The organism is Solibacillus sp. FSL W8-0474 (assembly GCF_038004065.1).
In the GTDB taxonomy this organism is placed as follows: Bacteria; Bacillota; Bacilli; order Bacillales_A; family Planococcaceae; genus Solibacillus; species Solibacillus faecavium.
Genome location: NZ_JBBOQJ010000001.1, coordinates 2,879,358 through 2,937,028, shown reverse-complemented (window position 1 = coordinate 2,937,028; position 57,671 = coordinate 2,879,358). Strand labels below are relative to the sequence as shown.

The 57,671-nt window shown below is 37.2% G+C and carries 52 protein-coding genes and 2 other annotated features (2 of these 54 cut by a window edge); of the genes, 37 read left to right on the top strand and 15 right to left on the bottom strand.

What is annotated here, in order from left to right; all coding sequences use genetic code 11:
* A protein-coding gene (locus tag NYE67_RS14770; protein WP_191700647.1) for a gamma carbonic anhydrase crosses the window boundary here: on the bottom strand, positions 1-464 show its 5' portion. The gene continues 49 nt to the left of window position 1, outside the view; only the first 464 of its 513 coding nucleotides appear in the window; its start codon is at positions 462-464; its stop codon lies off the left edge, out of view.
* Positions 465-600: 136 nt separating this feature from the next.
* Here NYE67_RS14770 and NYE67_RS14765 point away from each other — a divergent pair, with 136 nt between their 5' ends.
* Both NYE67_RS14765 and NYE67_RS14760 read left to right on the top strand, forming a co-directional pair.
* Positions 601-1,404, top strand: a complete 804-nt coding sequence (locus NYE67_RS14765; RefSeq protein WP_191700646.1) for an alpha/beta hydrolase — start codon at positions 601-603, stop codon at positions 1,402-1,404.
* Between the two features lie 132 nt (positions 1,405-1,536).
* Positions 1,537-3,003, top strand: coding sequence for an alanine/glycine:cation symporter family protein (locus NYE67_RS14760; RefSeq protein ID WP_340728733.1), 1,467 nt, complete (start codon positions 1,537-1,539; stop codon positions 3,001-3,003).
* A 66-nt stretch (positions 3,004-3,069) separates the two neighbouring features.
* Here NYE67_RS14760 and NYE67_RS14755 read toward each other — a convergent pair whose 3' ends face one another.
* Genes NYE67_RS14755 through NYE67_RS14745 form a run of 3 tightly spaced genes read right to left on the bottom strand, consistent with a single transcriptional unit; the run spans position 3,070 to position 5,053 of the window.
* Positions 3,070-3,477: a pyrimidine dimer DNA glycosylase/endonuclease V gene (locus tag NYE67_RS14755; protein ID WP_340728732.1), complete on the bottom strand. Its 408-nt coding sequence runs from the start codon at positions 3,475-3,477 to the stop codon at positions 3,070-3,072.
* A gap of 41 nt (positions 3,478-3,518) precedes the next feature.
* Positions 3,519-4,100, bottom strand: coding sequence for a tRNA (mnm(5)s(2)U34)-methyltransferase (locus tag NYE67_RS14750; RefSeq protein ID WP_191700643.1), 582 nt, complete (start codon positions 4,098-4,100; stop codon positions 3,519-3,521).
* The gene (locus NYE67_RS14745) at positions 4,097-5,053 is read right to left on the bottom strand and encodes a TIGR01212 family radical SAM protein (RefSeq protein ID WP_340728731.1); all 957 of its coding nucleotides are present in this window, start codon (positions 5,051-5,053) and stop codon (positions 4,097-4,099) included. Before NYE67_RS14745 ends, NYE67_RS14750 begins: the two co-directional genes overlap by 4 nt.
* 126 nt (positions 5,054-5,179) lie before the next feature.
* On the opposite strand from NYE67_RS14745, the gene NYE67_RS14740 reads away from it, so the two are divergent.
* A complete protein-coding gene (locus tag NYE67_RS14740; RefSeq protein WP_340728730.1) occupies positions 5,180-6,343 on the top strand; it encodes an MDR family MFS transporter in 1,164 nt (387 codons plus the stop codon).
* A gap of 57 nt (positions 6,344-6,400) precedes the next feature.
* Positions 6,401-6,616: a binding site (T-box leader), on the top strand.
* A gap of 112 nt (positions 6,617-6,728) precedes the next feature.
* On the top strand, positions 6,729-9,143 hold the full coding sequence (gene leuS / locus NYE67_RS14735; protein WP_340730354.1) for a leucine--tRNA ligase: 2,415 nt from the start codon (positions 6,729-6,731) through the stop codon (positions 9,141-9,143).
* 44 nt (positions 9,144-9,187) lie between these two features.
* On the opposite strand, the gene NYE67_RS14730 is transcribed toward leuS, so the two are convergent.
* Positions 9,188-10,879, bottom strand: coding sequence for an HD-GYP domain-containing protein (locus NYE67_RS14730; RefSeq protein WP_340730353.1), 1,692 nt, complete (start codon positions 10,877-10,879; stop codon positions 9,188-9,190).
* A 279-nt stretch (positions 10,880-11,158) separates the two neighbouring features.
* On the opposite strand from NYE67_RS14730, the gene NYE67_RS14725 reads away from it, so the two are divergent.
* The 5 genes from NYE67_RS14725 (at position 11,159) to trhA (ending at position 14,481) form a co-directional block, all read left to right on the top strand.
* Positions 11,159-11,677: a sigma-70 family RNA polymerase sigma factor gene (locus NYE67_RS14725; RefSeq protein WP_340728727.1), complete on the top strand. Its 519-nt coding sequence runs from the start codon at positions 11,159-11,161 to the stop codon at positions 11,675-11,677.
* Positions 11,658-12,584: a hypothetical protein gene (locus NYE67_RS14720; RefSeq protein ID WP_340728726.1), complete on the top strand. Its 927-nt coding sequence runs from the start codon at positions 11,658-11,660 to the stop codon at positions 12,582-12,584. The genes NYE67_RS14725 and NYE67_RS14720 overlap by 20 nt, the downstream gene beginning before the upstream one ends.
* A 12-nt stretch (positions 12,585-12,596) precedes the next feature.
* Entirely contained in the window at positions 12,597-13,133 is a 537-nt protein-coding gene (locus tag NYE67_RS14715) for a hypothetical protein (RefSeq protein ID WP_340730352.1), read from the top strand.
* Between the two features lie 85 nt (positions 13,134-13,218).
* Positions 13,219-13,653, top strand: a complete 435-nt coding sequence (locus NYE67_RS14710) for a CoxG family protein (RefSeq protein ID WP_340728724.1) — start codon at positions 13,219-13,221, stop codon at positions 13,651-13,653.
* Positions 13,654-13,839: 186 nt separating this feature from the next.
* Positions 13,840-14,481, top strand: a complete 642-nt coding sequence (gene trhA, locus NYE67_RS14705; RefSeq protein ID WP_340730351.1) for a PAQR family membrane homeostasis protein TrhA — start codon at positions 13,840-13,842, stop codon at positions 14,479-14,481.
* A gap of 37 nt (positions 14,482-14,518) precedes the next feature.
* On the opposite strand, the gene NYE67_RS14700 is transcribed toward trhA, so the two are convergent.
* A complete protein-coding gene (locus NYE67_RS14700; protein WP_339213505.1) occupies positions 14,519-15,334 on the bottom strand; it encodes a cysteine methyltransferase in 816 nt (271 codons plus the stop codon).
* A gap of 80 nt (positions 15,335-15,414) precedes the next feature.
* Entirely contained in the window at positions 15,415-16,677 is a 1,263-nt protein-coding gene (locus tag NYE67_RS14695) for a BaiN/RdsA family NAD(P)/FAD-dependent oxidoreductase (RefSeq protein WP_339213503.1), read from the bottom strand.
* 251 nt (positions 16,678-16,928) lie between these two features.
* On the opposite strand from NYE67_RS14695, the gene NYE67_RS14690 reads away from it, so the two are divergent.
* Positions 16,929-18,545 (top strand): putative polysaccharide biosynthesis protein, encoded by a 1,617-nt coding sequence (locus tag NYE67_RS14690; protein ID WP_340728722.1) that lies wholly within the window; start codon positions 16,929-16,931, stop codon positions 18,543-18,545.
* 50 nt (positions 18,546-18,595) lie between these two features.
* Positions 18,596-19,309 (top strand): pseudouridine synthase, encoded by a 714-nt coding sequence (locus NYE67_RS14685; protein WP_340730350.1) that lies wholly within the window; start codon positions 18,596-18,598, stop codon positions 19,307-19,309.
* 187 nt (positions 19,310-19,496) lie between these two features.
* Here the strand turns inward: NYE67_RS14685 and NYE67_RS14680 are convergent, their stop codons facing one another.
* Entirely contained in the window at positions 19,497-19,718 is a 222-nt protein-coding gene (locus NYE67_RS14680) for a DeoR family transcriptional regulator (protein WP_008408196.1), read from the bottom strand.
* Between the two features lie 327 nt (positions 19,719-20,045).
* On the opposite strand from NYE67_RS14680, the gene pepV reads away from it, so the two are divergent.
* From pepV to NYE67_RS14650, 6 genes are all read left to right on the top strand, one after another.
* The gene (pepV, locus tag NYE67_RS14675; RefSeq protein WP_340728720.1) at positions 20,046-21,440 is read left to right on the top strand and encodes a dipeptidase PepV; all 1,395 of its coding nucleotides are present in this window, start codon (positions 20,046-20,048) and stop codon (positions 21,438-21,440) included.
* A 20-nt stretch (positions 21,441-21,460) separates the two neighbouring features.
* Positions 21,461-22,312 carry a D-amino-acid transaminase gene (gene dat, locus NYE67_RS14670; protein ID WP_340728719.1) on the top strand — a complete coding sequence of 284 codons (852 nt, stop codon included), beginning with the start codon at positions 21,461-21,463 and terminating at the stop codon, positions 22,310-22,312.
* Between the two features lie 128 nt (positions 22,313-22,440).
* Positions 22,441-23,448, top strand: coding sequence for a nuclease-related domain-containing protein (locus NYE67_RS14665; protein ID WP_340728718.1), 1,008 nt, complete (start codon positions 22,441-22,443; stop codon positions 23,446-23,448).
* 3 nt (positions 23,449-23,451) lie between these two features.
* On the top strand, positions 23,452-24,372 hold the full coding sequence (locus NYE67_RS14660; RefSeq protein WP_340728717.1) for a diacylglycerol/lipid kinase family protein: 921 nt from the start codon (positions 23,452-23,454) through the stop codon (positions 24,370-24,372).
* A 65-nt stretch (positions 24,373-24,437) separates the two neighbouring features.
* Positions 24,438-25,085: a tRNA (guanosine(46)-N7)-methyltransferase TrmB gene (gene trmB / locus NYE67_RS14655; RefSeq protein WP_340728716.1), complete on the top strand. Its 648-nt coding sequence runs from the start codon at positions 24,438-24,440 to the stop codon at positions 25,083-25,085.
* Between the two features lie 24 nt (positions 25,086-25,109).
* The gene (locus tag NYE67_RS14650; RefSeq protein ID WP_340730349.1) at positions 25,110-25,970 is read left to right on the top strand and encodes a YtnP family quorum-quenching lactonase; all 861 of its coding nucleotides are present in this window, start codon (positions 25,110-25,112) and stop codon (positions 25,968-25,970) included.
* Between the two features lie 92 nt (positions 25,971-26,062).
* On the opposite strand, the gene NYE67_RS14645 is transcribed toward NYE67_RS14650, so the two are convergent.
* Positions 26,063-26,377: a hypothetical protein gene (locus NYE67_RS14645; RefSeq protein ID WP_191700621.1), complete on the bottom strand. Its 315-nt coding sequence runs from the start codon at positions 26,375-26,377 to the stop codon at positions 26,063-26,065.
* Between the two features lie 145 nt (positions 26,378-26,522).
* Between NYE67_RS14645 and NYE67_RS14640 the strand changes: the two genes are divergently transcribed.
* The 9 genes from NYE67_RS14640 to NYE67_RS14600 all read left to right on the top strand — a co-directional run bounded on the left by NYE67_RS14640 (position 26,523) and on the right by NYE67_RS14600 (position 36,412).
* Positions 26,523-27,599, top strand: a complete 1,077-nt coding sequence (locus tag NYE67_RS14640) for a M42 family metallopeptidase (RefSeq protein WP_340730348.1) — start codon at positions 26,523-26,525, stop codon at positions 27,597-27,599.
* 143 nt (positions 27,600-27,742) lie between these two features.
* Complete coding sequence (locus tag NYE67_RS14635; protein WP_339213487.1) at positions 27,743-28,279, top strand: DUF84 family protein; 537 nt, start codon at positions 27,743-27,745, stop codon at positions 28,277-28,279.
* 71 nt (positions 28,280-28,350) lie between these two features.
* A complete protein-coding gene (locus NYE67_RS14630) occupies positions 28,351-28,869 on the top strand; it encodes a hypothetical protein (RefSeq protein ID WP_340728713.1) in 519 nt (172 codons plus the stop codon).
* A gap of 107 nt (positions 28,870-28,976) precedes the next feature.
* Positions 28,977-29,792, top strand: a complete 816-nt coding sequence (locus tag NYE67_RS14625) for a DUF1444 domain-containing protein (RefSeq protein WP_340728712.1) — start codon at positions 28,977-28,979, stop codon at positions 29,790-29,792.
* Complete coding sequence (gene ytpR / locus NYE67_RS14620; protein ID WP_191700616.1) at positions 29,789-30,403, top strand: YtpR family tRNA-binding protein; 615 nt, start codon at positions 29,789-29,791, stop codon at positions 30,401-30,403. The genes NYE67_RS14625 and ytpR overlap by 4 nt, the downstream gene beginning before the upstream one ends.
* A 194-nt stretch (positions 30,404-30,597) precedes the next feature.
* Positions 30,598-33,642, top strand: coding sequence for a DNA translocase FtsK (locus NYE67_RS14615; protein WP_340728711.1), 3,045 nt, complete (start codon positions 30,598-30,600; stop codon positions 33,640-33,642).
* A gap of 148 nt (positions 33,643-33,790) precedes the next feature.
* Positions 33,791-35,089, top strand: a complete 1,299-nt coding sequence (gene murC / locus NYE67_RS14610) for a UDP-N-acetylmuramate--L-alanine ligase (RefSeq protein ID WP_340730347.1) — start codon at positions 33,791-33,793, stop codon at positions 35,087-35,089.
* A gap of 288 nt (positions 35,090-35,377) precedes the next feature.
* Positions 35,378-35,893: a DUF948 domain-containing protein gene (locus NYE67_RS14605; protein WP_340728709.1), complete on the top strand. Its 516-nt coding sequence runs from the start codon at positions 35,378-35,380 to the stop codon at positions 35,891-35,893.
* A 33-nt stretch (positions 35,894-35,926) separates the two neighbouring features.
* Complete coding sequence (locus NYE67_RS14600) at positions 35,927-36,412, top strand: YtxH domain-containing protein (protein WP_191700612.1); 486 nt, start codon at positions 35,927-35,929, stop codon at positions 36,410-36,412.
* 59 nt (positions 36,413-36,471) lie between these two features.
* Here the strand turns inward: NYE67_RS14600 and NYE67_RS14595 are convergent, their stop codons facing one another.
* Complete coding sequence (locus tag NYE67_RS14595) at positions 36,472-38,619, bottom strand: cell division FtsA domain-containing protein (protein WP_340730346.1); 2,148 nt, start codon at positions 38,617-38,619, stop codon at positions 36,472-36,474.
* 179 nt (positions 38,620-38,798) lie between these two features.
* Between NYE67_RS14595 and NYE67_RS14590 the strand changes: the two genes are divergently transcribed.
* The 3 genes from NYE67_RS14590 (at position 38,799) to ccpA (ending at position 41,921) form a co-directional block, all read left to right on the top strand.
* A complete protein-coding gene (locus tag NYE67_RS14590) occupies positions 38,799-39,884 on the top strand; it encodes a bifunctional 3-deoxy-7-phosphoheptulonate synthase/chorismate mutase (RefSeq protein ID WP_340728707.1) in 1,086 nt (361 codons plus the stop codon).
* Positions 39,885-40,004: 120 nt separating this feature from the next.
* The gene (locus tag NYE67_RS14585; RefSeq protein WP_340730345.1) at positions 40,005-40,766 is read left to right on the top strand and encodes a 3-hydroxybutyrate dehydrogenase; all 762 of its coding nucleotides are present in this window, start codon (positions 40,005-40,007) and stop codon (positions 40,764-40,766) included.
* Between the two features lie 156 nt (positions 40,767-40,922).
* Positions 40,923-41,921 carry a catabolite control protein A gene (gene ccpA / locus NYE67_RS14580; RefSeq protein WP_340730344.1) on the top strand — a complete coding sequence of 333 codons (999 nt, stop codon included), beginning with the start codon at positions 40,923-40,925 and terminating at the stop codon, positions 41,919-41,921.
* Positions 41,922-42,002: 81 nt separating this feature from the next.
* On the opposite strand, the gene NYE67_RS14575 is transcribed toward ccpA, so the two are convergent.
* The 4 genes from NYE67_RS14575 to NYE67_RS14560 all read right to left on the bottom strand — a co-directional run bounded on the left by NYE67_RS14575 (position 42,003) and on the right by NYE67_RS14560 (position 44,987).
* The gene (locus NYE67_RS14575) at positions 42,003-42,416 is read right to left on the bottom strand and encodes a universal stress protein (RefSeq protein WP_340730343.1); all 414 of its coding nucleotides are present in this window, start codon (positions 42,414-42,416) and stop codon (positions 42,003-42,005) included.
* A gap of 105 nt (positions 42,417-42,521) precedes the next feature.
* Positions 42,522-43,685 carry an acetoin utilization protein AcuC gene (locus NYE67_RS14570; RefSeq protein WP_340730342.1) on the bottom strand — a complete coding sequence of 388 codons (1,164 nt, stop codon included), beginning with the start codon at positions 43,683-43,685 and terminating at the stop codon, positions 42,522-42,524.
* The gene (locus NYE67_RS14565; RefSeq protein ID WP_191700605.1) at positions 43,682-44,329 is read right to left on the bottom strand and encodes an acetoin utilization AcuB family protein; all 648 of its coding nucleotides are present in this window, start codon (positions 44,327-44,329) and stop codon (positions 43,682-43,684) included. The genes NYE67_RS14570 and NYE67_RS14565 overlap by 4 nt, the downstream gene beginning before the upstream one ends.
* A gap of 25 nt (positions 44,330-44,354) precedes the next feature.
* Entirely contained in the window at positions 44,355-44,987 is a 633-nt protein-coding gene (locus NYE67_RS14560) for a GNAT family N-acetyltransferase (protein WP_191700604.1), read from the bottom strand.
* Positions 44,988-45,151: 164 nt separating this feature from the next.
* Between NYE67_RS14560 and acsA the strand changes: the two genes are divergently transcribed.
* The 5 genes from acsA (at position 45,152) to NYE67_RS14535 (ending at position 51,297) form a co-directional block, all read left to right on the top strand.
* The gene (gene acsA / locus NYE67_RS14555) at positions 45,152-46,879 is read left to right on the top strand and encodes an acetate--CoA ligase (RefSeq protein ID WP_191700603.1); all 1,728 of its coding nucleotides are present in this window, start codon (positions 45,152-45,154) and stop codon (positions 46,877-46,879) included.
* A gap of 256 nt (positions 46,880-47,135) precedes the next feature.
* Positions 47,136-48,170 (top strand): N-acetyl-gamma-glutamyl-phosphate reductase, encoded by a 1,035-nt coding sequence (gene argC, locus NYE67_RS14550; protein ID WP_340730341.1) that lies wholly within the window; start codon positions 47,136-47,138, stop codon positions 48,168-48,170.
* Between the two features lie 19 nt (positions 48,171-48,189).
* Entirely contained in the window at positions 48,190-49,413 is a 1,224-nt protein-coding gene (gene argJ / locus NYE67_RS14545; RefSeq protein WP_340730340.1) for a bifunctional ornithine acetyltransferase/N-acetylglutamate synthase, read from the top strand.
* Entirely contained in the window at positions 49,376-50,152 is a 777-nt protein-coding gene (gene argB / locus NYE67_RS14540; RefSeq protein WP_340730339.1) for an acetylglutamate kinase, read from the top strand. Before argJ ends, argB begins: the two co-directional genes overlap by 38 nt.
* On the top strand, positions 50,149-51,297 hold the full coding sequence (locus NYE67_RS14535) for an acetylornithine transaminase (protein WP_340730338.1): 1,149 nt from the start codon (positions 50,149-50,151) through the stop codon (positions 51,295-51,297). Before argB ends, NYE67_RS14535 begins: the two co-directional genes overlap by 4 nt.
* A 320-nt stretch (positions 51,298-51,617) precedes the next feature.
* On the opposite strand, the gene NYE67_RS14530 is transcribed toward NYE67_RS14535, so the two are convergent.
* A complete protein-coding gene (locus tag NYE67_RS14530) occupies positions 51,618-54,464 on the bottom strand; it encodes a transglycosylase domain-containing protein (RefSeq protein ID WP_340730337.1) in 2,847 nt (948 codons plus the stop codon).
* Positions 54,465-54,566: 102 nt separating this feature from the next.
* Positions 54,567-54,775: a binding site (T-box leader), on the top strand.
* 71 nt (positions 54,776-54,846) lie between these two features.
* Here NYE67_RS14530 and tyrS point away from each other — a divergent pair.
* The 3 genes from tyrS to NYE67_RS14515 form a co-directional block, all read left to right on the top strand.
* Positions 54,847-56,118: a tyrosine--tRNA ligase gene (tyrS, locus tag NYE67_RS14525; RefSeq protein ID WP_340730917.1), complete on the top strand. Its 1,272-nt coding sequence runs from the start codon at positions 54,847-54,849 to the stop codon at positions 56,116-56,118.
* 102 nt (positions 56,119-56,220) lie between these two features.
* Positions 56,221-57,393, top strand: coding sequence for a PstS family phosphate ABC transporter substrate-binding protein (locus NYE67_RS14520; protein WP_340730336.1), 1,173 nt, complete (start codon positions 56,221-56,223; stop codon positions 57,391-57,393).
* Between the two features lie 102 nt (positions 57,394-57,495).
* Positions 57,496-57,671, top strand: the 5' portion of a protein-coding gene (locus NYE67_RS14515) for a YIP1 family protein (RefSeq protein ID WP_340728693.1). 442 nt of this gene lie beyond the right edge of the window; only the first 176 of its 618 coding nucleotides appear in the window; it begins with the start codon at positions 57,496-57,498; the stop codon falls past the right edge of the window.

The following is a 57,671-nucleotide window of genomic DNA, read 5'->3' as shown; positions in this document are numbered from 1 at the left end:
ATTATGCGATCCATATCTGCCCGGTCCTCTGCATTTACTTCACGTACAACTTTTGCTGGGCGCCCCATAGCAAGTGAATTGGGAGGAATTACTTTTCCAGGTGGTACGAGACTACCTGCACCAATAAATGCTCCTTCGCCTATTTCTGCACCATCCAAAATGATGGAACCCATGCCGATTAAAGCGCGTTTTCTTATTGTACAGCTATGTAATGTTACTTGATGACCTACTGTAACTTCATCTTCAATAATGAGTGGAGCTGCAGGGCTTTGGTGAAGACAACTTAAATCCTGAATACTAACACGATCTCCAATGATTGTTTTATTCACATCGCCGCGTATGACTGTATTAAACCAAATGGAAGTATTTTCCCCTATTGTCACATCGCCTGTTATTGTTGCATAATCAGCAATGTAGGCAGTTGGGTGAATAGTTGGTGATTTATCTTTATAAGGGTATATCATGTTCAATTCCTCATTTCTTTTATAGAATGTATAAGAGCTAATGTAATCGTATCAAATCACTATTAATTTTCAATTAACATCTCTTAACTTTATATAATAAATTATAGCAGACTGTTTTAAGTAAGGAGGATTGACCATGTGGAAATGGGAAACAGAGCAGCAGCCAAAAGCCGTAGTCGTTATTCTTCATAGTGCATATGAACAGCATCGGTGGTACGCATGGTTAATCGAAAAATTCAGAAGTGCTCGCTTTCATGTAGTAATGGGGGATTTACCTGGGCATGGTGAGCAAGGAAAATATGCAAGATATCATGATGAGAATTTTGAAGAATACTATAATTATACAAAAGTGTTATTAAAAGTTGCCCTAGAATATAATTTGCCTCTATTTATTGTAGGCAATGGATTAGGTGCATCTATAGCAACATACGTACTTCAGAAAAATAAAATAGAATGCGCGGGTGTTGTCTTAACATCGCCGTGGCTTCATTTTAAATTAGCACCGGGAAAATTATCCAATGCATTATCAAGCTTTAGTGCAATAACATCGAATGTGAAATTAAAACATGAATTGAGTATACAATATTTCACACGTAATACGGATGTATTAATGGAGTTAAAGGAGCAGTTACCGTTAAATAGTATGGTGACTGTTAAATGGTATCGGGATTGGCAACATATGACGCGAACAATCCGTGATCCTGAAAATAAATTCCCTGATATTCCACTGTTACTAATGACCGGGGAAAATGATAAAATAACGGATATTAGTACTTCTAAAAGGTGGCTGATGGAACAAACTCTTTCAGAATTCCACTATAAACAATGGAATGGATGCCTGCATAGTTTGTTTTTTGAAGTGGAACGTGAGGATGTTTTCCGATACACAATTGATTTTATTAATAATGTCTTAAGAGACCTTGGTTATATAGTAGAATAATGAAAAACCTAACAAAATTCGACTTTTGTTAGGTTTTTTTAAAAATTTCAGTAAAAAATATATCGAAATTTTAGAATATTTGTAATATACTAAATTTCTAATTAATACAATAGTTCAACAAGGGGGTAAAATATGGATTTTATTAATGATTTTGTAGGATGGGCCAATAATATTCTATGGGGTCCAGTAATGATTTACGGTATTTTAATTGTAGGCTTGTTCTTTTCAATCCTGACAAAATTTGCACAAGTCCGATTAATTGGAGACATGTTCAAGTTAATGTTTAAAGGAGAGAAGTCAGAAGCAGGTGTATCTTCGTTCCAGGCATTGTCCATTGCTTTGTCGGGCCGTGTTGGTACAGGTAATATCGTTGGTACTGCTACAGCAATCGCGTTCGGTGGTCCTGGTGCGGTGTTCTGGATGTGGGTTACTGCATTTATTGGAGCATCAACAGCATATATGGAATCGACATTAGCACAAATCTACAAAGAAAAGAAAGATGGCCAATACCGCGGTGGTCCAGCATTCTATATTGAAAAGACAACAGGTATTCGTGCCTTAGGTGTTATTTTTGCAATTGCGATGATTGCCTCTGTGGCATTTTTAATGCCAGGTGTTCAGGCAAATGCGATTGCTGGAGCAGTAGACAATGCTTTTGGAATTGAGCCTTGGGTTACTGGTTTAGTTACAATTCTTTTATTAGCGGTTATTATTTTTGGTGGTGTTAAGCGTATTGCAAATGCTGCGCAAATTTTAGTACCATTTATGGCATTAGCTTATTTATTGGTAGCGGGTATTATTATTATTATGAATATTACAGCTGTGCCAGATGTATTTGCTTTAATCTTCCGTAGTGCCTTTGCAACAGATGCTGTATTTGGCGGGATGATCGGGAGTGCGATTTTCTGGGGTGTAAAACGAGCAATCTACTCAAACGAAGCTGGTCAAGGTACAGGTGCACATCCTGCAGCCGCAGCTGAAGTATCACATCCTGTAAAACAAGGTCTAGTTCAAGCTGCATCAGTATATATTGATACACTATTAGTATGTTCTGCAACAGCATTGATGATTTTATTCATGGGTACATACAACGTACATGATGGTAGCCAAGATGGTCCATTAATCGAAGCAAAAATGGATGAGACGATTACGTATTCAGGCTTTACCCAAGCAGCGGTAAATGACGCGTTCCCATCTTTAAATAACTTTGGTTCTGGGTTTGTGGCAATTTCATTATTCTTCTTCGCCTTCACTACATTAATGGCATACTACTACATTGCGGAAACAAATGTTTCGTATATGCTAAATGGTAATGCTAGAAGAATAGGGATATTCCTGATGAAGTTTATATTATTGGGTTCTGCATTCTACGGCACTGTAAAAACATCGGATTTAGCTTGGGCATTCGGTGACGTAGGGCTAGGATTAACAGTTTGGATTAACGTCATCATGCTATTATTCATCATGAAACCTGCGCTCATTGCTTTAAAAGACTATGAGCAACAGAAAAAAGAAGGAAAAGACCCGGTGTTTGATCCAATAAAACTCGGTATTAAAAATGCAGATTTCTGGGAGACATATAAGAAGGAAGATAAATAGAAAAAAGGAGCAGCCTAATAGGTTGCTTCTTTTTATATGTGAAAAACTTATTAAGTGAACAAATGATTATTTGTACTCTCTTTTTTTCGCGCAAAAATAAAGTTGTAATGCATCAAATTGTTCTGCTGAAAAATCCTTTTGTCCACGTATATATTTTTCATATAAATTGTAATAACAGATTGTTAAATATTCATCGTTATGATGGTTTTTGAAAGGTGTGTAGTGCTGGGAAACTGTAACCCCTGCAAAATAGCGCTCCATTTTATCAATAGTACGAACTGTAATATTACGTGCCTGCATTTCTTTCAGTACAATTTGTGTGTAAATAAACAAATCCTCTTTCGGGTAATCATATACATAATTAATTAATATATGGTTATCTTCCTTAGCGAAGATACTATTTAATTCCCGCCATTGGGCAAGTAATTGGCTTTTCGGGATAAATGGGATGAGCTCGGTGTGCCATAAACGCATAATATTCACCTCATTACTAGATAAAAAAGAGCTAAGAAAACTTAGCCCTCTTTCGGAAATTCTTTTACTTTTTCCAATGCTATAATAAATGGTGGGTCATTTTTTTGATTCATAAATTCATAGCGCAAAACATGTACATGCTTTTGAGGTAAATTACTGACAAATTCAATTACTTCGTTACGTTCATCTTTGCCGCCTTCATGTCCATAATATACAACTAATACAATAACTCCACCAATTTTCAATAATGTTAGAAGACTTTCGATTGCCTGAATTGTTGTATTAGGCCGGGTAATAATTTCATGATTACTGCCAGGCAGGTAGCCTAGATTAAAGATGGCTGCAGCAACAGGTTTATTTATATATTTGGCTACATTTTCATGCCCGTCCTTTAACACAATTGCCCGGTGCTCAAGTGCGTTGTCGAGTAGACGGTGTAGTGTGGCATCAACCGCTTCCTTTTGCACATCAAACGCATACACATAGCCATTGTCCCCTACAAGGTTTGCTAAAAAAAGTGTGTCATGTCCATTACCTGCTGTTGCGTCTACGGCAATTTCACCTTCTGAGACCGATTTTTTCAATAAAGTTTGAGCATATTGAATAACACGTTCTAATATCATTTTGCAATTTCCGCCTTATAGTACTTTCCTTGATACGAGCCACGTCTTTCCAACTCTGCATCGATTCCATTAAGTACTTCCCATTTGTTTACAGACCACATTGGACCAATCATTAAATCAATCGGACCATCGCCTGTTATACGGTGGACAATCATTTCAGGTGGAAGAATTTCAAGCTGATCTGCTACAAGCTGAACATATGCATCTTTTTCCATAAACTCCAGCATACCTTTTTCGTATTGTTTCACAAGAGGTGTCCCTTTTAAAAGATGGAGCAGATGGATTTTGATACCTTGTACATCTAGTTTAGCCACTTCACTTGCTGTTTCCATCATCATATCGTAATCCTCTAAAGGCAATCCGTTAATAATATGTGTTACGACACGTATGCCGTGCTTACGCAGTTTATTAAGACCCTCCACATATGTCGCATAATCATGTGCGCGGTTAATTAAGTTGGCTGTTTTTTCATGGACTGTCTGTAATCCTAGCTCTACCCATAAATAAGTGCGCTCATTTAATTCAGCCAAATATTCTACGACATCATCTGGCAGGCAATCGGGACGTGTTGCGATAGAAATACCCATTACTCCTTCACAGGCAAGTGCTGCTTCGAACTTCTCTTTTAATACTTCAAGTGGGGCATGTGTATTTGTGTACGCTTGGAAGTACGCCATCGTTAAGCCGTCTTTCCATTTGTTCTCCATTTTAGCTTTGATTTTTTCGAATTGTACAGGGATCGGATCTACTTTACTACCTGCAAAGTCACCTGAACCTGCAGCAGAACAAAACGTACAGCCACCAAAAGCGACCGTACCGTCACGGTTTGGGCAATCGAAGCCAGCATCTAATGCGACTTTATATACTTTCTTTCCAAATTCATTTCGTAAATAGCGATTCCATGTATAATAACGTTTCCCGTCGGAAGGGAAAGGAAAATTTGTTTCAGTCATTCGTTGTTCACTCCTCTAACGTATTATTCTAACATGGACAGAACCTAATAGAAAATTTTTTTCTTGTACATTTTTATGCGAAAGAATACACTTGTTATTTGAGCAAATGTTGAAGGAGGAAATTCAGTGCCGAAACAAGTCTGGTTTTTAATTATTGGCACATTCGTAAATACGGTCGGGAATTCATTTTTATGGCCTTTAAATAGTATCTATATTCATGATCATTTAGGAAAATCATTGACTACAGCGGGCATTGTTCTGATGCTCAATTCATTGGCGGGTGTTTTTGGGAATCTAGTAGGTGGATATTTATTCGATAGATTAGGTGGCTATAAAGCAATTTTGATAGGAGTAGTACTTAATTTATTTTCAATTTCGCTTCTCACTATTTGGCATGATTGGCCACAATACATTATATTTTTGGCGATGATGGGCTTTAGCGGGGGAATAGTGTATCCGGCTATTTACGCCATTGCAGGAAGTGCCTGGCCTGAGGGAGGACGCAGAGCCTTTAATGCGATTTTCTTGGCAAATAACGTTGGAGTTGCCATTGGACCAGCGTTAGCAGGATTAGTCGCGGATATAAAGTTTGATTATGTGTTTAGTGCGAATTTATTTTTCTATGCACTATTTTTCGTTCTTGTCATAACTACGTACAAGCGTTTTGATAACAATAGGATCACAACGAAGTCCTTATCGAGTGATGAAGGCAAACAAAGAAATAAAGCACCTATAATCGCTATAGGGATTTTAAGTATATCTCTCGTAGTATGTTGGTTAAGCTACTCACAGTGGAGTGCAACGATTTCTTCATATACGCAAGGATTGGGGATGAGCTTGTCCCAATATAGTTTGCTTTGGACAATCAATGGTTTTATGATAGTGGCGATCCAGCCAATTATTAAACCGCTTGTCACACGCTGGGAAAATAAAATAAAACATCAATTAACACTAGGTTTAGTACTTATGTCGATCTCATTTGGTGTCGTTTATTTTGCGCAGGATTTTAAAATGTTTGCAGCGGCTATGGTCATTTTAACATTCGGGGAAGTATTCTTTACACCGATTATCCCGATGATTGCCAACAAGCTGGCTCCACAAGGTCAAGAAGGCTTTTATCAAGGGCTAGTGAACAGTGCAACAACAATCGGGCGAATGATTGGACCTGTATTTGGTGGTTTAATGGTGGACTTATATGGCATGCAAATGCTCATGATGATTTTATCGATTCTTATAGTTTTGGCAATTATTCCATGTCTGCTATATGATCGTGTATTAAGAAAAGTATAATCATAAAACAGCTACTTGTACTTTTCTGTGGAATTAGTTAAAATGAATGAAATAATAATTTTGACTGTGATGAGGAATAGTAGATGGACTCACTTTATAGAGAGCCAGCGGATGGTGGAAGCTGGTAAGTGTCAAATTGAACTCGCCTCGGAGTTTGCTTTAGTGAAATGTTTAGTAGCTAAGGCCGTGTATTCGCGTTAAGAAATGAAGCTGAGTGCTGTGTCACTAATTTGGGTGGTACCGCGGGAGTAAAAATAACCTCTCGTCCCTTCTTATCATAAGATGGGACGGGATTTTTTTATTTTTTAAATATTCTGTTAAATCATGGATAATACGCCTACAATACATAAACCACAGCAAGAATGAGTTTAAAGGAGGAGTTATTGTGAGTTTTAATCATCAAGAGATTGAGAAAAAGTGGCAAGCGTTTTGGGATGAAAATAAAACATTCAAAACGGAAAATGAAGTGGATAAACCAAAATTTTATGCTTTGGATATGTTCCCATATCCATCGGGTGCCGGTCTACACGTAGGACACCCTGAGGGCTATACAGCGACAGATATTTTATCTCGTTTTAAACGTATGCAAGGCTATAATGTTCTTCATCCAATGGGATGGGATGCATTTGGTTTACCAGCAGAGCAATACGCATTAGACACGGGGAATGACCCTGCTGAATTTACGGCAAAAAACATTGAAACATTTAAACGTCAAATTAATGAACTAGGTTTCTCTTATGACTGGGACCGTGAAATTAATACAACAGATCCGTCTTATTACAAATGGACACAATGGATTTTCACAAAATTAGTGGAAATGGATTTAGCTTATGTTGATGAAGTTGCCGTGAACTGGTGTGAAGCTTTAGGTACAGTTCTTGCAAACGAAGAAGTAATCGACGGACTTTCTGAGCGCGGTGGTCACCCTGTAGTACGTCGTCCGATGCGACAATGGGTACTGCGCATTACGAAATACGCAGACCGTCTAGTTGATGATTTAGTCGATGTTGATTGGCCGGAATCGATTAAAGAAATGCAACGTAACTGGATTGGTCGTTCTGAAGGAGCTCAAGTGAAATTCACAGTGGCTGGTACAGACAAAGGATTCGAAGTATTTACTACACGCCCTGATACTTTATTCGGTGCTACTTATTGTGTATTGGCACCAGAACATAAACTAGTAGCTGAAATAACTACTCCAGAGCAACGTGCAACGGTAGAAGCATACTTAGAGAAAGTATCATTAAAATCTGACCTTGAGCGTACAGATTTAGCAAAAGAAAAAACAGGTGTATTCACTGGTGCATATGCAGTAAATCCAATCAACGGCAAAGAAGTGCCAATCTGGATTGCAGATTATGTATTGTCAACATACGGTACAGGTGCAATTATGGCTGTTCCAGCACATGATGAGCGTGACTACGAATTCGCAAAAGAGTTTAATTTAGAAATCGTCCAAGTACTTGAAGGTGGAGATATCGAAATCGAGGCCTTCGTCGGGGATGGTGCACATATTAACTCTGAATTCCTAAATGGCTTAAATAAAGAAGATGGCATTAAGGCAGCGATTGATTGGTTAGTAGAAAATGGCGTAGGGGAAAAGAAAATTACTTACCGTCTACGTGACTGGTTATTCAGCCGCCAACGTTATTGGGGCGAGCCAATCCCAGTAATTCACTGGGAAGATGGCACAATGACAACAATTCCTGTAGAAGAGCTGCCATTAGAATTACCAAAAACAACAAACATCCGTCCTTCAGGTACAGGAGAATCACCACTGGCAAATATTGGAGAATGGGTAAATGTAGTTGATCCTGTAACAGGTAAAAAAGGTCGTCGTGAAACGAATACAATGCCTCAATGGGCCGGTTCTTCATGGTACTTCTTACGCTATATCGATCCGAAAAACGATCAGGCACTTGCAGATCCTGAATTACTAAAGCGCTGGTTACCAGTTGATATTTATATCGGTGGTGCAGAGCATGCTGTACTTCACTTACTGTACGCGCGCTTCTGGCATAAAGTCCTTTACGATTTAGGTGTTGTGCATACGAAGGAACCATTCCAAAAATTATTCAACCAAGGGATGATTTTAGGTGAAGGTAACGAAAAGATGTCGAAATCAAAAGGGAACGTTGTAAACCCGGACGATATTATTGAGTCACATGGTGCAGATACATTACGTTTATACGAAATGTTCATGGGTCCATTAGAAGCATCTGTAGCATGGAGCACAAACGGTCTTGACGGAGCACGTCGTTTCTTAGATCGCATTTGGCGTCTATTTGTAACAGAAGAAGGAAAACTTGCAACAAAAATTCAAGATTCTAATGACACAACATTGGAAAAAGTGTATCACCAAACTGTGAAAAAAGTGACAGATGACTATGAAGGTATTCGCTTCAACACTGCTATTTCACAAATGATGGTATTCATTAATGATTGCTACAAAGCGGAAGTGATCCCTGTTGAATATGCAAAAGGGTTCGTCAAACTATTATCACCAATCGCACCACATATCGCGGAAGAGCTTTGGACAATTTTAGGACATGAAGACACAATTACGTATGCTACATGGCCAACATATGACGAAGCAAAACTAGTAGATGACGAAATCGAAGTAGTTGTTCAAGTATTAGGTAAAGTACGTGCGAAAGTAACAGTAGCAAAAGATATCTCAAAAGAAGACTTGGAAAAAGTGGCTTTAGCCGATAGCAAAGTACAAGAATTCATTGAAGGAAAAACAGTTGTCAAAGTAATTGTTATTCCAGGGAAATTAGTCAATATCGTTATTAAATAAATATTAAAACAAAAAAGTCTGCTCGCATTTTGAGCAGACTTTTTTTAATGGATTATAGTTGATGATGGAACACCGATTCTTTCCAAAAGATAATGAAAATCAAAATTGTCTTTATTGTCACCTATTAAATCAATTAAATACTTTTCAATTTTCCTTTGCGGCATTTCATACATATTCGGTAAATATGAAAGTAATAGCGTATCTGTATTTCCGCACGTAATGATACAGGTTCTAGAAAAGTTTTGTGTATCAAGCTTTGTTAAGATCATTTCCAGACTGGAATGCACCGGCATAACATGAGGAAATATTCGATTATTATGAATTAAGCCTATAAATACTTTGAAAAAATAATCATTTTGAACATGGTCATCAATTAGAATTAAAACATGATCATGATATGAATCGTTTTCAATCAGTTCATCGACTTTATGCTGCATTAATTGTTCCATATACTCTACAACTTGCTCATATTTCGTATTAGTAATAGCTTTTTGCATCTTCAGTAAATTTAAAATCTGATAAACAGGTATAAATATTTTAGTGAAATATTCTTCTATAGTAAAATTATCTACAATTTTTAAATAAGTTTTTTTTGCATTTTCAACATTTGCACTCACTAACTCATTATAAAATAGATTTAATAATTCGATTTTATCCTCTGTTTGATAAGCAACCATTTTCAAAATCGTAATATCGTTGTTTATAGAAATATGAAATGAAATGTTCGTTTCCATACATTTAACTCTTGGTGAAGTGGGGAACTGTGGATTTGCCTTTTGGACAAGTGCATTATGGCCATTTGATAATAGTACAATCGAATTCTCAGGGTAAATGCCAATAAAATCCACAAATTCAGTTAACAGTATACTATTATACTTTTCTTCATCTCTATAAAGTAAACTAAATGCATCTGCAGCACGCATTGCATCACGGTATGGACGTTTCATTGTAATCGCTGAATACACGTCGATTATTTGCAAAAGTTCGAGCTCTGCCTTGGAATTTATTTGCATACTCTCCGGATAGCCTTCACCATTTCTACGTTCATGATGGGATTTAGCCAAATAGGAAAAATCAGATAGACCTATTTGTTTAAGAATTGCCTCGCCATATAAAGTATGTTTTTTCATCAGGTCAAATTCCTTTGCAGTAAGACGACCAGGTTTTTGAAGGAGTTGCTGTGGTATCTTTAACTTTCCGATATCATGCAACAAGTACCCCAGAGCTAGCTTTTCTACATGTTCAATTTTTAAGTGGCGAGCAAATAGCGTTCCAATAATAAAAACATCGATACTGTGTAAATAGGAATGATAATCCCATTTTTTCAATTGAGACAAGCAGTATTTATTTGCAGAGTTAGATAAAATATCTTCAAAAATTATTTGTAAATAATCAATATTTCCTTCATCTTTTAAAAGTTGACCGTATCGGATTTCAATATCGAGTTCTGCTAAAATAGCGTAAAAGTTAAATTCATCCCCGTTCCCGCTTAAAGAGCTATCGGAAAAATTAATGTGTGTATCTTCTAATGATACTGGGAAGTCAAAGGGATTTGCAGATTTTTCTTTATAATAAATGGAAAGGTATTTTATGCTTTTCTTTTTTAGTAATTCCAGAGCTTTTGCTGTTAAAATACTGTCTTTTTTCATGAATAATGTACGGTTAATAAAAACATCTTCTGCAAGAACATCGCCAGGCTCGACATCCTGGATTAAGAGCTTTTCAATATTTGGCATTCGTTACACCTCCTATAAGTAATCTAATTTATACAATATAATTATTATTATATGGTAAAGTTCTGAATGTTTGGATATTTATTTATTGAATATTTTTAAAAATTTAATAAATAAGTACTTTATATTTTTTAAAAACATGGCAGAAACGTAGTATAAAAGGTTTATAACGTATTCACAGTAGAAATGGATTAATTACAATGTCGTTAAATGAATTTTAGAAATTTGAAACTTATTCCAAAAGAATTACGACTATAAAGAAAAAGAGAAAGGGGTGGGGCAGTGTCGGAACATTTAGAAGAAGTAATGGATGCCTATGGGGAATATTGCATACGTGTTGCCTATTTATATGTGAAAGATTGGGCAGTTGCAGAGGAAGTCGTACAAGATACGTTTTTAGCATATTACAAACAGCAAGAGCGGTTTGAAGGTCGTTCCTCGCTAAAAACCTATTTAGTGAAAATTACGATACATAAAAGTCATGACTATTTAAGAAGTTGGAAACGCAAGATGGCACATGTTCTCCCTAAAAGACTTGCTACTCCCTCCATTGAACAGGTGAAAATTCAAGAAGAGGAACAATCCGAACTTGTAGCGGCATTACTGCAACTCCCTGTTAAATATAGAGAGGTACTTATTTTATATTATTATGATGATTATAAAATCAAAGAAATGTCGGAGCTTTTACAACTGAGTGAGAATACGGTTAAAACGAGGCTTGTACGCGGTCGTGAAAAGTTAAAGCCGTTATTAGTAAATATTGAATGGGAGGTGCTGCTAAATGACGAAATGGAAGGGTGAAATAGACCGCTACATTGGAGAGGAGCAAAAATTTACTCCCGAAATGAAAAATAGAATATTGCGTAAAGCATCGAAAAGATCGTTTAACTGGCGCTATGCGTTTACAGCAGTTTCGTTTTGTGCTGTTGTGTTAATTCTTCTGTTAGCTGGACCTAGTCAAGTGGAGCCTCCTGTTCAAAGTGCCACACCGTTTGAACAGCTGATTGAAGAAGCTACGGTGGAAGAGTTCTATATAAGCTCGAAATATAGCCAAAGAGATCAATTTTTTGCACGGGATTCAAGCTATTATACACAAGTTCATGCATTCAAAAAAGATATTGATGTGCAAAATATGAATATACTTTTACATGATATGAAGCTAATGGAACGACCTTACAGTTTTGGTTTAGGGAAAGATGTGCTCGTTGTGATGTCCAATGGTGAGCAGTTGAAACTGAAAATTTCTAAGTATGACGGATGGTATGTCGTTGAAGATGTGCATACAAAACTTTTTTATAAACTAGAAGATACATCAGCAGTAAATTATTCTGTGTGGGATAAAAAAATAGATGATGCGGGTTTTGATTTTATGGAGATAGTGATACTGGGTGGCGTAATTCTCGCATTAGCTTATATTTTAAAATTTGTATTAAAAATCCCAAAGCAAAAACGAGATGAGAAGCGAAGCTGGAAAGGGACAGTGATTTTTCTTGCAATTGTTATTCCACTACAGTTATCTGCTCATTATTTGCGAGAAAATGAGTATTTAATGCATAAAAGTGTGCTGTTTTTTATATTTGCTAGTGGGTTGCTAGTAGGATCTTATCAATTTGATAAGTCGATAAAAACGAAAAATCAACAAATTTATGAATGGATTGGGATGGGGTTATTGGCTGTATTTTTATGGATAGTCATCACATTCGGTTAAGGAGGGAATCAAATGAAACAGTTAATATGGATGTCACTTATTTTGTTTCTTGTCGGGTGCAGTGCAGATATGAGTGCAAAGGAGCCTTATCCTGTGGAAAAAGATTATCCTTTTAATGAGCGCCTTGTACAGGAAGTTCCGAATAATATTACACTAAAAACTTATCCATCGAGCAATGAGTTCAAAATTAATTTTGTTACAACTTACGAACAGGCCGCTTTTCTAAAGAGAAACGAAACGTATATTACATTTAAAACGGTTGAGAATAATTTCACTTTGCCTAAAGCAAGTTTAGTAATTGGGGAACGTTTTGAAATAGAAGATTTAGTATATTATGCGATGAAAATTCATGTAAGAGCAACGAAAGCTGAATTAGAGGGGATTCCACAGTCTTTTTCACAACTGGAAGTGAAGTTGGAAGGCGTACCTCTTATGACTTTAAACATCGGTAATGTTTCATTTAGTGAGGAAGCAACGAGATATTCAGTAGATGTGCCTGCCGAAGAACTGAAAAAGGCAGCCCTATTGTTGCATGAAGGGCAAAAATAACTATGTTGCCAAAACATTTTCTATGTAATACTAGAAAAGTAAATGACATCATTTAACGATTTATGAAGAAAGAAGTGTAGTAACAATGGCACAAGCATCACATTCAGTACAAATCCCAGTGCATCAGGAAACAGTATGGGCTTTCGTTAGTAAAATTGAGAAATGGGCAGTGTTGGTACCTGCTTATAAAGAGCATAAGGAAGTGGATTCCCAAACTTCTCACTGGACATTCGAAGGGAATTTTAAAGGGTTAACGAAAAAAGTAGAACTTGAAATAAAAATTATAGAAATGAACGAGCCATCTCAAATCAAATTTGAAATTAAAGGTCTTTCAGATAATTTTAAAGGCGGCGGTGAATTTACAGCGGAGCCTAAAGATGGTGGTACATATATGACATGTAAGGTGGAAGTTACAGCAGGCGGACTTTCCGGAGCGGTATTAAATCCAGCTATAAAAGTATTGTTACCAAAAGTGACAACGCGTCTAACGGAAAAAATCGCTCGTCACATACAAGCATAAAAAATCGACTCACTTGGAAAATTAGTTCAGGTGAGTTTTTTATTTGCGTATAAGTGGGTATAGCTTTTATGGATATCACTTTATAAAAGCTTTTATCATGATAACTATCATATGGAACTAATGACAACTACCTCTATAACAGGTACTTGTTATTTTTTATACTGGAAAGAAGGAAGAGGTGGCTTTATGACACAAATCATGTTTGAACAAGGTAAGTATAGTACGAAGGAAGAATTTTGGAATGGCCTCACACATGGAATAGCGGCTGTTATGACAATCCCTGCTACATTGATGCTTATTAATAAAGCGCAAAATCAGGGCTCGACAATCGAGTTAATTAGCTATGTTATTTTTGGGATATCCATGTTCTGCTTATATTTTGCATCAACAATGTATCATTCATGGCCGTCACATAAAACATTTCTGAAAAAGCTCGATCACAGTTCTATTTTTTTATTAATTGCTGGGACATACACACCCATTGCATTAGTTGCTATAGGTGGTAAATTAGGATGGACTATTTTTGCCATTCAATGGATTTTGGCGACAATCGGAATAGTACTAAAACAATTTTTCGTTCACCGATTTAAAATGTTGTCACTGTTTGTATATATCGGAATGGGCTGGATCGTCATTTTTGTAGCAAAGCCTTTATATGCGCATATAGGAATAGCTGGTTTTACTACTTTATTAATCGGTGGTTTATCCTACACAGTCGGTACGTATTTCTACAAAAATAACCGTATTCCATATAACCATGCAATTTGGCATTTATTTGTCATGGGAGGCAGTGTGGCAATGTTTTTAGCTGTTTACTTATATGTATAAAATAAAGAGTCAATCCGACTTTCCGGATTGACTCTTTTTAGATGCTAGCTGTGAATTTTTCGATTAAGTCTTGTAAGTAATCGTTATATTGTTCTTCGTTTCGTTTTTTCATTTCTTCCAATACTTGATTTAAAAACACTTTGTTGTCCATAAATTGATCAGGCAATGCATCGTACAAAAGCTGATGATGATAGTTTTCCTGATCCAAATACAGTTCAAAATAATAGCCTAGTTTGTCCTCTTCATTAAATAAATGCATCATGCATTCCACTTCATAACATTGCATAATAAATTCATGCTTAAAGCCAATCTGTACTGTAAATGCTATATGTCCACCTTCACCATCTATTTTAAAAGGACTTATACTGGAAATTATTTGATTCTGGTCCATAAGCCAATAGAGTTGGTTCGCTTGCCGATTCGTTGTATAGCTCGTAATTCCTTGCGGTGCATTTTCAATTAGAAAATGTTTGGCAAGTTTAGCTTGGACAGCTTCTTCAATTGATGATGAAACAGCAATTTTATCAAGGTGTTGACATACACTTTGTAAGAGCGTCGGGCTTTTTTGAATGTGCTCAATTATTTTTTTTAATTGCATTGGAAAAACATTTGGTATATTTGCTAAATCGATAGCCAGTGACATCCCTAGGCCTTTTTTATTTAAACCGAGAGTCAATTTTAACGGTACGTTTTTGGCATAGGATTCATTTTTTTCGATATAGCAAAAAGCCTTTATGGAAAAAGTAAATTCATCTTTATTACTGTCGCTAATTTTTTTGCAAGTCAAATGAGTTTGCATAAGCTCGTCTGATGCTAAAAAGAGCATTGTTTGTTTTGTTTCGGAATTATGCATCGCATCATGTCCTCCTGAGTGTACATACCTTTTATGATACTAGGGAATTATTGGGAGTACTAGTATTTTTGTGATAAAAATTATAAATGTTTGATTTCACCAGCACTCATTCCTGCTATTCTTCCAGTTACAAGTGCTGAGGTAATATTATAGCCGCCCGTATAGCCATGAATATCTAAAATTTCCCCACAGAAAAATAACCCCGGCTTTTTCTTGGAAGCCATCGTTTTAGGTTCAATTTCCTTTACAGAAATCCCGCCGCCTGTGACGAATGCCTTTTCGATTGGCTGGGTGCCATGAACATCCATCGTAAATGCAACAAGTTCACGTGCGAGATTGCGAATTTTCTCTTGAGATAATTCAATGCCAGTTAATGTAGCGTCAATGTCGGCTCGTTCCAATAAGAATAATAACCAACGTTCTGGTACTAGTGACTTCCATAAATTTTTAACAGCCTTTTTCGGTTCATCTTTAATCGTCTTATTTAACATTTGGAAACATGTCTCTTCATTATAGTCAGTCAATGACTGAATACGTACTTGCACAGGAGCGCTACCGGTTTTCAGCTGCTCCTTTACTATAAACTGACTGCAACGTAATATTGCGGGACCACTTAATCCAAAGTGTGTAAATAACATATCCATTTGATGGGTAACGAGAACTTTCCCTTTTTTGTTAAGCACTGAAACAGCAACATTTCGTAATGCTAATCCTTGTAATTCACGGGATTGGATAAATGGTTCCTTTGATGTAACAGGTACTTCTGTCGGGTATAAAGTCGTAACTGTATGACCCGCACGTTCTGCCCAAGGATAACCATCACCGGTTGAACCCGTTTGTGGAACAGCTTTCCCACCAACTGCTACAACTACAGCATTTGCGCGGATTTCATCGCCACTTTCCAAACGAACACCATAAATTTTTTCCTCATCCATTAAAAGTTTATTAACCGCTGTATGCAGGCGCACTTCCACTTTCAGACGCTTCATTTCATTTACGAGTGCATCGACAACATCCTGTGCACGATCGGAAACCGGGAACATGCGACCGTGATCTTCTTCTTTTAAAGGGACGCCAAGCCCTTCAAAAAATGCAATTATGTCTTCATTGTTATAAACTGTAAAAGGACTGTATAAAAAGCGACCATTGCCAGGAATATGTTTAATAATTTCTTCTGCTGATAAACGATTTGTTACGTTACAGCGTCCTCCTCCTGAAATTGCGAGTTTTTTCCCAAGTTTCGAACCTTTTTCAAGTAGGAGTACTTTTCTATTTTTTTCGGCTGCGGCTATAGCTGCCATTAATCCAGATGGTCCGCCACCAATTACAATCACATCATACATATATTATTTCTCACTCTCTTTTATACAAATTTTCTTAAACGATTTTTCTTCTACTTATTATACATGAATTGAAGAAACTATTTGAGTAAATGGACTTTCACATGTAAACTTGTAAAAGGAAATGTTCGGGAACTATAGCGAAGCACAATCCGTCTTTGTCTTTCGAGGATAAAATTGGACTTCGCAAATGGATATAACGATTAAAAAAAGGTATATTAAGAGAATTTTTATATAGAACGGTAGGTCATTTCATGTCTTCATTAATGAAAGGAACAGCCATATTAACTATCGGTTTGTTTCTATCAAAGCTTTTAGGATTAATTTATATTTTCCCGTTTTATGCCATTGTAGGTGAAGAAAACATTGTCTTGTACAACTACGCCTACATTCCTTATAACATTATGTTAAGTATTGCCATTGCGGGTTTACCAATTGCAGTATCAAAATTTGTTTCGAAATATAATGCATTAGGTGATTTTGATGCTGGTCGTCGTTTAGTAAAAACAGGTGCTCTCCTAATGACATTAACAGGGATCATAGCATTTATTTTAATGAATTTACTTGCAACACCTCTTGCCAATATAGTAATTGATAGTGAAGATCAGACGTTTAGTGTCGAGCAAGTTGCGAATGTTATTCAATGGGTAAGCTATGCATTAATTGTTGTACCATTCATGAGTTTAGTGCGGGGGTATTTGCAAGGTTACGGGCATTATTTGCCGACATCTGTTTCACAATTAGTTGAGCAAATTGTGCGTATCGTCTTTTTACTAGGCGGTGCTTTTATCGTTGTCAATGTTATGGGTGGCGATGAAATAACAGCAATCAATTTCTCCGTATTTGCTGCATTTATAGGTGCGCTTGGCGGGCTTGTAACGCTGTTTTATTTTTGGAAAAAGCTTCGTCCTGATATTAAGGCAGTTCAAGTTGTTGCACCGAAAGAGCGTAGACTTCCTTATTCAGATATGTATAAAGAGATTTTCAAATATTCGATTCCTGTTGTATTCGTTGGTTTAGGAAGCTCTTTATTCCAACTTGTGGACCTGCTGACATTCATCCGTGCAATGAACGCCAGTGGGATAGCAGGAGACATCAGTGAAGCCTACTTTACGATGCTTAATTTGTTAACACAAAAAATTGTTATGATTCCAGTCGTATTGGCGACAGGGTTTTCAATGGCAATTATTCCAACGGTCACGAAGTTTTATACAGAAGGCAATTTGCGGCAAGTACATTCTGCTATGGATAAAACATATCAAGTGCTACTGTTTATTACAGTACCGGCCGCGATCGGAATCTCAATTTTAGCGGAAGACTTATATCATTTCTTCTATTCCTACAGTGAGATGGGAACACAAGTGTTAAGTCATTATGCACCTGTGGCCATTTTATTTGCACTATTTACTGTAACAGCCGCGATTCTGCAAGGGGTCAATTATCAAAAATGGGTTATTTTCAGTTTATTAGTTGGCTTACTCGTAAAGACGGTATTAAATACGCCACTTATTCACTTGATGTCTGTTGATGGGGCCATTTTAGCTACAGCGCTTGGTTATGGTGTTACAATAATTATTAATATTATTGTTATAAACAAAGTGACAAACTACAATGCGAAAGTTGTAGTACGCCGAATATTATTAATTATTATTTTAACTATTTTAATGGCGTTAGCTGTTTCATTAACACATGCTGCATTATCATCAATTGCACCTGCAACATCAAAACTATTAGCATTGCTTTATGCAATTGTTTGTGCGGCTGTTGGTGTCATTGTTTATGGTACAATATCCTATAAATTAGGGTTAGCACAGCTTTTATTAGGTGATAAGTTAACAAAAATCGCACGTAAATTAAGATTAGTAAAATAAAAATGTGGACGTCTCTAATAAAGGCGTCCCCTTTTTACATGGAGGACTTTATGCGTTTAGATAAATTATTGGCAAATATGGGCTACGGCTCACGAAAAGAAGTAAAGCAACTGTTAAAGCAAAAAGCTGTAACCGTAGACGGCATTACAGTGAAGGATTCGGCGATGCATGTAAATCCTGAAAAGCAGGATGTTTCGGTATTGGGTGAACGTGTAGAATATGTAGAGTTTATATACTTAATGATGAATAAACCGCCTGGTGTTATTTCTGCAACAGAAGATAAATATGATCAAACAGTTATTGATCTGTTAGACCTGGATTTCCAGCATTTCGAACCATTTCCTGTAGGGCGCCTAGATAAAGATACAGAAGGGTTTCTGCTCATTACGAATGACGGGAACTTAGCACATAACTTATTATCTCCAAAAAAGCATGTACCAAAATGGTATTATGCCAAAATTGACGGAGTTGTAACGGAAGAGGATATTAAAGCTTTTGCACAAGGAGTTACACTGGACGATGGGTATCATACAAAGCCAGGGGAATTAAAAATACTACACTCAGGTGAGCAATCGGAAATTGAGCTCATGATTCAGGAAGGGAAATTTCATCAAGTGAAACGTATGTTTGAGGCGGTTGGTAAAACAGTTACGTACTTAAAACGTTTATCGATGGGACCATTGCAACTTGATGAGCAACTGGCACTAGGTGAATATCGTGAGCTGACAGAACAGGAACTTAATCTGTTAACAGCAAATAAATAAAAAGTAAAAGCGAATGCCCCGACGAAAAGGCATTCGCTTTTTAGTTCTCTCAATCAAGAACTGATAAACGTTTACTAAGAATAAACGTTCCTAATATTTCATTGTGTAACTGATCGACACCTTACGTTATGTTGGGACAATATTAGTCCTTTCTCACAAAATAAAGAATCAGCCGCTTTCAAGAATTCTAAGATGTCATTTTTACTTTTTTCTTCGTCGTTGTCCATTTACCCCGACTTGGACTCATTACCAAGTCATTGAAGGCTAACACATTCAAATCTCTTTGAATGGTGCGAGGAGTGATGTTAAACTCTTCGACTAAATCCTGTGTAGTCACTTCTCCTTTATTGAGGATAAACATATACACGTCTTTAATACGATTAAGCATTCTATCAGTAGTTGGTTTCATTTCTAAAAACCACTCCTTCGATCTTAAATTCTCATGGCATAAGACTAGCGGACGACAAAATGTGTGCGGAGTGCACTTAGGCTTTAGTTGTTTGCCTTAGACATCCCCTTTTCTGAAAGTTTGGTCAGAATAGATGTTCCGACACATACATTATAGCGAAAAATTAAATAAAATTCCAGAATTGAGTTGCAATTTTTGATATTTTTACAGAAAATTCATATTTTTAATATTAATAGAAATATAGTTCTTTGTGAAAATACCGAATGATTATTGTAATTTTGTTTAGAAAGAGTACAATAACAATATTATAAAAATGAGGTGCAGTTAATGGATTGGTTACAGATGGCAGAAGCAAGAAAACAAGAGCTCATTCAAGAATTACAGCAGTTAATTCAAATTGAAAGTGTAAAAGATGAAATTAATTTTTCTGATATAATACCTTTTGGTACCGGACCTAAGGCAGCATTGGATTTTATGCTGCAAAAAGGTATAGAGCAAGGAATGACTACAAAAAACATTGACAATATGGCAGGTCATATTGAAATGGGACAAGGCGAAGAACTAATCGGTGTGCTTTGTCATGTCGATGTTGTACCTGCCGGTGATGTTGCAAGTTGGACATATCCTCCATTTGATGGGCAAGTAGCAGACGGGAAATTATTTGGTCGCGGTGCAATCGACGATAAAGGCCCGACAATGGCTGCTTGGATGGCGATGAAACTTATACATGATGCCAAAATCCCTTTAAATAAACGTGTACGCATGATTATCGGCACCGATGAAGAAAGCGGATTCCAATGTGTGACACGTTATTTCGAAAAAGAAGAAATGCCGACAATTGGTTTTGCTCCGGATGCAGATTTCCCGCTAATCAATGCTGAAAAGGGTATTGCCCATTTAACGTTTACAAGTAAAGAAAAACCATCAAGCGATGAACAACTACTAACATTCTATGCAGGAAAAAGAACAAATATGGTACCAGACGAAGCAACCGCTACTTTAAAATATGCCGAAAACAGCACAAGTGAGAATTTTCAGAAATATTTAAAAGAAAATCAGGTTGAAGGTACTTTCACAGAAACAGATAATGGGATTATAATTGTTGTTAAAGGGAAATCAGCCCATGCGATGGAACCGGAAAAAGGACGTAATGCAGCGGTTTATTTAGCGAAATTTTTACAAAATATCCTGACGACAGAACAAAGTAAGTCATTTGTTGATTTTATCGTTCGCGTTTTTGATAAAGATCATTTTGGAACGGCATTGGACTTAAACTTTGAAGATGCAATGTCAGGTCCAACAACATTCAATCCTGGAATAGTAAAATTTGAAAAGCACGGGGCATCAATTGAAGTGAGCATGCGTTATTCAGTTTCTTACCCTTTTGAAGAGAAAATAACAAGAGCACAATTATTGTTACAGGGTGAAGTGTTTACATTAGATGTTGTGAGTAACTCAAACCCACATTATGTTAGCGAGGAAGATGAATTAATCCAAACATTGTTGCAGGTGTATCGTAAATACAGTGAAGATTACTCGAAGCCGCTTTCAACTGGTGGAGGCACATATGCACGCGTTATGAAAAAAGGGGTGGCATTCGGGATGCTATTCCCTGGTGAGCCAGATGTTGCACACCAGGCAGATGAATTTGTAGATATTGAAAACTTAATAAAAGCGACTGCTATTTATGCAGAAGCGATTGTGAAATTAGCAACTAACTAATAATAAAGGTGGTATTTGAGATGAGCTTTAGTTTATGGAATGATCAAATTGTAAAAAATGAAGAAGTGTTAGTGGATAAGGAAGATCGTGGTTACCAATTTGGCGATGGTGTTTATGAAGTAGTGAAAGTATATAATGGCGAACTATTTACAGCGACAGAGCATATTAATCGTTTTTATGACAGTGCTGAAAAAATTCGTATTACTATTCCATATACGAAGGATAAATTACACCAATTACTGCATCAACTTGTAGAGGCGAACAATATTGATACGGGTCATGTTTATTTCCAAATTACACGTGGTGCAGGTCCACGTAATCACATTTTCCCTGGTGATGACGTGAAGCCGGTATTAACAGGAAACGCGAAAGAAAATCCACGCCCATTAGAAAACTTTGAAAAGGGTGTAAAAGCTACATTTGTGGAAGATATTCGCTGGTTGCGTTGTGACATTAAATCATTAAATCTTCTTGGTGCAGTGTTGGCAAAACAGGAAGCTTATGAAAAAGGCTGCTATGAAGCGATATTACATCGTGAAGAAACTGTTACAGAAGGCTCTTCTTCTAACATTTACGGAATTAAAAACGGTGTCCTTTATACACACCCAGCTAACAATTTAATTTTAAATGGGATTACACGTCAGGTGATCCTTAAATGTGCTGCGGAAATTGGTTTACCTGTGAACGAACAGGCAATGACGAAAGAGCAGCTACTTGCAATGGACGAAGTAATCGTATCATCAACAACATCAGAAATAACACCGATTATTGAAATAGATGGTACGGTTATTAGTAATGGCACTCCAGGTGAATGGACACGTAAACTACAGGCTCAATTCGAAACAAAAATTCCTAAAGGGATTAATGCATAACCTAATACTCCACCTAAACAATTAAATAATTTAGCGCATTGCTTATTGGCAATGCGCTATTTTTTTTGCACAATAACCTGTAAAATATAAGTATTAACGATTAGCAATGAATTTAGGGAGAAGATAAAATGGCTCAGTTAGTAAAACTTCAGGATTATATTTCACGTTATGAAATTGATTTAGCACGTTATCCAACACAATTTATACGCTTAAAGCAAAACCAGTGGGATCGGGTAAAGTATCAATGGCAAACGGGTGAAATGATTGAGCGTTGGGAACATATAGAGGAAGACAATGTTCAGGAGGAGAAGAAAACTTCACTGTTCCAAAAAATCTTCCCATTTAAAAAAGATAAACTCAGTGAAGAAAATGAAGAACAAGAAGATATTGAAAAAATAACGATTTCAAATGATTGGGCAGTAGAAAATGACGAAGTTCTAGAAGAGGAAACAACGTTATTATTTGAACCGAATATCGTCTATACACCACAAACCCTTGAAGAGTTAAAGAAAATGTTTATAGATCAGTTTTTCCACTTTCAAATGAAATGGGCAAGTTCGACATTACGTCAAAAATCGTATGTAGATCCAAAATTTATGCGGGATACATTGTTGCGTTCAATGCTACAAACATTACCAGATAATTATTTAATATTTTACTTCCCAATATTAAGGGTGAAAAAAGCACCAATTGAATTGGACATTATTATTTTAACGCCGACAGAATGCTTATGTATTACTTTATTAGAACAAGAAGAACAGGCTGTATTTATTGCAAATAGCGAGCGTTTCTGGACTAAAAAAGTCGGGAAAAATGAGAAAAAGCTATTAAGTCCTCTAATTCAATTAAACCGTATGGAAAAAATAATCGAACAAATCTTTGCTCAGAACAATATTGAACTACCAATTCGTAAAGTGTTACTGACAAGAAATGGCTATATTGATTATCCAGGGACGATGTATGGTATTTCATTTGTTGATAAACGAAAATTCCCAGATTGGATGAATTACTTGAAGCACTCTGTTTCACCAATGAAGCATATGCAAATACGCGGCGCACAGGCTATTTTGAATACGGTTCAAACGACTTCGTTTAACCGTGATATTTGGAATACAGATGGCAATAAGGAAGATTAACAAATGGAATTACATTTTATTATTAATTCTAATGCCGGTAATGGACGAGGGATAAAGCGTTGGGAGCAATTTAAACAGGATTTAACTTTGCCGTATACTACCCATTGGACACAATATGCAGGCCATACGTTATTGATCGTAAAAGAAATTACCGAGCGCGCTACAAAACAAAATCCGGTCTGTTTAATAGCGGTAGGGGGAGACGGAACAGTTCATGAAGTTTTGAACGGTGTCGTACATTTTGAACATGTATATATTGGCGTAATTGCAGCAGGTTCTGGTAATGACTTTGCCCGTGGCTTCGAAACATTTAAAACAGGCAAACAGCTGGAACAGTTTATTAAATACCCAACTCGTTCCCTACATGATTATGGGAGTGCACTATTTAATGGTACATCAAAATATTTTATTAATAATTTTGGTGTCGGTTTTGATGCATTTGTTGCAATGAAGGCAAACGAATCCAAACTGAAAAAATCGCTGAATAGATGGAAGTTAGGGAAGCTCAGTTATCCGTATTATGTGATTTCTGCCTTATTTACATATAAGCCGTTTCATTTAACGATTATTGTGGACGGGAAAGAACAACAATTTGAAAATGTTTGGTTCACAACCATTAGCAACCAGCCGTATTTTGGGGGTGGGATGAAGTTATCTCCAGCTTCCAACACTTGTGACGGAACATTGGAAGTTACAGTTGTATCCAATTTATCAAAGTGGAAATTATTATTTGTTTTCGGGAGTGTATTTTTTGCTAAACATACAGGCATGAGAGAAGTACACCAGTTTTCAACGCACAGCATACAGTTATTTTTTGAGGAACCTATTATGGCACATGCAGATGGGGAAAAACAAAAATTACAGCAACATATGAATACTATTGAAATATCGGTTCATCAAAAAGCATGGAGTTTAGCAAAATAAAAGCAAAAATAGATTTTATAAGCTATAATATGAGACATGCAAACAACAGAAATGAGGATAAGTAAGTGAGATTAAAGCATAAACCATGGGCAGCAGATTATATTCAGGAACATCCGGATGTGATTATCCCAAACCCTGAGCACTATAAAGGGAAATGGAATGAAGTATTTGGTAATGACAACCCAATTCATATTGAAGTGGGTACTGGCAAAGGACAATTTGTATTAGGGATGGCTCTTCAAAACCCTGATATTAATTATATTGGAATTGAATTATTTGATAGTGTTATAGTATGTGCCTTAGAAAAAATCGTAGCAGCAAATAAGCCTGCAAATTTACGATTATTGAAAGTAAATGGCGAAAAATTAGAAGAGTTCTTTGGCAAAGGTGATGTTAGTCGTGTGTATTTAAATTTTTCGGATCCATGGCCTAAAGTTCGCCATGCGAAACGACGATTAACACATGGCGGCTTCTTGAAAATTTATGAAAATGTTTTAGTCGATAACGGGGAAATCCACTTCAAAACGGATAACCGTGGTCTTTTTGAATATTCGCTAGTAAGTATGAATGAATACGGCATGGCATTAAAATATGTATCGTTAGATTTGCATGCGAATATGCCGGAAGATAATATTATGACAGAGTACGAGGAGAGATTCTCGAAGCTCGGTCAACCAATTTATCGACTAGAATGTCAATTCAAAACTCAATAATTTATGATTTAGGGGGATGGAGAAATGGATCGATTTGAATTTCACAACATGACACTAACATGGTTACATGGGGGTGTTACAGCACTGGATGGCGGGGCAATGTTTGGGGTAGTGCCAAAAGCACTGTGGTCTCGTAAATATCCAGTAAATGAACTGAACCAAATTGAATTAGCATGTGAACCAATCTTAATTCAATACGAGGGTAAAAATTATTTAGTGGATTCTGGTGTTGGTGCTGGAAAATTAAATGAAAAGCAACTTCGCAATTTCGGTGTTTCAGAAGAATCAACAATTGAAAAAAGCTTAGCTGAAGCTGGATTACAGCCGAGTGATATTGATGCAATCTTAATGACGCATCTACATTTCGATCATGCAGGCGGCTTAACAAAGTGGGAAGGTGACAAGCTAGTTCCTGTCTTCCCGAATGCTGTAATTTACACAACACAAATCGAGTGGGATGAAATGCGCAACCCAAATATTCGCTCGAAAAATACGTATTGGAAAGAAAATTGGGAGCCAGTAGAACATTTAGTTTCAACATTTGAAGGCGAGCTTGAAGTAGCACCAGGTTTAAAAATGATTCATACGGGTGGCCATAGTGAAGGACATGCGATTATTCGCCTGGAGCAAAATGGTGAAGTGGCGCTACATATGGCGGATATTATGCCAACGCATGCTCACCAAAATCCGCTTTGGGTATTGGCGTATGATGATTACCCGATGACAAGCGTATTTGCAAAGGAAAAATTACTGAAAGAAGCACTCGAAAATAACTACCGGTTTATTTTCTACCATGATGCGTATTACCGTATGATTCAATGGGATACAACAGGAAAAGTAATAACGGACAGCTTGGAACGTTCGAAAGAGGCTTTAATTAAGTAAGTAAAAAAGCGCCAACATGATTTTTTCATTCATGCAGGCGCTTTTTTTCATCCAAAAAATACGATGACATATTTCGTCATCGCATTTATATTCTAAACTTGTTTAATATCCACAATTGCACCTGAACGGGCATCTGCTGCAAATTCGTAATTTTCTAATTCCCCATTCATCGTACGGGAAATACCACCACGATATACAGGTGTTTCTGTAAAGCCATTACTGAAGTTTTCAGTTTTCATATAAATCCAAGAACCATCAATCGGTGCCTGCTTTTTAAATTCATCTTTAATGTTTGTTAAAATATGATCAGGATTTGCATATGGCGCAACGCGATTGCTCATTTCCTTTACGATGACAGCTGCTGCCACCCCTGTTACAAGACCTATTGTAAAATCTTTTAAGTTCATCCCAAAAACCTCCTCAAAATATTCACTATATTTACTTTAACACACTCTGAAAATAGTGTAAAAAAAATAGAAGGTTCGAAAGTCGAAATACTCAATTAATTTTGTGTTATAATAAGTGCAAATCTACTTATAGAGGTGTTACATAATGAATCAAGACACACTGGCCCTATTTAAAACGTTAACAGAACTTCCTGGAGCACCAGGTAATGAACGTGCTGTTCGTAATTTTATGCGTTCAGAATTAGAAAAGTATTCCGATGAAATTATTCAGGACAATTTAGGGGGCATTTTTGGCGTACGTCAAGCAAAGGACGAAAATGCACCGAAAATTTTAGTAGCGGGGCATATGGATGAAGTAGCGTTCATGGTTACTTCCATCACTGACAATGGAATGATTCGCTTCCAAACTCTTGGTGGCTGGTGGAACCAGGTAATGTTGGCACAACGTGTGACAGTCTATACTAAAGAACGTGAAATTCCAGGGGTCATTGCATCAATTCCTCCACATTTATTAACAGATGCGGAGCGTTCGAAACCAATGGATATTAAAAATATGCTGATTGATATCGGAGCAGATTCAAAAGAAGATGCGATAAAATTAGGTGTACGTCCAGGTCAATCAATTATTCCTGTATGTCCATTTACACCGATGGCAAACCCCAAAAAAATTATGGCAAAAGCTTGGGATAATCGTTACGGTTGTGGATTGGCAATCGAGCTTTTAAAGGAGCTTCATGGAACAGAAGTGAACAGCCATATCTATTCGGGTGCAAATGTCATGGAAGAAGTAGGTTTACGCGGAGCGGCAGTTTCTGCAAATATGATTAAGCCGGACTTGTTCTTTGCATTAGATGCATCGCCAGCGAATGATACATCCGGTGATAAAAATGAGTTCGGACAATTGGGTAACGGTCCGTTATTACGCATTTTTGACCGTTCAATGGTGACTCACCGAGGGATGCGCGAATTTGTATTGGATACAGCCGAAACAAATAAAATTCCTTACCAATATTTCGTATCTCCAGGTGGTACGGATGCAGGTCGAGTGCATACGCAAAATGATGGTATCCCTTCTGCTGTAATTGGAATTTGTTCCCGCTATATTCATACATCTGCTTCCATTATTCATGTGGATGATTATGCAGCGGCAAAAGAGTTGCTTGTTAAGTTAGTTCAATCGGCAGACCGTTCCACAATTGATTCAATACGTGCAAACGTATAAAAAAATAGAAGAATATATTATAATACAAGGATGTGAAATAATTGCATCCTTGTTTTTTTGTGAAAATGACGAGATAGGCAATCTACATAAGGAAAAGGATTTTAAGAACTTTTTCCTAAATTGATTAACTTGGAGATGAAAAGATGAAAGTAGCAGTCGGAACGAAAAATAAAGCGAAAGTCGGCGCTGTCGAAGTAATTGTCAAACAGTTCTTCCCAGAAGCTACAGTGGAAAGTATAGATGTACCTTCTGATGTATCAGTTCAACCTTTTTCAAACGAAGAAACGAGGCAAGGTGCCATTAATCGCGCACGCAATGCAATGATGAAAACAAATGCCGATATAACATTTGGTCTTGAAGGCGGGGTTGATGAGATAGAAGGGACAATGTATTGCTGTAACTGGGGAGCTGTAAATTTAAAGGACGGAACGGTCATTGCCAGCTCTGGTGCACAATTTGCATTGCCTGAAGAAATCGCACGGGAGCTTCGGGTAGGGATGGAACTTGGACCTGTCATGGACGTCTATACTAATATCGAAAATATTCGTCAACATCAAGGTGCAGTAGGCATCTTTACACATAATTTAATCGATCGTAAAGCAATGTTTGAACATATCGTAAAGCTATTGGTTGGACAAGTATTATTCAAAATGAGCAAAGAACAGAAAGAAGAAATGTAAATCATTTTCGTTGCTTTGCAAGTTGGAAAATTATTATGATACGTTAGAAAGTATGAAAGTGAGGGGAAACTATGAGTCGTAAATGGATACAGGCAGCTATACTTATCGCAATAGTTGCTGTATTAACTGCGTGTTCACAATCAGCTGAGGAACAAGCTTTAGCTGGAATGGAGAATGCCGAAACGGTGTTTGGTAGTGAACCAAAAGAAGTGAATAAATCGATTGGACATATAGAGCTGTACTTACCGGCAGGATATAGTATTGAAAAAGGAATTGATGATTTAAATTATACAATTCTAAATGGTAAAGATTCTTATATTTTATTTGTAAACGAAAATGAAACAAGTGATAGTCAGCTGCATTATGATATTTTCAAGAGTGAGAGCACAGGTAAAATTGTACAGGAAAAAACATTTCAATCAGATGGTCTATTTGGCTTTGCGGGAGTTGTAGAGCAATCTGAAGAGAAATATGAACTCATTGCAAATTTAGGCGGCGTTAAATTATCTACGATTTCCGAAGACAAAAAGTTGGATATCAAAATTCAAGAAATGATGGAAATTGTAAAGACGGTCAACGTTATTGAATAACTGAAGCATTGAGCAAAGTATTCGTATTGCTTTTTTGCTACAATAGTGAAGTAGATGAAACGGTTCACATTTGTGGGCCGTTTTTGATTAGATAAAGGAGTGGTTGAATGGATTCGAAACAATTAGTGGCTGAACTGAAAACTAAATTGGGTGAGGCTAACTTTACATTCACATTCGATGAGAAGCATGATAAATTGCGTCTGGATCACAAAAAAATCGGTAAAGGAATGGATATTTTTTTACCGGAAATAGTGACGAAGTACAAAACGAAGAAGCATCAGGCAATTGATGAAGTTGTTTATACAATTGAACAAACTTTTTTAGCAATGGAACGAGAAGAGGAACAAGGATTTGGAGGATTGGCTTCTGTATATCCGATAATTCGTTCCACATCCTTCCCCAAAAAATCAAATGATGGTCATGCCTTTGTTATGACTAGCCACACTGCAGAAACTCGTATTTATTATGCGCTTGATTTAGGGACAACTTATCGTTTAATTGATGAATCAATGTTGCCCAAATTAAGTGTTACAGAGGAGCAGATCCGTGAAGCTGCCCGTTTTTCTGTAAAAAAATTACCTACTTCTGTTAAACGTGATGAAGTTTCAGGCAATATCTATTATTTTTTAAATCAGAATGATGGGTATGATGCGAGCCGTATATTAAACGAAAGCTTTTTAAAGGAAATGGAAAGTCAAATTGAAGGAGAAATGACAGTATCTGTACCACACCAGGATGTATTAATTATTGGTGATATTCGAAATGAAGTAGGGTATGATGTATTAGCGCAGATGACAATGCATTTCTTTACAGTTGGCGCGGTTCCGATTACGAGCTTGTCATTTGTATATGAAAACGGTCATTTAGAACCAATATTTATTTTAGCAAAAAACAAAGTGAAAAAGGAGCAAGACGAAAAATGAAAGTAGCATACAACAAAGCACATGTAGGAGATGTCCTATTAGTTCAGTTAGCAACAGAATCCATTGTAAAAACAGAGGTTGAACGTGCTGGTGACGTAGCCATCTTAAAAGAAGAATCAACTGGAGAAATAAAAGCATTCAATCTTTTTAATGCTAGCAAATATTTAGAATTGGATGTAGCAGGCAATGTGGAAGTTACTCCTGAATTAGTTCAAAAAATAGAGGCAGCCTTAACGACTAATGGTGCAGAAATTTCTTTGGATGTAGATTTCTCCCCTAAATTCGTTGTAGGTTATGTAGAAGCGAAAGAAAAACACCCAAATGCTGATAAATTAAGTGTGTGTAAAGTAAATGTAGGTGACGAGACATTACAAATCGTATGTGGTGCACCAAATGTTGAAGCTGGCCAAAAAGTAGTAGTAGCAAAAGTTGGTGCAGTTATGCCTTCAGGATTATTAATTAAAGAGGGCAATTTACGTGGAGAAGATTCGTTTGGTATGCTTTGCTCTGCACGGGAACTAGCAATTCCAGGTGCTCCAGAGGTGAAAGGGATTTTAGTATTAGAGGATTCTGCTGAAGTAGGTAGTCCGTTCGAAATGCCTTCTCGTTAAATTAATCTAAAGTTAGTATGTTGAGCCTAGTCTCGCATACTAACTTTTTTTATGTTTAAAATTATTAGCGACAAAGCGCATTTATACAGCAAATATGATATGCTTTTGATGTGTGTAAATCTTATATACATATAAAGACCGTTTAAATAATGAAATTTGAATGGCAATGTTTTTAAGGAAAGTAGTGGTATTTTATGAGCTGGATTAAAAATAAATTTAATAAACTTTTTAAGATGGATTTAAATGAAGATTATGATGAACATGAGGGCTATACAAACACCGATTTAAATGAGCAACATAAGGTGCAACCCAATTACAATGAGCAGACAGATCGACCGAAAAATGCATTTCGATTCCCTTTAATAGAAGATGAATTTAAAGAAGCTGCACAAAAAGAAGAGCAACAACGCCAAACGACTAGCTTTTATGATGAAGATAATGAAAAGCTTTCATTGCCAAATTACTTGCAAAAATCTACTGCGGGTCGTGAAATCTACGATGTAGAAGTCTCAGGCATTGGAGAGCTGCTGGAGCGACGCCGTAAAGGAAAAGGGCATTCAAATGTCATACAGAAGAATGAGCCAGTACGCCGATTGCCGATTTTAAAAGAAGAGCGGGAAAATTTACGCAAAAAACCGTCGCTTGAAGAAAAACAAGTCAGCAACCAAGCTACGAAACCAATCGAATTGAGAAAACGCTTTATTCCTACGGATGTACCTTCGCCTGTACATGGATTTAAAAAGCCAACACCCATTGAAAAGCTAATCGAAAAACATCAAGATGCGGATGAGCAGCATAAAAATGATGAACCGTCATCATTAACAGTAAAGGTCGCACCGGAAAATAGTGAAGCGCTAAATCAATTCCCGGAGGCGGAGACAGCTGTTGAAAATCCCCTTGAATCGCAACATCACGAACTAGTTGAACAAAGTACAAGCGAAGAACCATTACGACAAAGTGAAGTTGTTGTGGAAAATGAAAATAGTAGTGAGAAAGAGCTTATTTTATTTGAAGTAGAAGAAGATGTTCTAGAACCACAAGAGTTCACTGAAGCACCAGATAATAAAGATTTATCCCCTCCTGTTATAGAGGTGGAAGAAGTTGAAGAAAAGAAAACAATTGAAGAGACACCTGCTGCAGATACTATGAATGATGTGCAGGTAAAACATGTAACAATTGAAAACTCAACAATTCATATAGGTCAATTAAATGTTGAGCAGGTTCCTTCGACAGACGATAATACTGTAATCGAGCAGAAGAGTGAAGAAACAGTAAAACCTGTAAGTACGGGAAGTCGTCTTCCATTCAATGTTGTGATGTTAAAATCAGATAAACAAAAGTTGCTTACAAAGAAATTTGTTGAGCAGCATTTAAGTCAACAGAAGCATATTGTTATAGAGTCGGAAGAAATAGATGAAGGTAATGAAGTGGTTAACGATCAAAATGAATTAATGGATTCTGAGATGACTATGACTACTACGTTTAACAAAGAAGTCACTACCATTCAACAATTGGATGATGTGCAGAATATTATTGATACAAACCCCTTAACACTATCTGATGGACAGGAACAAGAAGAACAATCTGAAACGATTATCTTACAACATGAGCCGGTACAAAAAGTTGAAGACAGTGGGGGACAGACAGAACCAATAAATGACCTGCCTTTGACTTCTGTAGGATTACTGGAACGAGATGAAAATGTGCAGCAACCAATGGAGGAAATACTTGAAGTAGCGGCTACTACAGAAGAAATTCAAGAATTACCTTCAATTGAAAATACTAGCGAGGAAGTTATAGAAACTCCTCCATTACCGAAACGAATTCCTTATGTAAAACCACCACTTGAGTATTTAGTGCCGCCAGAGGAAATGGTTGAAGACCGTGATTGGATGGACGAACAGGGAGAGAATTTAGTCGAAGCATTATCCCACTTCCAAATTCAGGCGCATATTGAGTCAATTGTGCAGGGACCTGCTGTAACTCAGTTTGAGATTACGGTTGGGCAAGGGACGAAAGTAAGTAAAGTCCGGAATCTAACAGATGATATTAAGCTTGCGCTGGCAGCAAAAGATATTCGTATTGATGCACCAATTCCAGGGAAGCGCTCAATTGGCATTGAAATCCCAAACCGGATTTCCCGTTCAGTACGATTATCTGAAGTAACGGATTCAGCATCGTTTACAGATTCCGATTCGCCATTAGAGGCTGCTTTAGGATTGGATTTAACAGGTAAACCTGTAACAATCGATTTAAGGAAGATGCCTCATGGTCTGATTGCAGGTGCAACGGGCTCTGGTAAGTCGGTATGTATTAACTCGATTTTAGTTAGTTTGCTATATAAAGCGAATCCTAATGAATTAAAACTAATGTTAATTGATCCCAAAATGGTTGAATTGGCACCATTTAATCATATTCCGCATTTAGTAAGTCCTGTTATAACGGACGTTAAAGCCGCTACAGCCGCGCTGAAATGGGCAGTTGAGGAAATGGAAAGACGATATCAGTTATTTATGCATAGCGGTGCACGTAAAATAGAAGCATATAATAAAATGTGTGACGCCAATGGAATGTATGCACAGAAGCTCCCATACTTGTTGATTGTAATAGATGAGTTGGCGGATTTAATGATGATGTCTCCACAAGATGTAGAAGATAGTATTGTTCGGATTACTCAAAAGGCCCGTGCTGCAGGGATTCATTTAATTGTCGCAACACAACGACCTTCTGTGGATGTCATTACAGGACTAATTAAATCCAATATCCCTACACGTATTGCCTTTTCAGTATCATCTCAAATTGACTCTCGTACGATTTTAGATACACAAGGCGCAGAACGCTTGCTAGGGCGCGGAGATATGTTATATTTAGGGAATGGAATGTCGGCTCCTACCCGAATTCAAGGTACATTTGTTACTGATGATGAAATAGAAGAAATTATTGAGTATGTACGTGAACAGGGAGAGCCACAATATATATTTAAGCAAGAAGAATTATTAAAACGCTCAGAAACAGTAGAGGACCAAGATGAATTGTTTGAGGAAGTATGCCGATTTGTATATGAACAAGGTTCAGCGTCGACATCTCTTTTACAACGTCGTTATCATATAGGCTACAATCGAGCGGCAAGACTAATAGACATGTTAGAGCGTCAGGGCTTTGTTTCTGAACCAAAAGGGAGCAAGCCGAGAGATGTATTTATAACTGAGGAAGATATAGTTGAGCAATTTGGCGGCTAAGGTACATGATAATTGAATGACAATAAAATTTGAATTGTCGTTCAATTATTGTTACGTATATTTAGTGCTATAATGTATGCATAACTTTGAAAACAACAAATTGATAATTTCAATGGGATCAATGTATCCTAGGAGGGTTTTAACAATAATGACACGCTATCATTTTACAGGTATTAAAGGTTCAGGAATGAGTTCACTTGCGCAAATTTTATTTGATGCTGGAGAGCAAGTACAGGGTTCTGATGTTGATACGTATTATTTTACAGAGCAACCTTTACGTGAGCGAGGAATAGAAATTCTTACTTTTGATGAAAATAATATTAAAGAAGGCTTAACAATAATTGCAGGTAATGCATTTAATGATGACCATCCAGAATTAGTACGTGCACGTGAATTAGGTTTAGAGGTAATCCGTTACCATAAGTTTTTAGGAGAGTATAGTAATCGCTATACATCTATTGCTATTACTGGTGCGCACGGTAAAACATCAACAACTGGATTAATGAGTCATGTTGTAGGTGGCTATATGCCAACTTCTTATTTAATAGGTGATGGTACGGGTTCTGGTGCACAGGATGCATCGTACTTTGTAATGGAAGCATGCGAATACCGCCGACACTTTTTAGCCTATCATCCGGATTATGCAGTGATGACAAATATTGATTTTGATCACCCTGACTATTTTACGAGTATAGATGATGTTTATGACGCATTTCAGCAACTAGCTTTACAAGTAAATAAAGCAATCATTGCATGCGGAGATGATGAACAGCTTCAAAAAATTCAGGCAAATGTACCTGTTGTGTATTATGGTTTTGATTCAGCCAATGATTTTTCAGCCCGAAATATTGAGAAAACAACAGAAGGTACTAAGTTTGATGTATATGTTCGTAATGAGTTTTACAGTAAGTTCTTTATTCCACTATTTGGAGATCATACAATTTTAAATTCATTAGCGGTTATTTCGCTTTGTCATTATGAGGGTATCCCAGCAAATTTAATTCAGGAACGACTTAATACTTATGGTGGGGTAAAACGCCGCTTCACAGAAACAAAAATTGGCGACGTTGTTTTAGTGGACGATTATGCACACCATCCTACTGAAATTGCAGCAACTTTGCAATCCGCACGACAAAAATATCCGGAGCGTAATATTGTTGCGATATTCCAACCACATACATTTACTCGAACAAAAGCCTTTTTGCAAGATTTTGCGGATAGTTTAAGTGGGGCAGATAAGACATATTTATGTGATATATTTGGTTCTGCTCGTGAAAAACAAGGTGAACTTTCCATTGATGATTTAGCATGCCTAATCGAAGGGTGCACTGTATTGACTCTTGATACAATTCAAGATCTTAAAAAGCATGGAAATGCCGTATTCCTTTTCATGGGAGCGGGAGATGTTCATAAATATCAAGATGCTTTTGAAGCTATTTTGAAATAAAAAAAGAAAAGCAGCTTAACCTGGATTAGAGGATAAGCTGTTTTTCATACATAAATGATAGAACTAATAATTATAAAGGGTTTTATTAACTGATAGATTGGGAAATATGACAATATGGACAAAAGGCACATTCATTTTTGAGTGAAGTAAAAAAATATATCGTTGTAGTTATTTCACGAATGAAAAACTAATATTTCCTGTAGTTTTAGCGAAATATGTTTTTCAAAGAAAAGGATTGTCAGGTTTTTTGTCGAATGTTTAAATGGACTAGATATAGGAGGTAACATTATGGAAGTACTACTTTATATCGCTGCATTAGTAGCTGCAATCGGATTTTTAGTATTATGTGTAAGCATCGGTATGACACTGTTTTCTGTAAAGAATACATTAAATTCTATTGCCGGGACAGTTGCTGGAATTGAAGGGCAAATGGAAGGCATTACCCGTGAGACGACGAGCTTACTTACAAAAACAAATGCATTGGCTGATGATATTTCAGATAAGTCGGAGAAGTTAAATTCTGTAGTTCATGCAGTTAAAGGAGTAGGCGATTCTGTAAATAGTTTAAATTCTTCAGTACAACGTATTACTACATCAATTTCCACAGAAGTTCATAAAAATGAAGATAAAATTGCACAAGTCGTTCAGTGGAGTAATGTCGCAATGGGTATCGCAGATCAATGGCGTCAGCGCAAGCCAATTAACGATGAAGATGTAATTTATACGAGTACTAAAACAAATGAAACACCACCAAATATGAGTGCAAAATCAAAATTTGGGTTTTTGAAAAGGAATAATGGGTAAAATTATTTTAAAATGTCAAGGGGGAGTATTGTGATGGAAGAAAAACGAGTTAACTATCAACAGATTAATGATTCAATTTATGATGATGAAAAAATTCATGTAAAAGATTTTGTGATTGGTGCATTAGTTGGTGGAATAGTAGGGGTAGCCACTGCATTATTATTAGCTCCAAAAACAGGCAGTGAAATGCGTAACGATGTTGCTGTACAAGCTGTAACTTTGAAAGATAAAAGTATCGAGCTTTCAGGAACAGCAAAGGAAAAGACTGCTCAACTATCTACTCAATTAAAAGAACAATCTTCATCAATTGTTGAAAAAGTAAAAGGGAAAACAACAAAACAACCACCAGTATTTGACGATGGAACAGCATCTTCAGAAGGGGAAGAACCATTACCTTTAGACGAAGTAGATAAAGTAGATGATCCGAAATCTCAGGCAATAGCTGCTGAAAATGCAGATCCTGATACTTTAAATACAGATCCAGATCTTGCAAACTCTACGCGTCATACTGATATGTAACCATGCGAAAGGCTTCCAATAAACATTGGAAGCCTTTTTATATTACTGACATTCAATTATTATTTAACTTCTGAGAGCTGAATTTCTAATTGGTCACCACCGAATATTTCCGCATCAAATGTAGAAGGCTGTCCATTTCGTAAAATCGTGAAAGAACCTTTAAACGTGGTAGGAAGCTGCCAAGTTGAAAAACGGAAAACATCCTGGTAAATCCACTTCCCTGTATCCTTTTCAATAATTTTAATCGTAGCACCATTTGGTACAGTTGAAGTACTTTGAACAACTTGACCATTGACGTAAAACTCCCGTGCTGTTTTGGCAAGTTCTACTTCTTCCTGTTGGAATGTGACAATCACTTTTTCCTCCAAAAGCAAATTTAAGGAAGCCGCTATTTGTTCTGCGGAAGGCAACTTAATTTGCTCAAAGGAAATTACATCCCCTGTTTGGATAGGGTAATGAATTTTAGCAGGCTTTCCATTTATAAAAAGTTGCGAAGAAAACTCCGGTAAATAAACGGGTTTACCATCCAGATGAACACAGTAAGAACTAAACTGCTGGAGATGTTTCGTATTATTCGTACTGCTAAAAGCATCTTCTACCGTTGCAATTGTTTGGACAACAATGACATCACGATCCTGTATAGGTGTATCCAGTTTCACTGCCTTTTCATTGACTATTACTTTCGGCTCTATTATGTATTTTTCCTCACCAATAGTTATCTTTTTAACAGCTGCCTCATCAATAATGTCACGAACTGTGGCACATGCATCAGCACCGTCTTTTCCAGGAATAAGTTGAATTTTATCGCCATTTTTTATTTGTGTTTTAGTGGAAGCAATTTCCCCATTCAAAATTATTTGTGCAGGCTGTCCATGTTCTCCCGGTACAAATACATTTTGACCATTCACTGTAATAGATAAACCGTGACCTAATCTGCCGTACAGCTGCTTTGCACGGATATTCGCGGCTAAAAAGGCATCGCCAACTGTCATTTCTTTTAATTCGAATAAACGAACCACTTGATCATTTACTGTGATGGACATGTAATGAATCGGCGATTTTTGTGCTGCAATTGCAATGCCTATCGGTGTGACAAGTTCAGGTGTTGCTGGAATATGTTCTGCACGTGTTAAATTCTGAATAGCATTTACATCGCGAACTGCTACACGATTCGCAGGCAGATTCAATATTTTCCCAAGCTCTTCCGGAAGATGGGGGGTTAAGCTCCCGCCACCTACAAGCATAACCGCTTTAGGAGGAACATTATTATTTAAACGTAAAATTTCTTCACCAATAGATTTTGCTAGATTTTCAATTGCTGGATAAATAGCTTTTACGACTTCTGCACGTGGAATATATTCGTCAAATCCTAAAATATCCTGAATTAAAATCTCTTCATTTGTATGCATTTGGCGTTTTGTTATTTCAGCTATTGGGAAGTCCAATAAGTAGTGGTCACTTAAGCTTTCAGTAATTTCGTCGCCGGCAGTTGGTACCATTCCGTAAGCAACAACAGTACTTTTATCGGTAATTGCAATATCCGAAGTACCCGCACCAATATCAACGAGCGCCACATTCAACCGACGCATTGTTGGAGGAATGAGGACATTAATCGCTGCAATGGGCTCTAAAGTTAAAGCTTCCATTTCCAAATCCGCACGTTTTAAAGCAGCTAGAAGTGATTCAACAACTACACGCGGCAAGAATGTTGCGATAACTTCCACAGAAGCTTCATCACCTTGCTGATCAAGTAAGCTGCCAATTTCTTCGCCGTCTAAACGGAAATATAAAACGGAATAACCGACACAATAGTAATGATTGTTTTTTACATCTTCTTTATGCTGTAACAATTGCTGCTGGGCTTGTTGGACAGCTTGAAGTTCTAACCTATTAATATCTTCTTCAGTAAAAATTGGTCTATTTTTAATTGAGAGTGTGACAAGTGCTTGCTCCGTTTTTAATGCTCGACCCGCTGCTGCGACACTGACTTTTTTTAATGGACCATGTGCTTCTTCTAACTTGATTTTAATCTCCTGTATTAGCTCTGCAACATACAGGACGTTATGTATTTGGCCATCTACCATTGCACGTTCTTTATGTTCCTTCACTAAAATATCAGCGACATGATATTTATCTTCGTGTTGTTCTAAAATAATGCCAACAACTGAGCGCGTCCCGATATCAAGTGCAAACAATTTATTTGTCATATGATAACGCTTCCTTTCAATTTATTATTACAATATACTTTAGCGAGTTGAATCGCTAAATTAAAAAGACGTGACATTCTACAGTAGATTGATTATAATAAGTTTATTACTTAAAAATGTATCACACTTTTAAGTTATCTGAAAGAGTTGGATACGCAAAGAAGAGGGGTAAGAGGAATATGAGTCAACAGGATTTAGAAAGCTTACGTAGTCAGATTGACAGCTTAAACTTAGAAATTTTACGGTTGGTTAACGAACGTGCAACCGTTGTAGAGGAAATAGGTAAAATAAAAGAAAAACAGGGCGTTAATCGCTATGACCCGCTTCGTGAGCGCCATATGCTTGATTTAATTAAAAAGAATAACAATGGTCCATTAAATCAGATGACGGTTGATTATATTTTTAAACAAATCTTCAAAACAGCATTAAAACAATTAGAAGCAGAAAAGAAAAAAGAATTACTAGTATCACGAAAAGAAAAGTCAGAAGATACTGTCATTAATATTAATGGTGAATTAGTTGGATCAGGTACACCTTCATTTGTATTTGGACCATGTGCAGTTGAGTCATATGAGCAAGTTGCTGCAGTAGCTGCCTCTATCCAGGAAAAAGGATTAAAATTAATTCGTGGCGGTGCATACAAGCCGCGTACGTCTCCATATGATTTCCAAGGTTTAGGATTAGATGGATTAAAAATATTAAAAGAAGTTTCAAAAGAATATGGTTTAGGGGTTATTACAGAAATCGTAACGCCTTCTGACTTGGAGCATGCACTGGACTATATCGATGTAATTCAAATCGGTGCCCGCAATATGCAAAACTTTGAGTTATTAAAAGCAGCAGGTTCAACGAATAAACCTGTCCTATTGAAACGTGGTTTGGCAGCGACAATCGATGAGTTCATCCATGCTGCAGAATATATTATGTCAAAAGGAAATGAAAATATTATTTTATGTGAACGTGGTATTCGTACATACGAAAAAGCAACACGTAACACTTTAGATATTTCAGCAGTTCCTATTTTAAAGCAAGAAACACATTTACCAGTCATGGTAGACGTAACACACTCAACAGGTCGTCGTGATTTACTGCTACCATGTTCTAAGGCTGCAATTGCTATTGGAGCAGACGGTGTCATGGCGGAAGTACATCCAGATCCATCAATTGCATTATCTGATCAACAACAGCAAATGGATATTCCTACTTTCAATGCATATTATGATGAAATTTTAAAATTCATGAAGCAATACGAAGTATCAAAATAATATTTGATAAAGGCTATGTTGAATTTATTCAACATAGCCTTTTTTGCGCTATATTTAATTGACTGTTGATGCGTATTAAATTACAATTTTTTCTAAATAGTATTATAAAGGGGAAGTTGTATGGAGCAAAAGATTGCATTAATTACAGGGGCTGCACAAGGAATTGGATATGAAATTGCGAAAGAACTTTCAAACAATGGGGTTAAGGTCATAATTTCCGATAAAAATGAAGAAAGATTAAAACAGGCTGTTGAAGAACAGCCAAATTTAAGTTTTTTAGTATGTGATGTCAGTGACGAACTCCAAATACAAGAAGCGATAGACGCTGTTATCTCCCAATTTAGTGCACTCCATATCGTTATAAACAATGCAGGTTTTCAACATGTCTCACTAATTGAGCAGTTTGATACGGAAATTTTTGAGTTGATGCAGAAGGTGATGGTTGTCGCACCATTTATTTTCATGAAATATGCTTTGCCGATTATGAAACAACAAAAATTTGGCAGAATAATTAATATAGCCTCCATTAATGGTTTAGTCGGTTTTGCAGGAAAAGCCGGTTATAATACTGCAAAACATGGAGTGATCGGATTAACAAAAGTAGCAGCGCTAGAAACGGCTACAGATGGAATAACGGTCAATGCTATTTGTCCTGGCTATGTCGATACTGAACTTGTAAGAAATCAATTTGAAGATTTAGCGAAAACAAGAAATATAGCAGTTGAAGATGTATTAGAGCAAGTGCTATATCCTTTAGTACCACAAAAGAGATTGATAAATGTTTCTGAAATAGCAGGATTGGTTGTATATTTATGTAGTGAGGCAGCAAAAGGTATGACAGGACAGGCAATTGTCCTAGATGGAGGTTATACAGTGCAGTAAAATGATTTTTTTGCAATATTTATAGCTAAAACTAGTTATTCACTAGGTTTTAGATTGAAAAAAGAAATGAAAATATTATATGATAAAACTATACATATTATTAGTTAATCTACTTTAAAAAATAAAACCGTATAACATGCTAAAGGGGGAGATTTTTTGACTGTCACAATTTATGATGTTGCGCGTGAAGCAAATGTTTCAATGGCAACAGTATCACGTGTGGTGAATGGAAATCAAAATGTTAAGCCAGCTACAAGAAAAAAAGTGCTGGAAGTGATTGAGCGTCTTGAATATCGTCCAAATGCAGTAGCACGTGGCTTAGCTAGTAAAAAAACAACATCAGTAGGTGTCATTATCCCTGACATTTCGAATAATTTAAATGCAGAGCTTGCACGTGGTATAGAAGATATTGCAACAATGTACCGCTATAATATTATTTTGGCAAACTCAGATCAGAATGAAGAAAAAGAGTTAACATTACTCGATACTATGCTAGGAAAGCAAGTAGATGGAATTGTCATGATGAGTGAGGAAGTAACGGAAACGCTCCAACGGGCAGTAGAGGCTTGTCCAGTCCCGATAGTTTTAGCTGGATCGATAAGTTCAACTGAAAAAGTTGCATCTGTGAATATCGATTACTACAAGGCAGCTTTGGAAGCAGTTCAAATGCTAATTGACAATGGTCATACGCGCATTGCTTTTGTTTCGGGTCCTTTACAATATACAGTTAATGGTGAACGCAAACTAGCAGCGTATAAGGATGCCCTACAAAAAGCAAATATTGCCATTGATGAAGTATTAATTGTTGCTGGGGATGGGTCATATGACGATGGTTTGGAAAGTTGGGTAAATTTAAGCGAACTTGAGAACCCACCTACCGCTATTTTTGTAGGTAATGATGAACTTGCAATTGGTTTAGTTCATGGAATTCAGGATAGCGGGAAAATGGTACCGGAAGATGTGGAAATTATTAGCTTCGAAAATTCCAAATTGGCTCGTATGGTACGCCCACAATTAACAAGTGTTGTATTGCCTTTATACGATATTGGGGCAGTTGCAATGCGTTTATTGACGAAGTATATGAATAAAGAAGAAGTCGATGATCAGCATGTCATCTTGCCACATCGAATAGAAAAGCGTGATTCAAGTAAATAACAAAAAGCCTGTCACAACAATGTGGCAGGCTTTTTGTTATTTTTTGTTCTATGCTACTTGGATTTTGTAAATCACTAATAATTATTTTACTAATAAAGTAGAGCAATTCGCATTTTTGGAGACGTATGTACTAACACTGCCAAATACCATTTCCTGCATTGTATTTAATCCACGACAGCCGATTACAACTAAATCTACATTGTGATGGTTAGCATAGTTTGAAATCATTCGACCTGCAGGACCATGTACGATTGTTAATTTTAAATGGGGATGATTACTTTTTACATAATCAATTTCACGCGATAATTTTTGAATATATTGTTCATCTGTTTGAGTGAGGGTTCCCATATGTAACGGTTCATTTGAAATAGCTTCTGTAGGTATTGAAGAAATAATCTCAATCAACGAGTCCTCTGTAGCAATGCCAACAGCATCTTTTGCAGCACGAAATGAATTTTCAGAACCATCGATTGCCAGTAAAATATGTTTATACATGTAATAGCCCCCAATTTTCTTTATTCTATTTTAGTATATAGGAATATCCCTATTTTAGGAAAATAAAAACTATACAATCTTTGACTAAAGATTGTATAGCATCTTTTAAGAACGATTCTTTTCTGTACGAATAATATGTAGCGCTTTTTCAAGCATTCGTGCATTTTTTTCTTCAATTTCTGCTTTACGAGGAATAGCCTCATATAAAGGTGTTGGATCATCCCAAGTCGGAATGAGAGGAACAGGTGATTCCTGTTGCCATTTATTAAGCCATTTTTGTGGTAGTGGACCAGTTGGTGTAGGTTGGTCAGTCATTTCTGTCCATATATGTGACCAAGCACGTGGTACTACACGCCAAATATCATAGCCTCCGCCACCGACAGCTATCCATCGCCCGCCGCAATATTCATGGGCCAATTTGTGGGCAAGCTTTGGAATTTCCCTATAAATGTTCATCGTTCCATACAAATGAGTTAAAGGATCAAAATAGTGTGCATCTGCTCCGTTTTGAGTTAGTACTACATCCGGTTTAAAAAATTCAAATACTTCACGCATTGATTGCTCATATATTTCTAGGAAGCTCTCATCTTCTGTAAAGGCGTCAATTGGGAAATTAAAGGATGTACCATAGCCCTCGCCATTACCACGTTCCGTAATATTCCCTGTACCCGGAAATAAGTAGCGACCTGTTTCATGGATAGAAAGTGTACATACATTGGGATCATCATAAAATGACCATTGAACACCATCACCATGATGGGCATCTGTATCTACATATAAAACGCGAAGCCCATATTTCTCCTGGATGTATTTAATAGCAACGCTACTATCATTGTATATACAAAAACCGGAAGCTCTTCCACGGAAGCCATGGTGCAGTCCGCCCCCTAAATTTAGTGCATGCTGTGATTTCCCCTGCAAAACAGAGTCGACCGCCTGCAATGTACCCCCTACAAGCAATGCACTTGCTTCGTGCATATTTCGGAACATAGGCGTATCCTCAGTACCAATTCCAAATGGTTCACCCTGTTGTGCGGTTAATTCACCATGACCGGCTTTTTTTACAATTTCAATATACTGCGGGTCATGAGCCAAAGCAATTTCTTCATCTGTTGCAACACGGGCCGGAACGATATCCTCATCGTTTAAAGCCCCAATATTCTTAAGTAAATCAATCGTTAAATGTAGTCGTTTATGATTAAACGGGTGTGTGTCCGAAAATTTGTAAGTAAGTTGATCTGGAGAATAAATAAATACAGCTTTTTTCATAGTGAAACGCCAGGTAAATTCGGCCATAGTACATCGTATCCTTGCTTACGCAAATCCTCGATGATATGAAGCGGATTCATTACTTGTAATCGGACACTTACGATACGTGATTTTGTATTATCGCCATCAGGATATACAAGAACACTTACTACATTTGCTTTATTTTCCTGAAATACTCTTGAAATCTCAAAAAGCATGCCAGGTTGATTGCTAACTCGGATATCTATTTTTGAACCTGGCTGATGTGCCCCTGTTAATTCAATATATGTGTAAAGTAAATCTGTTGTAGTAACAATACCGACTAATTTACCGGCAGATACAATTGGCAAACAGCTGATTTTAGCATCATAAAATATTGAAGCAACTTCTTCAACAAAATCTAAAGGATGACCGACTATTGGATTCTTCACCATTATTTCTTCGATGGGTGAATCATAGATAGTAGAGTTCGGTTCTTCTCGTAAACATGATGGTAATGCGTTTTTTAAGTCATGATCTGTAATGATTCCGACAACTATATCGTCAGAACTTACAATTGGTACGTGGCGGATTTTTTCTTCCCGCATAAGGCGGACGGCATCGCGTACCGTATTCTCGGGAAGGAGTGTATGTATATCCCTTTTCATAATTTCCTCGACAATCATTTTTCAATCCCCTTTGCAATAAGAATTAATACATGAAACGACTTCTAAAGCGAAGTTTGTCAAATCTTTCAAGTGTCTCGGTTCCTACACGTGACCCGACACGAGCCATTAAACAGTTTGCAGGATGGGACGTTATTTCAGGGTCGTCTGTAGCGTAATATTCAAAATTGGCGGTAGTCATCATTCTCTCCATCATATTCCGATAATCCCAAACTGATAAACCTGTTCCTTTGAGGTCCCAATGCCAATAATATTCAGTCGTGATAACTAAATAATCTTCCATAGCATCATCCATAAAGGAAACTTCGAGCAGTTTCTTTCCTGCACCCGTACCTCTATAAGAGGGTATTACCTCAATAGCACCAAGTTCAATCATATTAGGAATACGATCTTCTGCCCAACGCTCTAAAGGATCAGGATAAAGAAATGTCACATAGCCCACGATGATATCATCTTTTCGTATAATAATTATACGTCCTTCTTCTAGCCCGGCAATTTCGACTAGTGCTTTATGCTGTTGATGAGAAGGTCGAAATGCTTTCAGGTCTTCGTGTAATGAGTAGGATGCAAGTTTTTCTGAGGAAACGGGCCCTTCCACTAAAACATTACCATTCTTCGATTCGAATTCAAGACAATAGTATTTTTTTACATGATTCATAATCACACCACCTGCTTGTAATACCTCCATTATACTCTATTTAATGCGAAAATACGCTTTATTTTACGATAAATAACTAAATTGTTAGAAAATTATAAATGTTTTGCCCATTATAGTATTTTTATTGTAAAATGGTTGTATGTTTTAAAGAAAGGGGAAATTTCATGGGGACAAAAACAGTTGAAAAACTAGCAGTAATTCCAGGGGAACATAATTTGAAAAATTATGAGGATGCAGCTGCAAATCATGATTGGGTCAATACTGAGAAGGCATTTTCTTGGTATGAAACGGGGAAGATTAATATTGCATATGAAGCAATAGATCGACATGTCGAAACACATCGGAAAAATAAAGTAGCACTTTATTATAATGATGGGCATCGAAAAGAGTCATATTCTTTCTTTGATATGAAACGCAACTCGAATAAAGCGGCAAATGTACTGAAGGAGAAAGCAAATTTGCGAAAAGGGGATCGTATATTTGTATTCATGCCACGTACACCGGAGCTTTATTTCAGCTTATTAGGGGCATTAAAAATAGGGGCAATTGTTGGACCGTTATTTGAGGCATTTATGGAAGGGGCCGTTTATGACCGTTTAATGGATAGTGAGGCAGTTGCAATTATAACAACACCATCATTATTAAATCGGGTACCTATCGAGAAGCTTCCACATTTAAAGACTATTTTTGTAGTTGGAGAAGATGTTGAGGAAACGGATAAAATATTGGACTTTAATAAATATTTCAAAGAGGCACCTCAAGATTTTGACATTGAATGGGTCGATAAAGAGGATGGCTCCATTTTACATTATACATCTGGTTCTACCGGTACTCCAAAAGGTGTATTGCATGTGCATTATGCAATGGTACAGCAATATCAAACCGCTCAATGGGTACTTGATTTAAAAGAGAATGACATTTATTGGTGTACAGCTGATCCAGGTTGGGTAACAGGAACAGCATATGGTATTTTTGGACCTTGGTTGAATGGGGTTACTAATGTAATTATTGGTGGTCGCTTCAGCCCGCAAGCATGGTATGGTGCGATTGAAGAATATGGTGTTACTGTTTGGTATAGTGCACCAACTGCATTCAGAATGTTAATGGGTGCTGGTCCAAGTATGATCAGCAAATACAATCTATCTTCATTACGACATGTTTTATCCGTTGGGGAACCTTTAAACCCTGAAGTAGTGAAATGGGGAATGGAGATCCTAAATCACCGTATTCATGATACATGGTGGATGACAGAAACAGGCGGACATATGATATGCAATTTCCCAGCGATGGAGATCAAACCAGGATCTATGGGAAAACCAGTTCCGGGAGTATATGCTACGATTGTGGATGATCAGGGAAATGAAGTACCACCATACACAATGGGGAATTTAGCAATTCGAAAAGGCTGGCCAGCTATGATGCGCCAAATTTGGGGGAATCCTGAACGATATAATTCTTATTTTTTAAAAGGTGAATGGTACGTATCAGGTGACTCAGCATATAAGGATGAGGACGGATATTTTTGGTTCCAAGGGCGTGTAGATGATGTAATTATGACGGCAGGTGAGCGTGTCGGTCCGTTCGAGGTAGAAAGTAAATTACTTGAACATCCGGATGTAATAGAAGCGGGTGTCATCGGAAAACCGGATCCTGTGCGCGGGGAAATCATTAAAGCATTCATTTCATTGCGTGAAGGGGTAGAGCCAAGTGATGAACTTGAAGCAAATATTAGAGAATTTGTAAAAACAGGATTATCTGCCCATGCAGCACCACGTGAAATAGAATTTAAAGATAAGTTGCCAAAAACACGAAGTGGAAAAATCATGCGCCGAGTATTGAAAGCATGGGAATTAAACTTACCAACGGGTGATTTATCCACTATGGAAGACTAATCCTTTTCACATTTGCATATGCTATGGGGCGCTTACATATGTAGGCGCTTTTTTTACTATTAATATAATGAGGCTATAAGAAAGGCAATTAGTGCTTTTCACCTTAAATACTCAAATAATTGAACGATAATTTGGAATTATCTATGATTATATAAAAATACAGTTGACTAAATAAATATACATAACTATACTTATTTTTATCTTTTAGATTTCATTAATGTATTTTTTGGCAATAAAAAAATTAGAGGTGACAAAGATGAAAGTAAGTATTATTGGTGCCACAGGGTATGGCGGTCTGGAATTATTGCGTTTCTTGCATAACCATAAAGAAGTAGAAGAAATAGGATTATTTACATCATCTGAGGAAGGAACAGTATTTTCAGATAAATTCCCTCACTTAACAGATATTTATAATCAACCATTATTGAAAATAGATTACGATGTATTAGCAAAATCCGATGTTGTCTTTGCAAGTACACCGTCTGGGGTATCAAGTACTCTATTTCCACCTTTAGTAAACCGAGGTCCAAAACTAATCGATTTATCAGGGGATTTTCGATTGAAAAACCTTGAAAGCTATGAATCTTGGTATAAGAAAAAGCCGGCACCGAAAGAAGCTGTTGAAAAGAGTGTATATGGATTAACAGAGTGGAATGAAGCAGCCATCAAGAAATCGGATTTAATTGCAAATCCAGGTTGCTATCCAACAGCAGTTCTCTTATCCATCCTGCCCCTTATAAAGCATCAGCTGATTGATCCAAGTTTTTTAGTCATTGATGCAAAGAGCGGAATATCCGGCGCTGGCAATAAACCATCAAATACTACACATTACAGTGAAGCAAATGAAAGCTTTTCAATATATAAAATTAATGAGCATCAACATATTCCTGAAATAGAACAAGCAATTTCGATGTTTACCGATACCGAAACAACTATTACGTTTAACACACATTTAGTGCCGATGACACGGGGGATTTTAGCTACTTCCTATGCACAGGTAACAAAAGGTGTGACCCAAAAGCAATTAGTTGATTGTTTAACTACAACGTATGAGAATCACCCTTTCGTACGTGTCATTCAGGAAGCGTCATCTATTGGAACTAACCGCGTAAAAGGTTCGAATTATTGCGATATTTATGTGAAGCTCGATGAACGGACGAATCGCGCAACAATTATTGGGGTTATCGATAACTTAGTAAAAGGGGCTGCAGGGCAGGCAATCCAAAACATGAATGTTCAGTTTGGGTTGCCACAGCAAACAGGCCTACAACTTGTACCGTACTTTATTTAAACATTAGGAGGAACATCAAATGGCTTCAACAATTGAAATGAAAAAACTATCTAGCAAAAATATCGTATCACCAAAAGGCTTTACTGCAGCAGGTGTTCATTGCGGTATTAAACATAAGAAAAAAGATTTAGCGATTTTAGTCAGTGATGTACCAGCAAGTGTAGCGGGCGTATTTACAACAAATGCTGTTCAAGCGGCCCCTCTTAAAGTAACAAAGGAAGTTGTATATGGAACGAAAAAAATGCAGGCAATGATTGTGAATTCAGGAAATGCTAATGCTTGCACAGGTAAACAAGGGATAGCAGATGCTTACGAAATGCAAAGACTTGCTGCACTAAAGCTCGGCATTTCTGAAGATTTGGTTGGGGTAGCATCCACAGGTGTTATTGGGGAAATTATGAAAATGGAGCCTATTAAAAAAGGGATGGAAATGTTGTTACCGGATTCCAAACTTGAAAGTGGAATTGATTTTTCACAAGCAATCCTGACAACAGATACAGTAATGAAAAATACAACATACGCTACAATTATAGACGGTAAAGAAGTGATTGTATCAGGAACAGCAAAAGGTTCAGGTATGATCGAACCGAATATGGCGACTATGTTGGGCTTTATTACGACAGATGCAAATATTGAATCAGATGAATTGCAAAAAGCATTATCTAATGTAACGGATTGTACATTCAACTCAATTACAGTAGATGGGGATACATCAACAAATGATACGGTAGTAGTTATGGCAAATGGTTTAGCCGGTAATGAACCACTATCACCTGCACATCCGGATTGGGAGAATTTTTATACAGCATTACGATTAGTGTCAGAAGACTTAGCAAAATCGATTGCACGTGATGGAGAAGGCGCAACAAAACTAATTGAAGTTGAGGTAGATGGTGCCATTTCTGATGAAGAGGCAAGAAAAATTGCAAAAACAGTTGTCGGTTCCCCTCTTGTAAAAACAGCAGTTTTCGGCTGTGATGCAAACTGGGGTCGTATTATCGCGGCAGTTGGCTATTCAGGTGCTGTAGTAGATCCTGATAAAATTACAATAAAAATTGGCGGAGCGACAATGGTAGAAAATGGTGAGCCAATTAACTTTTCAGAAGAAGCACTGATCGAAATCCTAAAGCAGCATGAAGTTAAAATCTTTGTGTCTTTAGAAGTGGGAGAAGGTCACGGCTTTGCATGGGGGTGTGATTTAACTTATGACTACGTTCAAATCAACGCATCATACCGCTCGTAAAATGGTCATAAAGTTGGGCGGAAGCACATTGGAAGGTCTTAACGAGGCCTTCTTTCGTAATTTCAAAGCCCTTCAAGATCAGGGGATTCAACTCATTATTACCCATGGGGGAGGACCTGCGATTAATCGTGAATTAGCCGCCGCTAACATTCAATCTCAAACTGTAAACGGTTTACGGGTAACGAATGAAGAAATGATTGGAATTGTTCAATCAACTTTAATCGGTAAAGTTAATCCTGCATTAGTTCATGAACTCAATGCTGCAGGAATTGAGTCTGTAGGGTTAAATGGTTTTGATCAAACCTTGTTGGAAAGTGAATTTTTAGATTTTGAAACTTATAAATTTGTAGGTAAGGTAAAAAGTGTTAATGTAAACTTATTAAATACATTAACTGAAAGTGGTATTGTCCCTGTAATTGCCTGCATTGGTGCAACAAAGGATGGGCATGCACTTAATATTAATGGAGATACAGTGGCAAGTGAAATTGCATTGGCAGTAGGTGCAGATCGTTTACTCCTCGTTACAGATGTTGCAGGTATTCGGATAAAAGATGAATTTCAATCAGAAGCCACGCCAAATTTAATTAAGCAATGGATTGACGAAGGAGATATATACGGCGGTATGATACCGAAAGTACAGGGTGCTTTAAATTGTTTAGAGTCGGGAATACCATCTGTCCAAATTGTCAATGAAACATTAACCGGTACAACTATTTTAAGTGAGGAGCTAGTAAAATGAGTGCATTATTTCAAAATTACGTAAGAAGACCTTTCGCTATAGTTGAAGGGAAAGGAACTGAAGTATTCGATACTACAGGAAAACGCTATTTAGATTTTACAAGTGGAATAGCTGTCTGTAGCTTAGGTCATGCCAATCCTGCAATTGTAGAGGCAATTCAGCAGCAAAGTGAAAAACTATGGCATATTAGTAACTTATTTGAGAGCCCAGGTCAAGAGAAGCTGGCGGCATCCTTAGTGAAAGATTTACATCTATCCTATGCTTTTTTCTGTAATAGTGGAGCAGAGGCAAACGAGGCTGCAATTAAATTGGCTCGAAAGCATACAGGGAAGCATAAAATAATCGTTTTCGAACAAAGCTTTCATGGACGTACATTCGGTGCAATGAGTGCGACTGGTCAAGATAAAGTACGTAACGGCTTCGGACCTTTAGTGAGTGAATTTATTACATTACCGTTTAATGATGTAGATGCTTTAAAAGCAGCAGCCGACTCTGAAACAGCAGCAATTATGCTGGAGATGATTCAAGGTGAAGGTGGGGTAAATTCTGTATCAGATGAATTTGCGCAAGCTATTCACGACATTCAGCAATCAACGGATATTTTAGTAATCGCCGATGAAGTACAAACGGGAATTGGGCGTACAGGTACCCGTTTTGCATTTGAGCAAACTGTAATTAAGCCTAATATTGTATCAATGGCGAAAGGTCTAGGAGGAGGTTTTCCTATTGGAGGCATTCTCGGTACAGAGGAACTATTTAATACGTTTAACGCAGGAACACATGGCACGACATTCGGTGGAAATCCACTAGCAGTGTCAGTAGCACAAACAGTTATTGATCATATATTTAATGATGAATTTTTACAATCTGTAAAACAAAAATCAAGCTATTTTGTAAATAAACTTAAAGAAGCGTTCCCGAACTATACTGTTCAAGGAAAAGGTTTAATGCTTGGATTAGGATTAGGTGGAGAAGACGTAGCGCCATATGTAGCTGCTTTAGATAAAGCTGGATTGTTAACTGTAGCGGCGGGTCCGAAAGTAATACGCTTATTGCCACCATTAACAGTAAGTGAGCAGGAAATTGATGAAGCTGTAGACATTCTAAAAGGTGTATTACAAACTGATAAAATTACAACTCTATAAATAATTTAAAAGAGTTTAGGACAAAACGAAAAATATCCATTTTCCTGAAGGGAAAATGGATATTTTTCTGTTTCTACCAGAATTGATTTCCGTTGCGGGGACGCTTTCCGGGGGCGTGAGGCCGACACGATGTCGGTCACAAAAGCGTTGCCACAGGACGTGGCGTTCTTAGCCTTTGTTCCTAGTCTCAGGCGTCACGCTCATCCCCCAGGAGTCGCCCCTTCACTCCAATCAATTCATAAAGTATCAGTTTCTTAATAAGGAAATTTCTCTTATACAAAGAAATTCTACTTATGTCTCAGCCCCAGTTTTTTTATAAATTAATCAATAGTTGTTTCTGGATCGATTTCTATATCGTCTAAATCTTCTTCTATGATCTCTCCTGGTACAGTATTCTCTTCATCTTCGGGTTCAGGTGGCGCAGTATAAACTTCCCCAACTTCATTCGAATAACCCGACTCCAGGCCAGTAATATCAACAGCAACAACGACATACCTAACGCCTTCTGACACAGACATTTGGAACCCTTCGTAAGACTTTAATGATCTTACAAGTGATGTGCCTTCATTTGTAATACTGTATACACGGTAGCCAACCACATCATTGGATGCTGAAGCCGTCCATGATAATGAGCCATTTGCCAATGTTGCAAATACAGCTTCAGGTGGAGCACCATCCGCTTCGAACTGGGCACCTGATACAACACCATTACCAGTACTAAATGGCAATAGCTTTGATGCATCCCCGCCGAGCCTACCTAGCATACGGTCAATAAAGGCCTGATTCAATCCGAATCCACTCATTTGGACAAACTCAGTTGGTGTACTTGGTAGTGCCGCATAAGTACTGCCGTTAATTACTACAGAAGTAGATGAAACGAAACTATCATCTGGCTGTGTAGGTAAAAATACATTTTTGTTAAATAAATCGGAAATGACTAAACCAGCATTTGAACAAGATGTGGAAGCAGCTAATCCGGATATTCCACAGAACGACTGCGTAACAACACCTTCTGGCTTTTTGAATGTTTCCTTCGTACCGATTAATTCTGGATCGATATCATAAAGCGTATTTAAATAACTTGCCCATAATCGGTTGACACGATTACTAGGGTGCTGATAACGATTATTAAATGCATAAAGAGTACGAGGCTGGTCATAACCTAACCAGACACCGACTGAGATATTCGGGTTATAGCCTACTAGCCAAACGTCTTTATGATCCTGTGTTGTACCTGTTTTAGCTGCAAAGTCTGAAGAGAACTTTAACTGACTTTTCGCTAAAGTTGCGGTACCGCCTTGTTGAAGTACATCACGTAACATATCTGTCATCATATAGGCAGTTTCCGGACTGAATACCTCCACCGGCTCAACTTTATGTTCATAAACAACATTACCATCTAAATCCTCGATACGCTCAATCATATAGGCATCTATGAATTTTCCTTCATTTGCAAATGTAGTATAAGCATTTGTATTTTCCTCGACTGTTGCCCCATGAGTAATACCACCAATGGCTGTAGATAAATGCACATAATCTCCTTCAGTTAACTTAGAAAAGCCCATTTTATCTAAATACGTAGCAGGACGGCGATCTAAAATTGAGTCATACAAACGTAACAAAGCCAAGTTTTGAGAAGAAGCAACTGCCTGACGTGCAGGAATAATACCTAATTCCTGTGTAGGAATATAGTTTACAGGTTCGTAATTATCATAATCACGTTTAAACTTAACATCTACTACCGGGCTACCCGCCCCGATTACACCATATTCCAGTGCCGGTGCATAAGCAAGTAATGGTTTCATAGTTGATCCATTTGATCGATAAGCTTGTGTAGCATGATTTAACTGTTCTAACTGGTGGTCACGTCCACCGACGAAGCTTAAAATACGACCTGTTTTATTATCGATAATGATACTTCCTGTTTGAACAGGCACATCCACTTCGATTTCTTCACCTGTTTCTGGATCTTTTTCTTTTTTCTTATATGTTTGACCATACAAGGTAAATTCTTCTGTCACATTTCGCATAGCATCATACATATCTTTATTGATTGTCGAATAAATACGATACCCTCCAGAACGAATTGTACGGTCTGCTAAAATAGAGTATTTTTCGTTTAAGTTCTTTTCTTCTTTTAAACGGTCTGGGTCAATTCCGTCTTCTTCAGCAAGTATTTTTGCGAAAATTTCTTTTGCTCGCATTTCTAGCTCAGCTGTTAGCCAAGGATATTTGTCCTCTGGTCGTTCTTCATAACCCTTCAAATCTTTTGTAATATCATAGCCTATTGCTTCGTTATATTCTTTTTCCGAAATATAGCCTACTTCCTGCATACGATATAATACCGTTTTCATACGGTCGATACCTGGTTTCATTCCCTCAGCACTCTTTTGTTCACCCTTATTTGTAAATGGTGTGTATTTAAAAGGAGCTTGAGGTATTCCGGCAATATAGGCTGCTTGTGGTAAATTTAGCTTAGAAGCTGGAATACCAAAAATACCTTGGGCTGCTGTTTCAATTCCGGCAATATTCCGACCAGAAGAATTCCGACCATAAGGAATAATGTTAAGGTATGCTTCCAAAATTTCTTCTTTGCTCATAAATTTCTCGAGACGAAAAGCGAGTAGTATTTCTTTTGCTTTACGCTCATACGAAACTTCATTTGTAAGTATTTGGTTTTTTATTAACTGCTGTGTTAAAGTAGAGCCACCAGTTTGTGTAGAGGAGTTCGATACATCCTGTAGTAACCCACGTAAAACTGCTTTTGGTACAATTCCTTCATGCTCGCGGAAATATTCATCTTCCGTAGCAAGCACCGCATTTATAACTATTGGAGATATATTAGCAAGCGATGTCTCACGTCGGTCTAAGTCTGTTCGAATTTTTCCTATGTAAATATCGTTTGCAAAGTAAAGTTCACTTGTTTCTTCATAGCTGAATATTTGCTCGCGCATCTCTTCTTTTGATCGCAAAGGTTCATCCTTTGTTAATGATGCGAAGTAACCTGCACCTACACCCCCAACAAATAACAGCGTAGTAGCAACAAAAATTACTGCTAATAAGGTTAAATTCCAGAATACGCCACCAGTAATTCGTACGTAGCGCATCTGTTTTGAAGAAACAAGGGATTCGATTTTTTTATTAAATTTATCAAGCCATTCTTTCACAACATCGCCCTCCTAAAATCTTGTTTATTATAGCATATTTGATATATAAACGAATATATTTATTGACAACATCTATTTTCTAGGTAGAATAGAAAATATAAATTTCAGGCAAAGAAGAGTTTGCAGTAATAAATGTGTTCCCTGATTAGAGAGCTGGCGGTTGGTGAAAGCCAGAGAAAGCGCATTTATGAATTACGTACTTGGAGCTTGGACGGATCGTCACGTTATAGACGCTTAAAGTGGAAGAAAAGTTTTTAATTTTCTTCAAGCTGGGTGGTACCGCGTTAAATGAGAAATTTGACGTCCCTGCATGCATTGGCGTGTAGGGGCGTTTTTTGTTTCCTTACATAGCGAATAACAACACATGTAAAAGGAGAGAAAAATAATGAATGAATTACTGCAAGATTTAGAATGGCGCGGTTTGTTATACCAACAAACGGACGCTGAAGGTATGGAAAAGCTTTTAAACGAGGAGAAGGTTTCATTATATGTAGGTGTCGATCCAACAGCAGATTCGATGCATATCGGTCATATCGTACCATTACTTACATTACGCCGTTTCCAAAAAGCGGGTCATACACCGATTTTATTAGTTGGGGGAGCTACAGGTACTGTCGGGGATCCGTCAGGACGTTCTGAAGAGCGCCAACTACAGACGATGGAGCAAATCGACAAAAACGTTCAAGGTCTAAAAAAACAAATGGAGCGTTTATTCGACTTCTCATCAGATGCAGCAAACGGTGCTGTATTAGTTAATAATAATGATTGGGTTGGCCCAATGTCATTAATTGATTTTTTACGTGATTACGGGAAATTAATTAATGTAAACTACATTTTAAATAAAGACACAGTAGCTTCACGCTTAGATTCAGGTATTTCATTTACTGAATTTGCTTACACATTAATTCAAGGTATCGACTTCAATCATTTATACGATCACCATAATGTTCGTATTCAAGTAGGTGGCTCGGATCAGTGGGGCAATATTACGACGGGATTGGAAATGATTCGTAAAACACACGATGAAAATGCAAAAGCATTCGGTATTACGATTCCTCTTGTAACAAAAGCAGATGGTACAAAATTTGGTAAAACAGCAGGTGGCGCAGTATGGTTAGATGCTGAAAAAACATCACCATATGAGTTCTACCAGTTTTGGATCAACACTGCAGATGCAGACGTTGTCAAATACCTTAAAATCTTTACTTTCTTAACACGTGAAGAAATTGAAGCATTAGCAGTAAGTGTGGAAGAAGAGCCGCATTTACGTAAAGCACAAAAAGCTTTAGCTGAAGAGATGACACGCCTTATCCACGGTGAAACTGGTCTAGAAGCAGCGGAGCGTATTACAAAAGCGTTATTCTCAGGGGATTTAAAAGCACTATCAGTAGATGAAATGAAAGTAGCATTTGCTGGCGTTCCATCTGTAGAGGTAGCAAAAGAAGACAAAAACATTGTTGAGTTAATTGTAGAAGCCGGCATTTCATCGTCAAAACGCCAAGCACGTGAAGATGTAACAAACGGTGCGATCAGCGTAAACGGAGAAAAGGTTACAGAGTTGGAATATTTGATTGATGGAAAAGACCGATTAGAAGATGCATTCGCGATTATCCGTCGAGGAAAGAAAAAATATCACATGGTGAAATTTGTATAACTAAATGATTTTGACACGCCTTGGAAATAAAGTTTTCCAAGGCGTTTTTTAAAGGAATATTAGGAATTAGAAAGAACGTAATAATGAGAAGGGAGAGATGATATGGAGAAAAAATCTTATTGGGGACAAATTGGAATGGCCATTTTTGTATTGCTGGGAGCAAGCTTTTTCACGTTTGTTATTGTTTTCACGTTTCTACTGGCGGGCAACATTCATTACATACCGCTAATAATTGCAATAGCTTCAATTTTATATATAGGTTTTGTGCTTCAAATTTTTGATGTATTTTATCAAAAGAAGAAGCGTGTGAAAGTATTTTGGGGACTAGCTGGGATTATTATAGCTATTACATGTATTCAACCAATATATAAGTGGTTGGATAGCAGAGTGCCTACTGTTGATGCTGAGGTTAATATTTATCAGTATGAACCGTTTGTAGAAGGCAATCAACTAGTGGAGCTTGAACAAACTGCGTCATTAAAATTAGAAGAACCTTTACCGGTCATCGATGGTGCGACGGCATTGTATCCACTCTATGCCGCGATTGCTCAAGAAGTATATCCTGAAAAAAATTATAACCCATATAAGAGTGAGGTAATGGTTAACCAAACACATGAAGCCTATACAAATTTGATTTTAGGAAGGGCAGACCTAATCTTCGCAGCAGGACCTTCTGAAAATCAAATAAGGCGAGCAGAAGATAAGGGCTTTGAATTGGTATTAACGCCTATTGGAAAAGAGGCATTCGTCTTTTTCGTGAATAGTAAAAATAATATTGACGGTTTATCGTTGGAACAAATCAAAGGAATATATTCCGGTGAGATTACAAATTGGTCTGAAGTTGGTGGGGATAATGATGAAATTCGTGCATTCCAAAGACCACAGGATAGTGGATCTCAAACTGCTTTGCAACGTCTAATGGGGGATACACCTTTAATGGAGGCGCCAACTGAAGATATCGCGACAGGCATGGGGGGAATTATTAATGAGGTTTCCCAATATAAAAATTACAAAAATGCAATTGGTTATACATTCCGATATTACTCAAATGAAATGGTGCGGAATAAAGAAATAAAACTATTGAAAGTTAACGGGGTAGCTCCTACAAAAGAAACAATTCGCTCCAATGCCTATCCAATTGCTTCGGAATTTTATATTGTGACGGCCGGTGAGCCAATTGGCAATGTAAAAACATTAATTGATTGGATCTTGTCAGAAGAAGGTCAATCTTTAATAGAAAAAGCAGGGTATGTTTCCATAACTTCAGGAGAATAGTGGTTGAAAAATAAGAGAATCATATTTAAGTACAATAATTTTGAATCGCCCACAGTATGCCAGTATAATAGAGTATAGACATATTTTTAGGGGGATTTTGTTTTGAATGAGCAATTGACACATGCAGTCGATGATCGACATGCGGTATTAAGTATTGCTACCAAACCTCGTGATACCATTCGTTATGTTCTAACACATAAAAAGTTATCTTATTTCATTATCGTAGGTATTATCGGTATGTTTGCAAGCAATTTAATTAGCTTTATCGGCTCGGATTT

Excerpts from the sequence above, each read along its gene's own strand:
- NYE67_RS14765 (WP_191700646.1), top strand. The coding sequence starts at position 601 with ATGTGGAAATGGGAAACAGAGCAGCAGCCAAAAGCCGTAGTCGTTATT.
- NYE67_RS14760 (WP_340728733.1), top strand. The coding sequence starts at position 1,537 with ATGGATTTTATTAATGATTTTGTAGGATGGGCCAATAATATTCTATGG.
- NYE67_RS14755 (WP_340728732.1), bottom strand. The coding sequence starts at position 3,477 with ATGCGTTTATGGCACACCGAGCTCATCCCATTTATCCCGAAAAGCCAA.
- NYE67_RS14750 (WP_191700643.1), bottom strand. The coding sequence starts at position 4,100 with ATGATATTAGAACGTGTTATTCAATATGCTCAAACTTTATTGAAAAAA.
- NYE67_RS14745 (WP_340728731.1), bottom strand. The coding sequence starts at position 5,053 with ATGACTGAAACAAATTTTCCTTTCCCTTCCGACGGGAAACGTTATTAT.
- NYE67_RS14730 (WP_340730353.1), bottom strand. The coding sequence starts at position 10,879 with ATGCCAAATATTGAAAAGCTCTTAATCCAGGATGTCGAGCCTGGCGAT.
- NYE67_RS14720 (WP_340728726.1), top strand. The coding sequence starts at position 11,658 with ATGACGAAATGGAAGGGTGAAATAGACCGCTACATTGGAGAGGAGCAA.
- NYE67_RS14715 (WP_340730352.1), top strand. The coding sequence starts at position 12,597 with ATGAAACAGTTAATATGGATGTCACTTATTTTGTTTCTTGTCGGGTGC.
- NYE67_RS14710 (WP_340728724.1), top strand. The coding sequence starts at position 13,219 with ATGGCACAAGCATCACATTCAGTACAAATCCCAGTGCATCAGGAAACA.
- trhA (WP_340730351.1), top strand. The coding sequence starts at position 13,840 with ATGACACAAATCATGTTTGAACAAGGTAAGTATAGTACGAAGGAAGAA.
- NYE67_RS14700 (WP_339213505.1), bottom strand. The coding sequence starts at position 15,334 with ATGCATAATTCCGAAACAAAACAAACAATGCTCTTTTTAGCATCAGAC.
- NYE67_RS14695 (WP_339213503.1), bottom strand. The coding sequence starts at position 16,677 with ATGTATGATGTGATTGTAATTGGTGGCGGACCATCTGGATTAATGGCA.
- NYE67_RS14690 (WP_340728722.1), top strand. The coding sequence starts at position 16,929 with ATGTCTTCATTAATGAAAGGAACAGCCATATTAACTATCGGTTTGTTT.
- NYE67_RS14685 (WP_340730350.1), top strand. The coding sequence starts at position 18,596 with ATGCGTTTAGATAAATTATTGGCAAATATGGGCTACGGCTCACGAAAA.
- NYE67_RS14680 (WP_008408196.1), bottom strand. The coding sequence starts at position 19,718 with ATGAAACCAACTACTGATAGAATGCTTAATCGTATTAAAGACGTGTAT.
- pepV (WP_340728720.1), top strand. The coding sequence starts at position 20,046 with ATGGATTGGTTACAGATGGCAGAAGCAAGAAAACAAGAGCTCATTCAA.
- dat (WP_340728719.1), top strand. The coding sequence starts at position 21,461 with ATGAGCTTTAGTTTATGGAATGATCAAATTGTAAAAAATGAAGAAGTG.
- NYE67_RS14665 (WP_340728718.1), top strand. The coding sequence starts at position 22,441 with ATGGCTCAGTTAGTAAAACTTCAGGATTATATTTCACGTTATGAAATT.
- NYE67_RS14660 (WP_340728717.1), top strand. The coding sequence starts at position 23,452 with ATGGAATTACATTTTATTATTAATTCTAATGCCGGTAATGGACGAGGG.
- NYE67_RS14650 (WP_340730349.1), top strand. The coding sequence starts at position 25,110 with ATGGATCGATTTGAATTTCACAACATGACACTAACATGGTTACATGGG.
- NYE67_RS14645 (WP_191700621.1), bottom strand. The coding sequence starts at position 26,377 with ATGAACTTAAAAGATTTTACAATAGGTCTTGTAACAGGGGTGGCAGCA.
- NYE67_RS14640 (WP_340730348.1), top strand. The coding sequence starts at position 26,523 with ATGAATCAAGACACACTGGCCCTATTTAAAACGTTAACAGAACTTCCT.
- NYE67_RS14635 (WP_339213487.1), top strand. The coding sequence starts at position 27,743 with ATGAAAGTAGCAGTCGGAACGAAAAATAAAGCGAAAGTCGGCGCTGTC.
- NYE67_RS14630 (WP_340728713.1), top strand. The coding sequence starts at position 28,351 with ATGAGTCGTAAATGGATACAGGCAGCTATACTTATCGCAATAGTTGCT.
- NYE67_RS14625 (WP_340728712.1), top strand. The coding sequence starts at position 28,977 with ATGGATTCGAAACAATTAGTGGCTGAACTGAAAACTAAATTGGGTGAG.
- ytpR (WP_191700616.1), top strand. The coding sequence starts at position 29,789 with ATGAAAGTAGCATACAACAAAGCACATGTAGGAGATGTCCTATTAGTT.
- NYE67_RS14615 (WP_340728711.1), top strand. The coding sequence starts at position 30,598 with ATGAGCTGGATTAAAAATAAATTTAATAAACTTTTTAAGATGGATTTA.
- murC (WP_340730347.1), top strand. The coding sequence starts at position 33,791 with ATGACACGCTATCATTTTACAGGTATTAAAGGTTCAGGAATGAGTTCA.
- NYE67_RS14605 (WP_340728709.1), top strand. The coding sequence starts at position 35,378 with ATGGAAGTACTACTTTATATCGCTGCATTAGTAGCTGCAATCGGATTT.
- NYE67_RS14600 (WP_191700612.1), top strand. The coding sequence starts at position 35,927 with ATGGAAGAAAAACGAGTTAACTATCAACAGATTAATGATTCAATTTAT.
- NYE67_RS14595 (WP_340730346.1), bottom strand. The coding sequence starts at position 38,619 with ATGACAAATAAATTGTTTGCACTTGATATCGGGACGCGCTCAGTTGTT.
- NYE67_RS14590 (WP_340728707.1), top strand. The coding sequence starts at position 38,799 with ATGAGTCAACAGGATTTAGAAAGCTTACGTAGTCAGATTGACAGCTTA.
- NYE67_RS14585 (WP_340730345.1), top strand. The coding sequence starts at position 40,005 with ATGGAGCAAAAGATTGCATTAATTACAGGGGCTGCACAAGGAATTGGA.
- NYE67_RS14575 (WP_340730343.1), bottom strand. The coding sequence starts at position 42,416 with ATGTATAAACATATTTTACTGGCAATCGATGGTTCTGAAAATTCATTT.
- NYE67_RS14570 (WP_340730342.1), bottom strand. The coding sequence starts at position 43,685 with ATGAAAAAAGCTGTATTTATTTATTCTCCAGATCAACTTACTTACAAA.
- NYE67_RS14565 (WP_191700605.1), bottom strand. The coding sequence starts at position 44,329 with ATGATTGTCGAGGAAATTATGAAAAGGGATATACATACACTCCTTCCC.
- NYE67_RS14560 (WP_191700604.1), bottom strand. The coding sequence starts at position 44,987 with ATGAATCATGTAAAAAAATACTATTGTCTTGAATTCGAATCGAAGAAT.
- acsA (WP_191700603.1), top strand. The coding sequence starts at position 45,152 with ATGGGGACAAAAACAGTTGAAAAACTAGCAGTAATTCCAGGGGAACAT.
- argC (WP_340730341.1), top strand. The coding sequence starts at position 47,136 with ATGAAAGTAAGTATTATTGGTGCCACAGGGTATGGCGGTCTGGAATTA.
- argJ (WP_340730340.1), top strand. The coding sequence starts at position 48,190 with ATGGCTTCAACAATTGAAATGAAAAAACTATCTAGCAAAAATATCGTA.
- argB (WP_340730339.1), top strand. The coding sequence starts at position 49,376 with ATGACTACGTTCAAATCAACGCATCATACCGCTCGTAAAATGGTCATA.
- NYE67_RS14535 (WP_340730338.1), top strand. The coding sequence starts at position 50,149 with ATGAGTGCATTATTTCAAAATTACGTAAGAAGACCTTTCGCTATAGTT.
- NYE67_RS14520 (WP_340730336.1), top strand. The coding sequence starts at position 56,221 with ATGGAGAAAAAATCTTATTGGGGACAAATTGGAATGGCCATTTTTGTA.